Genomic DNA, 54,330 nt, shown 5'->3' with positions numbered 1-54,330 from the left:
ACGCCAGGGGCGCCTGAGTAAGGTTATTACCCGAAAGTCTGACCATCAGCGTCGGCTGATCGGGCGCCAAATTGAAAGTCATCAAACCTGCGGCAGGAATGCCACTACCATCATTGTCTTTATCTTTTAAACAGGCGGTAAACAATACACCAGCTGATACTACGGCAATAACGGGCATTAAACTCCTGCGGAGATACAACAAAGCCTTGTTCATATCGTATATTTTTAAGTGAATAAAGAATCCTCCCTGGCAGTAGTAATGGTGCGGAGGAATTGGTTTAGTGCAATTATAAGTGGAGTAGGGGGACTGCAAAATTATTGAAAAAGGCGTACCGCAATTCCCAAAGGAATGATAAAGGATCGTTAAAGCATCGTTATAACGATACAGGCAGGTGTATTTCACCAGCCTGTATAGAGGTTAAAAACCTATTAATTTACTGCTGATTTAACTGGATCAGGTTGCCACAGGTATCATCAAAAGTTGCTACAGTAACTGGTCCCAGTTTCGTAGGCCTGGTATTGAAACGTTCACCCAATTTTTCCAGGCGTTCATATTCCTGCTGTATATTGTCTACCCCAAAAAAGTTGCCTGCATTTATACGTTTTGCACTTGCGGTTTTACCTTCCTTTTCAACAACAGGGCGCTGATAAGGGCTACAAGCAGTCCAATAGGCAGGATCTCGATATAGGAGATGAGAATAACAAATAGCGGGTTCTTATACATTTCCGTAAAGCTGGCCATTTGGGTGGCTTGTTTGGCTAGTTCGCCTGGAGTGGCGCCATTAGTTTTGGCCTTATTGAGGACGCAGCTGGCATATTTCTCCGCAAAGTCGGGAACGAATACATAATACTCAACCAGCCATACCAACACATACATTGTTGAGGCAATTAACGATATATAAAGGCCGATCCGGAATGCTTTGCCAAAAGATATAATGCCCTGATTATGTTTGTCCCTGAATTGCTTGATGCCTACAAATATGAAGGAAAAGGCTACCAGCATGGTGGCATACCCAATGATCTCATTGCCTTTGAAATCCTGGTTATTGTAGATCATGGCAACAGAAGAGAGCATCATGGCCGTAACAATGAGGCCGGCAATCAGTCCAAAAACGAGGATCGTTTTTTCATTTCGCTGAAGTTTTGTTGAAAGGTTACCCGGCAAATTTGGAGCATAAAACAATCCGCCCACTCATACTTTGGGATGATTTTGGGAAGAAGGGAACATTTGGTCCCTATGGGTGAATGGGCCTAAGGAATGAGACTCAATCGTTTAGCTTTTTCAATGGCCTGAGTCCTTCTTTTTCACGTCCAGTTTGAGGAAGAGATTGGAAGAATGCGTCTTGACAGTATTGAGCGAAACAAATAACCGGTCGGCTATCTCCTGGTTACTATGGCCATTGGCTATCAGTTGCAAAACCTCCAGTTCCCGTTTGCTTAGCCCCAACCTGTTGAGTTTTTTTCATTGAGGATAAAAGGGCTGGCAGGACCTTCGGGAACCTCTTTGTGTATATATACCTCTTTTTCAACTACTACCATTTTTATCTTGGGTTTGGTCAGTTTGATGGCCAGCCAGATACCCAGCGCAGTGAATACTAGGGCGATAGCACCTGCATATATTTCAAAGGAGTGGTCAATGATGATGAAACGTAATTCCAACCACCGTAATAAGAACAACAATACGGCCATGGAGATGCCATAGAGAATAACGTACTTATGTTTTATCAGTGATTTTAGGATCATGCTATGCCGATAAAGGGAACTTAGCAAAAATACAATTTTCGGTCAAGATCCGGCAATAGCCTGGAAATGGGTTACTGGCTGCAACGAAACCGGCATTCCTTATCAGGTAGTTTTTTGCTTTCTCCTGAAAAGCAAGAGGAAGATCTTAAACAAAGCCAACAATACAGGCATAAATGCCAGGATGGCCAGCCAGGAACATACCTGCGCCTCGACTGATACCAGTTCACTGCTTAGAGAAGCTGTATTGTTTTCCGATAATAGAAAAATGGCGATCATGGAAAACAAGAAAGTGGCTACCAGGCTAAGCGCCAGGGTGATCACAATATTCCGGCCTCCCTTTTCCTTGCCATTCAATTTTATTTTGTCTACAAAAAGCATCGAGAGGAAGAGCCCTCCCAGTGAAATACCCATCAGGGTTTTTACAATAACGAGTAACAGATCATGCATTTCCATGACTTAAACGTTTAAGTTGATCCAATAATGAGATGAAAGCATCCAATAGCCATAGCTATTGTCGCAAACAAACAATGACTTCTGTTTTGTGGAGGGGAGCTTTGTGCTACAACAAGCAGCAAATAGGATAAAAGAAACACGGTAGCTTACACAGGAAAGAGTGGAAATGTGGCAAAGAGGTGAAGGATCGAAGGTAATAAAAATATACATTAATACATTTTAATGCATTAATTAATAACAGGCATGCCGAAAAAAATTGATTTATGGCAAACGCCTTACTATTACATGTTGTATCTTCCATGCTCATTACAACCAATAGTATAAACCAGCCAAATGACATCAAGACGGAACTTCTTGCAGCAAACAGCTTTGGGCCTCGCAGGTACATTAACTTTACCACTTGCCAGCCATGCTGCTGCTCCTAAAAAGGACAGGCCATCATCACCGGTATAGCCGGATACACCTTTGCCAAATTCGATCTGGAAAAGGCCATTGCCATGATGAAGAAGGTGAACATCCAGTATATTTCTGTAAAGGATTTTCACCTGCCGCTTAACAGCAATGCCGAAAAATTCAATCAGTATTAAAGCAGTTTGCTGATGCAGACATTAAAGTATATGCAGTAGGTGTGATCTATATGAAAACCAAGGAGGCGGTAGATGAAGCATTTGCCTATGCCAAAAGAGTAGGCGTACCCCTGATCGTGGGAGTGCCCAATCCTGAATTGCTGGATTATACCGAATCAGTCGTTAAATCATCGGGCATCAGGTTGGCCATTCACAACCATGGCCCAGAAGATAAGTTATATCCCAGCCCTAAGAATGCGTATGATCTGATCAAAGACCGCGATGAAAAAATGGGACTGTGTATGGACATCGGTCATGCTATCCGGGCAGGCGCTGATCCCGCAGCCGTTGTAAAAGCATACAAGAACAGGATCTTTGACTTGCACATTAAAGATGTAACCCTGGCTGCTAAAGAAGGGAAGGCCATTGAAGTCGGCCGCGGTGTTATCGACTTCCCTGCATTGGTGAACGCACTCCGCAAAAGTAATTACCAGGGCATCTGTAGCATTGAATTTGAAAAAGACATGACCGATCCTTTGGCAGGCCTGGCCGAATCAGCCGGCTATTTCAAGGGAGTCGTAAAGTCTATCGGATAAATTATAGATCACTATGCACAGAAAAGCCGCTGCAGTAAACTGAGCGGCTTTTTTGTTGGGGAGTTGTTCCTTGTTGCTTTCTCAACCTTTCCTCCTATCAACCCTCCCTAATAAAACTTGGGCAAGGGATTCAGTTGCAGGTTTTGTCGCTGATGCCAGTAAGGATAAATAGGTTCCCGGTTACTGGCTTCATCTAATTTCTTGATCTGGTCCATAGTGAGGGCCCAACCCACTGCTCCCAGGTTTTGCTTCAACTGTTCTTCGTTGCGCGCTCAATAATGATATTGGCAACGGTAGGTCGCTGTAATATCCAGTTCAGCGCTACCTGTGCAACCGATTTACCCGTTTCGGCTGCTACTTCGTCCAATACATCCATGATCGTGTACAATAGTTCTTCATTCAATGCAGGTCCATGTCCACCACCTTGTTGCACACGGTTCTCGGCAGGTAGTGGCTGGTTGCGGCGATATTTACCACCCAGGCGGCCAGAGGCCAGCGGGCTCCATACAATGGTGCCAATTTTCTGATCTACACCCAGTGGCATCAGTTCCCATTCAAACTCCCGGTCCAGCAGCGAGTAATAAGCCTGGTGTGCAATGTATTTTGTCCACCCATACCTTTCAGACACTGATAAAGATTTCATCAGGTGCCAGCCCGAAAAATTGGAACAGGCGATATACCGTATTTTACCAGCTTGCACCAGCGTGTCCAGCGTACGCAGGGTTTCCTCTACAGGCGTGTTGCCATCAAAGCCATGCATATGGTAAATATCGATATAGTCTGTTTGCAACCGGCGCAAAGAATCTTCTACCGATTTGATGAGGTGAAGGCGCGAAGAGCCAAAATCATTCGGGGCATCCGACATAGGGAAAGTAGACTTGGTTGAAACAAGTACTTTATCCCGGATACCTTTCAGCGCATGGCCCAATATTTCTTCGGCCACTCCTCTTGAATACACGTTGGCCGTATCAAAAAAATTGACACCTGCTTCCATACAAAGCTTCACCATGCGGTTGGCTTCTTCTTGTTGCGTAGCGCCCCAGGCTTTGAAAAAATCACCTACACCGCCAAAGGTGGCTGTACCAAAACTTAATACAGGTACCTGCAGTCCTGAATTGCCCAATAGTCTGTGTTCCATATAAGGTATTTGATTATTTAGAGAAGATAACAAGACTGTTGGCAGATTGTTGGCTCCTGGTTGTCTAAATGTAACAGGCCAAATTACCTGGTTTCCCAGGCCCGACTGACAGAGGTGGGGGCATGAAGTTTGATGATTGCCTATTGAGTACGGCAATGGGGACCCTTCCGCCATTAAAAAATCTTATTGTAGCTTTATTGTCCCTATCCGGCCGTAAGGACCTGCCCCTTTGCGCTTCATTCATTTTTAAATACCATTTGTTATGCTAACGACGAATGATTTGGCACCGGATTTTGAATTACCATCAACGCCCAACCGGCGTATTGCCTTGCATGATCTTAGGGGTAAAAATGTGATCCTTGCTTTCTATCCGGCGGATTGGAGCCCGGTTTGCGGCGACCAGATGGCACTGTACAACGAAATGCTGTCTTTCTTTGAGAAATACAATGCCAGTTTGCTGGGGATTTCTGTGGACAGTAAATGGAGTCATGAGGCCTACATGGAGCAACGCAAACTCCATTTCCCCCTGCTGGCCGATTTTGAGCCCAAGGGTGCAGTAGCCCAAAAATATGGCGTTTATGATGCAGAGGAGGGACAATGTGAAAGGGCTTTGTTTGTGATAGATGACAAAGGGATCATCCGGTGGAGTTATCTATCTCCCATGCTGGACAATCCCGGCGCGGATGGAATTATTGAAGCCCTGGAAACCATTACCCAATCAACAAATACCAGTCATGGCGTCAAAACTCCAACCTCCGCTTAATCAGACCGATCATGTGTTGGGCGTTCACCATGCAGAGATCGAATTGATTGAATTTGGCGATTATCAATGTCCACATTGTGGCGCAGCCTGGCCGGTAGTCAAACAATTACAGAAGACCTATGTTAAAAATATGTTGTTCGCCTTCCGCCATTTCCCGTTATCCAATGCCCATGAATATGCTTTTGCAGCAGCAATGGCTGCAGAAGCCGCTGCCAGGCAGCAAAGGTTTTGGGAAATGCATGACCTTATTTTTGAGAACCAGGCATTGCTGAGTGAGCAGCTGTTTCCCGAATTGGCCCAGGCGCTTTCCTTGAATATGGCTGCTTTTGGGAGGGACCTGTCAGTTGAGGCCCTGCGCGAAAAAGTAGAGGCCGACTTTGAAAGTGGTATCCGTAGTGGCGTCAATGGCACCCCCACTTTTTATATGAATGGACTTAAATACACCGGTAGCTATGATTACGATACCATGGCGGTGGCAATAGAACAACACCTGACCGAAACCCGCTACCAACAGTAGCACATTAACTATTCAATTATTTTCCAGGCGTGGCAAAAGATTATTATTCAATTCTGGGCATTGGCAAGCAGGCGACTGACGATGAGATCAGGAAGGCTTTTCGTAAACTGGCCGTTAAATACCATCCTGATAAAAATCCGGGCAATAAGGAAGCGGAGGAAAAGTTCAAGGAGATCAATGAGGCCAATGAAGTGCTAAGTGATGCAGAGAAGCGGAAGAAGTACGATAAGTATGGTTCCAATTGGAACCAGTTTAATGGCGCTCAGCAGGGCCAACAGCAGTACCAGGGGCCCATCAGGGCGGCGGGTCCTATCATTTTGAAGGCGACCCCAACGAGTTCTTTGGACAAGGGGGTAATTTCTCTGATATTTTTGGCGAGTTCTTCAATCGGGAAGGGGACGTACAAAACGTGGCGGTAACAGGAAAGCCAAAGGACAAGATTATCAGTCCGAAATGGCCATTACCCTGGAAGAAGCTTTTCAGGGAACGGCTAGGGTGGTTACCCTGCATGAGCAGAAGATACGAATTACCCTTAAGCCCGGGGCTTACAATGGTCTTACCATCAAGTTGGCTGGAAAAGGAGCCCCGGGTAGCCATGGCGGACCAGCTGGTGATCTCTATATAACCATCCAGGTATTGCCCCATGAAGTATTTAAACGTGATGGCGACGATATCAGGCAAACGGTGATTGTAGATCTTTTCACAGCCGTTTTGGGGGGCGAAAAGGAAGTGAACACCCTTTCCGGGTTACTGAAGATCAAAATACCGGCCGGTACACAAAGCAGTAAATTGCTCCGCATCAGAGGCAAAGGAATGCCGGTTTACAATAAACCTGGTCAAACCGGTGATATGTTGGTGGAGATTCAGGTATTGATACCGGAAAACCTGACGGAGCAGCAGCAAGAACTTTTCAGGCAATTGCAATCAACTTTTAAATAATAGCCTATGCTTCCAGACCTAATCATTTATCCATCGTATGTTGATGCCTATTCTACTGTACTGGATGAGGTAAGGGAAATATTGATCAGCCGCCAGTTGATCCATTATGCAGGTGCATTGCAGGAGCGTGCATTGTTGGAAGATATTGAATTGGAAAAAGCAGTAGAAAAGGCGCTGATCGTTTGTGTAACCGCAGGCATCAGTCCGGCGGAGCATTTTAAAAGTATCTTCATTTATGCCGGCGAAGCATTGAAGAAAGATTGGCTGGTATCGGACCTGGGCCTGCAACTGATCCTTTTAAATGCCGATATTGCCAACCCGGTAGTGGCCAGACTACAGGTTGAACTCGCCTCTGGCAGGGTGTCATCTTAAAATAAAACCTATGCTAACTTTTAATGAACTTATACAGGGCGATCTACCTGTACTTGTTGACTTCTACGCCGATTGGTGCGGACCCTGTAAAACCTTGGACCCCATTGTACGCGAAGTAGCCCGTGAAATTAGCAATAAAGTAACGACCATAAAGGTCAATGTCGATAATAGCCCGCAGGTAGCGCAAGCCTACCATGTAACAGGCATACCCACGCTTATCCTTTTTCGCCATGGTAAAGTACTCTGGCGGCAAACGGGCCTCGTCAATAAGAGCACCTTGCTGGCTGCGATTGGTCCACACCTGATCGCATAGTTGAGCACCGTTTCCCGCCACTTCAGGCAGTTCCCGCTCCTGGATGCTTCAATAATCCGTATTTTAGCAGTGCGATCATGACGGATTTTATGAAAGTAACAACTATTGGATATCATTTAGGTGGAAGATTAGACCTCAAGCTCATCAAGAATAGCCTCGCCTTTCATTGTATCTATGCAGACCCCACCGAACTGATCTACGAAATCAGTCAATATTCCTGGTTCCAGGTATTTGATTATGGCAGCGTTGTATTCTTTGGTGTTGAAAAAATAGTACAGACAGATATCATTGGTTCCATCCGGAAAATTCTCTCCCTGGCAGTCAATGAACTGGAAAGTGAAGAGATCGAGCTGGAATTGATACCCGATTCCCCCACCAAGGTATTGTTTGATAAGATCATTGTTAACCATATCAATGTAGAGGTGGCCAAGATGGTGATGCTCAATATTGCCCAGTCGGTAGCACTGGATTATTATATTGAGCAAACCAATATTCTGTTAGAGCAAACCACTTACTTCAGCAATGAATTGGAAGAAAAAGGTAAGTTCTCCATCAAAGGAAAGGGCTTGCTCAAATACATTGGCAAGGCCCTCAACCTCAAAAATAAGATTGCCCGCAACCTCTACATCTTTGATAGTCCCGACATAACCTGGGACGATCAATACCTCAATGACCTGCATACACAGTTGAACATGGAGCTGGATATCCGCATCCGGTACCGAAGCTTGCAGGAAAGCCTGGACATTATCCAGGAAAACCTGGAGATCTATAAAGATATTAACCAGCATTCTCACAGTTCTACCCTTGAATGGATCATTATTATCCTCATTGCAGTGGAGATCGTGAATATTATTTTTGACAAGATATTCTAGCAATAGCCCATGCGACAAACGATCAGGCAATAATTACTACCCGGCATTTTCAGGAGCTATACCGATGACCGCTTTACTTCTTATTACCGGCCAGATTATTTCAAAATAGCTGTGCCCGACCTGGAAGAGGGTGATATCATTGAATATGAGTTTAAGAATTACAATAACCAGCAGTATGGTTATAATCCATTGTATGCTGGAGGCCAGGGGCTCGTAAAAGGGGATGTGATAGATCATTCACCAGGAAATATACAATGCGGCAGGCATTACCCGTACTCTTGCTATTTTTTACTTCCTGTATTTTCAATTGTAGCGTATGCTTGCCTTTCTTCAGATCGCTGCTGAATAGGATATACCAGGGCAGGTGCAGCGATTTGCTCCATTGTGTATAAAGGTCTATTTCCTGGAAAGGACCATTATCGATAGCATAAGCTACTATACCAGCATCTTTGCCCGATACGATGGCCATGCCAATGGCTGTGCCTTTAAAAGGCAGGATAAGCGTGGCGCCGGGTGTGGTAGCTACCAGTATCGGCCGGTGCACAAAGCCGGGCCGTGTGTGCAGGCTGTCCGTAGGTGTCCAGTCGGGGTTCAATGTCCAGTTGCCCTCATATTGGGCATTGGCAATATCATAGTACTGCCCGTTTTCCAAAGCCTGCTTGTTGAGTGCTTTGGGTAATGGATAGGGATGTACATTGAGCGCATGGACCATCGCCAGCTTGGTAGCACAATGTTGCAGCAGGGCACGGATGGAAGCAAAATACAATTGTTGCCCGAATGGAGAGGGGTGCAGGTCCTTGAAATCCTTTTCCCAGGAAAATTCTCCATGCGCCATGCGGTCATGCACCTCTTTGGCGAGGTTGATAAAGGGCAGGTTATAATGCCGGGCAACCAATGCATGATTGGCTACCTCTGCGGGAATGCGGTGATTGTTGTAGTCTGCTGTTTTATCAGGATCGGCAAATGCCATTAGTACAATATCCATCGACGGATTGCTCTTGCGGGCATGGCGCACAATACCTTCCAACGTGCGTACCTGGATAGCGCTGTCAGTACCATTTGTCCGGTCATTTACGGCCGCTTCCAGGAATAACAGGTCTATTTTTCCCGGGTCCAGTACATCCCTTTGTAAGCGGAATACATGGGGCAGGCTACCGAGGGAGGGGATACCCGCATTGATAAAACGGAATTGCGTGGTGGGGTAACTTTGCCGCAGAAAGGAATCTACTTTATTGCGCCAGCCTTGCATATTGGTGATGGAACCGCCGAGAAAAGCAACGGTAACCTGTTTTTGGGACAGGACTGCATAGAAGTTTCTCAATCCACTGCCTGTGGTCATATAATCGTCATAGGGTAGGGGTGCCGTCGATTGGGCGATAGCAGTCAATAAGATCGTGCAATGAATGAATAGCAGGGCAATATACCGGTACATGCAATTGAATTAAAGTACTGCAAACTATTCTATCACCGGCGTTTGACCAGTTTATTTTATGGCCATTGGCTAAACTATTTTAACATGGGTAAATAGTGAGCCCCGCCGTGTGGGGCGGGGCTACTTAGCGTAATACTGAAATACACAAACCGCACTTCTTACAAAATGGTGGGCCATTAAGGCGTTGGTGCTTTGGCAACGCCACAGGGCACTCACCTTAAACCGCTTAGGCGATCAATATTTTTAATTGCTGTTCAATATGGTGAATGGCTTTGACTGTCTTATAGTAGGAGTCAGGTGTGACCGAAATAGAATCGATGCCCATCTCTACCAAAAACTGGGCAAAGTCGGGAAAATCAGAAGGCCCTTGCCCGCAAATACCCACTTGTATATTGGCTTCCCGTGCCGCCCTGATCAACATCGTGATCATGGATTTCACGGCTTCATTGCGCTCGTCATAGATATGCGCTACCAGCGAGGAATCGCGGTCGAGGCCCAATACCAGTTGCGTAAGGTCGTTGGAGCCAATGGAGAACCCATCAATATGGCGGGCAAATTGCCGGGCCATGATGATATTGGAAGGTAATTCGGCCATCAGTACTACCTGCAAACCATCTACACCGCGTTCCAATCCCCCTTCTTGCATAGCATCATACACCTGTAATAACTCTTTTACCGTGCGGCAGAAAGGTATCATGACCACAATATTTTTCAGCCCCATTTTTCACGGGCCTGTTTAATGGCCCGGCATTCCAACAGGAAGGCTTCTTTGTATTGGGGCGAATAATACCGGGAGGCGCCGCGCCAGCCGATCATGGGGTTTTCTTCGTTAGGTTCAAAATGATTACCACCCAACAGGTTGAAATACTCATTGCTCTTGAAGTCGGAAAAGCGCACCAACACCTTATGGGGATAAAAAGCGGCTGCTATCTTGGCAACACCCTGTGATAATTTTTGTACAAAGAAATCTTCTTCATCCTTATACCCCGGGTAATTTCCTTGATGCTGGCGCTAAGCTTTTCATCCTGCAACTTCCGGTGGTGTAAGAGGGCCAGCGGGTGCACCTTGATATAGTTGTTGATGATAAATTCTTCGCGGGCCAGGCCGATGCCTTTACAAGGCAGGCTGGCAAAGCGGAATGCCATATCTGGCGAAGCCACATTGAGTAATACCGGCGTATCTATTTCGGGAAATGCACTTAGATCAAACGAAGTAGTTGTAAAAGTGATGGTGCCATCATAAACCAGTCCTGTCTCACCTTCGGCACAAGAGGCCGTGATCAGCTGGCCATCTCGTAATAATTGTGTGGCATTGTTGCAGCCTACAATAGCGGGTACACCCATTTCGCGGGCCACAATGGCTGCATGACAGGTACGCCCTCCTTTATTGGTAATAATGGCGGCTGCCATTTTCATGATGGGCTCCCAATCCGGATCGGTCATGTCTGTTACCAGCACGTCTCCTTTTTCAAATGATAGTTTATGGATATCATGTACCTGGTGGGCATCCAGTAGGCGTACCTTGCCACTGGCTATTTTATCACCAACGGCAATGCCTTTGGCCAGTATTTTAGTAGCCCTGTTGGCATCCTGGATCGTATATTCGGTGATGGTACCAGCCTCCCTCCGTGAATGGATGGTTTCGGGCCGGGCCTGTACAATAAACAATTCCTTCGTGATGCCATCAATGGCCCATTCCACATCCATGGGGCACCAGCGTTGGTGAATGCCGGAATAATATTTTTCAATGTCCATTACCCACTTGCTCAATTGCAATACAGTAGCATCATCCATACAAAAATGATGTTTCTCGTAAGGACTGGTGCCCACAATAGCTACCCGCTCGCCGGGTTCATCACCATACACCATCTTTTTATCTTTTACGCCCAGTTTCTTTTCGATGATGGAAGCATAGCCTTCTTGTAAAGTAGGTTTGAATACGATGAACTCATCGGGCGATAAGGCACCCTGCACTACCAGTTCGCCCAGTCCATAAGCTCCATTGATCACAATGGCGTCTTTGAAGCCGCTTTCCGTATCCAATGAAAAAGCCACCCCGAGGCGCCCAGGTCGGCCCTTACCATTTTTGCACACATACCGAAAGCCCGATCTTTAAATGGTCATACCCAAAGCCCTGGCGGTAGCTGATAGTGCGGTCGGTAAAGAGCGAAGCGAAACAGCGTTTTACAGCGTCCAGCAGTTGGTCCATCCCTTTTACGTTGAGGTAGGTATCCTGCTGTCCGGCAAAGGAAGCATCGGGCAGGTCTTCGGTGGTAGCTGAAGAACGGACGGCTACATCAGCCCAGGGTTGTTTGTACCGGATAGATAATTGCTCGTAAGCATCACTGATCAGGTCGATCATTTCCGGGGAAGGGGCTGCGGGTGATCAGTTGCCGCACAGCAGCGCCGACCTGTTGCAGGGAAGCGATATCACCGGGCCTGATGGAACCAATGATCTCCTGTATCCGGTGTTCCAACTTATTGAAGCTTATGAAACGCGCATACCCTGTTACCGTAATAATAAAACCTTCTGGTATCCTTACGCCCAGGGGACTGAGGTGTTGCAGCATTTCTCCCAGCGAAGCATTTTTGCCGCCTACCAGGTTGATGTCCCCGATACCCGCCTGCTGAAGTTCCATGATAATAGGGCTTGACATGTGTTGTTGTTATTCAGGTTATAGTAAGAGCAAAGGATTTCCCACTCATTATTTTTAATGAGAAATTATAATTCCACCAAGGATGAAATGGATTGTTATTAGTACAATGAAAGCTGCCTGCAAAAAAGCGTTTCCTGCTGCTGCAGGATTACCTGACTTGTTGTGTACAACCAATTGTAATATTGGATTGCGTAACAAAAGTAGGGGCAATAAATAAAACAACTTACCACGGGGTTACCCAATATTTGTACTATCTTAACATCTGAATATCTGTTGCAGCTTATTTTATACCATGAAAGTATTAAAATCGTTTTAGCATGAAACCCCATTTAATGAAGATCCACCTGGAGGCGGAACATTCCTTTAGTGTGCGACATGATATCGCGTCTCATTTTTACAACCATTGGCATTATCATCCCGAGTTGGAATTGGTGCATATTATTAAGGGTTCCGGACGGCAGTTTATTGGCGATCATATTCATCACTTCAAAGCCAATGACATGATCCTGCTGGGGGCCGATCTGCCGCACTGGTTTCGCAGTGATGAAAAGTTTCTGCGCAAGCATTCCACTTTACAGGCAGAGGCCATCATCGTGCATTTTACTCCTGCCTGCCTGGGGGCTGATTTTTTCAGACTGCCTGAGAATAAGGATCTGCTGAAGTTGTTTGACAAAGCACAACAAGGGGTACGTATCAAAACCAAACGCGCGCAACGGTGGCTGGCTATATGCAGCAACTGGTAACAGCCCGTAAAACTGAGCGTATCATCCTGCTGATGCAGATATTGTATACGATTGCCGGTTCGCGCCAAACCAAAACAGTATGCAGCAAAGGGCTCGACTTTCATTACAATGATATGGAAGCCGACCGCATGAACAATATCTACCAGTACATTATGAAGAATTTCTCGCGCGAGATCACCCTGGATCAGATTGCCAATGTGGCCCATATCAGTCCCAATTCATTTTGCCGTTATTTTAAGTCGCGCATTAAAAGACCTTTTCCCAATTCCTGATGGAGGTACGCATTGGCCATGCTTGTAAGCTATTGGCCGAAACAGAAAAAAGCATTGCCGACGTATGTTATGAAAGCGGCTTCAATAACTTCTCCAACTTCAACAGGCATTTTAAATCCATTACCAACAAAACACCGATGGCCCATAGGAAGCATTACCAGGAGGGGAAGTGAGAAGAGAATACAGAATACAGTATTCAAGATGCGGCGAGCGGCTCGTAGCTCACAGCTCATAGCTCATAGCTAATACCCGATTTAGTGTGTGCAAAAATTATTTTTTTAGTTCAGGCCAGGGAAGTGTTGTATGCGAATATGGCCTTACTTTTGCACAAATTTTCGTACTTGAAGCAATGGGCTGCAATATTATTACTGGTGATCGTAATGGCGCAAACCTTCAGCAAATGCTGGCTGGTGGTGGGTTTTGCCATTAACCAGCGTACGATTGCCGCGACCTTGTGCGAGAACCGCGCCAAGCCCAATTCCACCTGCCAGGGTAAATGTTACCTGCGTAAAAAATGAAAGCCCAGGAAAAACAGGAAAGCGCTCCCTGAATGGCGGCAAAGAGAAATTTGAAGTATTGTTGTTCAATGAACTATCCGATGAGATGGTCTTTGAACCTTTTACGATGACCGATACACCCATCTCCATTTATACGGCGACTACTATTCAACAGGAGTCCGCCGCCATCTTCCACCCTCCACGAGGCTGATCTGTTTCTACTCATTTAATGACTTTGAATGTACTGTGACGTCTTGCTTAACCGGTGAGCAATGACCCTAAGTATATGCATTCATGCTTGTTGGTTCCAGGTACTATGGCAACAAGGCAACGAGCCATCGATGCACAGAGGCAACAAAATCAAGTTGTATTCTGCTCGCAGCTCCTGGCTCGAAGCTCGCAGCTGTATTGCGTATTGTCCTGCCTGCAACCAGCTTCCCGGTTCATGCTTTGAATTGGCCACTTCATGCGGCCTCCAATTGATGTGGCCCGTTGTTCCATGCACTTTTGCGGCGGCAAAGGTGATTCCAACTTCAGCCAAAACCGGATTATTATGAAATCAGTGCTTAAATACCTTATCACACTTTGTGGTATATTATGCATACAATATGTTGTTGCCCAATCTGTCCCTTGCAAAGGGAAAGTGATTGATGGTGTAACCAAAGAACCGGTTGCCCATGCTTCTGTACAATGTTTGGGTAATAGCCAGGGCACGTTTACCAATCCTAATGGGGAATTTGAATTGCCCTTGCCCAACCAGCGGCAGGAGTTGGTGATCTCTTTTATAGGCTACCAGTCCAGCAAGGTATGGGTAGCTCAGCAACAGCCTGGGCTGGTAATAGCCCTGCAATCCAACAACAGTACCATGCAAGAAGTGGTGATCTCGGCCAACCGGGATGTAGCCCGGCGTTCACAGGCGCCGGTAGCCATAAATACACTTACTGCCAAAATCATACAGGATACCAGGCCCATTACGGTAGACCAGGTGCTCAATAAAGTAAGTGGTGTGTATATGGTCAACCTGGGCAATGAACAGCATTCTATGAGCATCCGTCAACCCATGACCACCAAGAGCTTGTTTCTGTACCTGGAAGATGGCATCCCCATCCGTACTGCCGGCTTGTTCAACCACAATGCCTTGCTGGAAATGAACATGGCCGCAGTACGGAATATTGAGGTGATCAAAGGCCCTTCTTCCTCCCTGTATGGCAGTGAGGCCATTGGCGGGGTAGTGAATTTTATTACTAAAAATAACCCATGAACCTCCGAAAATATATCCGCCGGAATATGTACCGGTGGCACCGCATAGCCAGCCTCATCATTGCCCTGCCGGTACTGCTATGGGCCATCAGTGGTTTTATGCATCCGCTGATGACCAATATCCGTCCACAGGTAGCTACACAGCGATTATCAAAACCTTTGATCGATACAGCCAAACTGCAAATATCTCTATCCGAAGCCTTTCTCAAAAACCATATTGATACTTTCAGCAGTTACCGGTTGGTGGCCATGAATGGCAATTGGTTTTACCAGGTAAAACTGCCGGACCATCCCGTCCTGAAATATTATAGTGCCGGGAAGGGGAAACCCCTGCCGCAGGGCGATGAATTGTATGCCCGTTACCTGGCCAAACAATTCCTGGAAGGAGATGAACAAGTGGAGCCGGATAATGCGGCCCACAAAATGCTCGCCTCCCTGGATGCTGGTCCTTTGCCTGGTAGCACCACCACCGCGGTAACTGCGCTGGAGGGCGATCATGATTGTTGCACCAATACCATGGCATCCATCATGAATATCAGTAAGGGCGCCAAAGTAAGTAAGGTGGATCTTATAGAACAATTTGATGGCGAATACAAATACGTGAACCGTTACCTGCCGGCATATAAAGTAAGTTTTGACCGCGCCGATGGAGTACGCATCTATGTGGAAACAGCACAGGACCGTTTTGCTTTTGCAGTAGATGATAAACGCGCGGCATTTGATTCTTTCTTCTCCCTGTTTCATACCCTAAGTTGGTTGGATTTTATGGGCAAGGGAAAACATGTGGTGGAGATATTGATCATGCTGCTGGCCATTTTTACTACCATCATGGGTTTGTACATGTTCTTTACTACCAAAACAAAAAAGGCGGCTCCTGCTGCCGGGCGCGACCTGATGAAAAGTATGCGTGTGCCACCGCCTAATACCTTGTATGTTCGCATGACCGACTATACACTCCTGCCTTCGGGTGAAGAAAAATATGCCCGTTACTTGGCTGCCCGTTTTAGCAGGCATACCGAGGATAAGATTGTAAGTACGGCGGTCATTACCAAATTTGAAGGTGAATACGGATTTGTCAATAAGCGTTTGCCGGTATGGAAGGTGGGGTATGCTGAAAACAGCCACGAGCGATATTATGTAGAGACCAGCACGGGCAAACTGGCCGCGCTGGTAAATGACAATGACCTGGCGGAGGGATATAGTTTTGCATTGTTCCATAAACACCACTTTATGGATTGGGGCGGCAAAATAGTACGCGATATCAGTACCATGTTCTGGGCCCTGATACAGGTATTGATGGTGCTGGTAGGCGGGTGGTTTTGGATGAAAAAGCGAAAGGCCAGTCGTGTAGATTGACTAGATTTGTGGCGGAGCTAGTTGGGTTATCAGATAACTGCTACCTGATCCACACAGGGTGGTAGCTGTTCAGCGGCGGAATGGTAGGGAAGTGGTAGTGGGATGGCGGGAACATTGCCTTACCATGGCAACGGGATAGCCTAAGTATCCTATAGGTATTGCACCCCCACAAGGCAATGGTCAGGCAATGGTTAGGCAATCCTTAGGCATTACCCAGGCCATGTTGCTACCACTGCACTACTCTCAGGGCAGCCTTTCTGGCGGCCAGAGGGGGCTGTATTTAAAGCTCATTAGGGGCGGCTTTTCGGGCTGCTATTCCGAAGGTGTGTCTTGTGCGGGTAATTGCATATCGGGGCTAGATGGGCTTGTAATGAGGTCTTGGGGCATAGTGCTCCAGTACTATTACAGCAAATAAAACAGCCCCGCCTGAATACGCGGTTGGCGCCATCCCTGGTGCTGCCGGTGGGATTGCCGCTGACATCGGTGGTGATACCCTTGACCAATCCACGGAAACCATAATTGTAACGTGCTTCCACGCCTAAGTTGGTCGTGATTTTGTAGCTGCCTCCCAAGTCGAGTCCCCAATCGAAATGCTGGTAAAGGTTGGTGACATCGGCTTTATTGTCGCCATATTTGGAAGTGGCTTTAACAAGGTAACCAAATTCGGGCCCGATGAGGGCTTGCATTTTAGATCCGATGGGAAAGCCCACCAGCAGGGGTACTGCAATATAATTCAGCCGGCTGGTAGCATTGCCGTTGGCGCCTACAACGGGCGAGCGGTATCCTTTCACGGAATACTGTACTTCGGGACGAAGAAATAATACAGGGGTTACAGGTATGTGCACCAACAGCCCGGCATTAAAACCTATACTGGCTGTATTGGGCGACCATTCCCGGTACTTAACAGTATTGATGTTGAGGCCTGCTTTGAATCCTGCCTGTACCTGGGCCTGTACACAAAAACTACCAAGGATACCTGCTACTACCGGGATACCATATTTTGTCATGATATAATGCGTTTTGATCTCCTCCCCAATATACCCTGCTTTTTTGGGGATTCCCCGTATGCCGGACATTAAAATACGAAGAGGGGCCGGGCTATCGCTGTAGGCCTCCTGTGTCAAATTCGAGGTAAGCGCTTACGCCGTTACCGATGCTGGTATTCAGCTCTAATTTTCCATTAATGGCCTGCACACGGGAAGTAAGACTGTGTAAGCCTAAGCCATCGCGGTGCAGGTTGTCTTTATTAAAACCAATCCCATTGTCCTCTATGGTTATAAACAGCGTACTATTGGGCAGGCTCATTTGTACAATTGCTTGGGTGGCTTTGGAATGTTTTACGATATTATTCAACAGCTCCTGTACAATACGGTATACCGATAGTTCAAAGCCGTCTCTGTACCGGCCAGGCGTTCCCCAGAAATTGTATTGAATATCCAGTTTGCCGGCCAGGCTGATATTGACACAATAACGGCGAATGGCCTCATCAAGACCGTGGTGCAACAGTAGTTCGGGCATGAGGTTGTGCGATATCTTTCTCAATTCACCGGCGGCTTCATTGAGCAAGTAAATGCCTTGTTTGTAATTGATTTCCTTTTGCGTTGATTCATGGATGGGAGCAGAGGCAACGAAATTCATTTTGATAGCTGCCAGCATACCGGCCACGCCATCATGCAGGTCCTTGGCAATGCGGCTGCGCTCTTTTTCTTCACCCTGCATGAGCGCTTGCAATAATTGTATCTTTTTTTCCTGCTGTAGTTTGGTAAGTTGCTGTTGGTGCAGTTTTCTTTTATTGCGTGCATGCAGGTATAGTAAGGTGGCCGCCATCAGTACTACTATAAGACAGGCGATGGAGATCACCACCTGTTGCCGGGTCTTATGTAAAGTCAATTCCTGCGTGGCTAGGGCTTTTTCCTTTTGGGCCGTTTGGTATTGTATTTCCAGTTTCTGAATGGTCTCCTGGTTTTGCCGGCTCCTGGTGGAATCTTTATACTTACCTGATTGTGCTAAGTAATCGTATGCTCGTCGGTAGGTGCCGGCAGTATATTGGGCCTGCGCCAGCTTTTCAAACAAGCTGACGCCTAATAAAAAATTGTTGTCCAGCCTGGCAAATTCCTTTGCCGCTATTTCCAAGGTGCGGGTCTCTGCAGCATAGTCTTTTTATTGTGATAGGCATCGGATAGGTCCATCAGGGCTACGAGGTATATTTGCAGGTCACTATGGCGGGAGTAAGCTATTGCTTGTTGGGCTGCATACATACCCGAATCGGGCATGGCCAGGGCGGTATAGTTGGTCGATAACAGGTGCCAGGCCTTGCCCATCGGAATGGGGCGGTTATCGTGGATGCCTGCAGCGATGCCTTGCCGGGCATAGCTTATCGATTGATCATATTCTTTATTGTTATATAAAACATTGCCCATACCAACCAACGACAACGTAAGCTGTACGCTATCCTTATTTTCACGGGCCGTAGCAATGGCCTTTTGTGCATATTCCTTTGCCTTGGGGATATTGCCATGATGGGCATTCATTTGGGCCACATTTTGTAGTAAATGACAATATGCGGCCATGGTGCCCTGCCTGTCATTTTCCGTTTCCCCAGCGGTAGACCGGTTCTCGGCTTTATTAATGCCCAGCATATAGTAAAACATGGTGCTATCAGCCATACCCAATTGGCCATAATTGACACCCAGGTTATTATAGCAAGTCAGAAATTCCTTCAAGGGCGCTTTGCTCTTTTCATAGTATTCCAGCGCGGCTAATAAATAATGAATGGATTGGCGGTACCGCCCCAGTTGCCCATGTACATAGCTCATTCGGCGGTATCCCAGGGCTATGCCCGGGTTGTAACCCAGTTGTTGGCTGATCCGGACAGTAGTATCAAATAAGCGGTAAGCCTTGTCGTTGTCCTTGTGGATCCACTGTTGGGCATATGCCTGTAAGCGGTTCACTTTTGCAGTATCATTTTTCCTTTCAGTAAACTGTCGAGGTTGTCTCGTTGTGCCAGGAGATAACTCCTGCAACAAAAGAGGGATAATATCAGTAGTATGGCAGTTCTATTGGCCAATTAAGGAGCTTTATATGCTACAAAATACAGCCTGTATAGGGTTAAAGAAGTTCTAATGGGGGATGAATTGAGTAAAAGTGAGGATGAATTGTATAAACCCGGCGCCGGATCAAATATCGCCCAGCCAACCTTGCTCAGGATGATCCGCTTTTTTGTATACACCTTTGCTGAATAGCAGTTGGATAGTGGAACCTGTTTTTGTAGATGGAAAATTGGCAGTATTGATTTAATATTGGCGCCGTATGCAATTTACAATTACAGGTTATTCCACGGCCTTATTCTCGACCTGGTATTTTATTGAAGAACTGGGACTTTTATTCGATGCCGGCGATGGCGTTAGTGCCGGTCTTTTGCAAAAAGCCGGAAAGTGAATCATGTGTTTATCTCTCATGCCGACAGGGATCACCTGATGGGGCTATTTCAATTCAATCAGCTTAATGCCCGGGAAGGATTGCCTGTGGTCTATTACCCGAAGGACTCAGGTTCATTTCCTTCAATTGAGCAATTTACCAAACGGTTCGATCCCCATGTAGCCGGTACTGTTTGGAGGCCGATAGCAGAAGGGGAGGCCCTTGTAGTTAAAGATGGTATTGAAGTAGAGGCCATTCGCAATGGGCATGTAGTAGTGGCACCAGGTATTACCAAGAGCTTAAGTTATAAAGTGGTGCAGGTAAAACAAAAACTACGGCCCGAACTGCTGGGGCTTTCCGGCGAAGAGATCAGAAGGATAATCCTGGAAAAAGGAAAGGAGCAAACCACGCTTGAATTACGCAATACCTTATTAGGCTATTCGGCCGATACACCAGTTGAAAACCTGGAACGATGGAATCATTGTAAAATATTGATCCACGAAGCGACCTTCCTGGGAGGAGCTGATGACAATAAGATAATGCCTCATTCCAACAAACACAGTAATTTGGAAGAAGTAATGGAAATGGTAAGCGGATTGCAGATAGAGACTTTGATCTTAGGACATTTCTCGTCCCGTTACGATCCGGAGCAGATCGATCGTAAGATCCGTGCTCTGTGTGACCGCTATGCCATCAATATTCCGGTACACCGGGTATTGCCGGGAGAAGTGGTGTGGGATGTGTTAAGACAGAAACCTTTAAATGGGTAATGAGGAAAAACTAAACCCTCATACGGCTTAAAAGATTCGCCCACCTTTCAAAGGGATCTTTGAAGGGCGGGCAAATATATTACGACGCAAAAAGTGATTACTTACTAATAGCTCTGTCGAGATGCACATAGCCACCATCTACATGGATCAGTTGACCGGTTGTGTGGCTGGATGCTGATGACAACAGAAAAGCGGTGGTATTACCCAATTCTTCGGAAGTAGTCATGCGGTTTTCCAGAGGTATCTTCGCTACAATGGAAGCCAGTTTGGTTTCGGCATCCGGCAGGCTATTGATCCACCGTTCGTACAGGGGGTCCAACATTCGGCTACTACGATGGCATTAACCCGGATGCCATAAGGCAGCAGCTCTACCGCCCACTCGCGGGTAAGGGCATTGCGGCCACCATTGGACGCCGCATAGGCCGAAGTGCCGCCTTGTCCTGTATCGGCAGTTTTGGAACTGATATTTACAATCGGTCCCTTCGACTTTTTCAATTCGGGCAAAGCATAATGGGCTACCAGGTAATAGTGTACCAGGTTCTTGTGCAGCGAGGCAATGAAGGCATCATAACTGCCATTCTCCAAACCTACACCGTCATTCACACCGGCATTATTGACCAGTCCGTCAATACGTCCATATTGTTGGATCACTTCTTTAACGGCTTGTTCGCAGGCTTCCGGTTTTGTCAACTCCGCTACAACCTGACTGGCCTTCCAGCCGGCGGCTTTTATCTCTTCCACCGTCTTCAGGTTATCGGCTTCATTGCGTCCCAGGATCACCGGGATAGCGCCTTCGGCAGCCAGTACTTTGGAAATACCTTCTCCAATGCCTTTGGCCCCGCCTGTTACTATAATGACCTTGTCTTTTAATTGAAGATCCATCTGGCAATAATTTTAAGGTTGATAGGCTTTGGCTACCTGTTTGCTGCTGCCCAGTCCGTCGATGCCCAGTTCCATTACATCGCCCGGCTTGATATAAACAGGGTTGGGTTTTTGCCCCAGGCCCACACCGGCAGGTGTACCGGTAGAGATGATATCACCGGGTACCAATGTCATGAACTGGCTTAGATAGGAAACCACAAAATTCACATTGAAAATGAAGTTGCGCGTATTGCCGTCCTGCATCATTTTACCATTCACCGACAACCATAAGCGCAGGTTGTTGGGATCGCTGATCTCATCAGCAGTAGCGATCCAGGGGCCCAAAGGCGCAAAGGTATCACAGCTTTTACCTTTACCCACTGGCCGCCACGTTCCAGCTGGAATTCGCGCTCACTGTAGTCATTGTGTAAGGCATAACCGGCAATATAATTGGCGGCGTCTTTCTCATCCACATAGCTGGCCTTTTTGCCAACGATCACGGCTAATTCTACTTCCCAGTCCGTTTTTACACTGTTTTTAGGGATAACCAGGTCATCATTGGGACCTACCAGGGCAGAGGTGGATTTGAAGAATACGACTGGCTCTTTGGGAGGCTCCATATTGCTTTCGCGGGCATGGTCGGCATAATTGAGACCAATACAAATGATCTTGGAAGGCCTTACCTGGGGAGCTGCCCAGCGGGTATCGGCTGGTACTTCGGGTAAGGCAGGCTTTTGGTCAAGGGCGGCTTTCAGTTTGACGATCCCTTCTTCGGTGAAGAAGGTTTCATCATAATCACGGGTAATAGATGATGTATCATACCTTTTCCCCTCCAGTAAAATGCCGGGCTTTTTCTTTACCGGCCGCTCCAAATCGGATTAGTTTCATATACTGTTATTATAGTTTAATGCTCAATTTTCAATGATGAAAACCTGTAAGCTACGGGGGCCATGGGCGCCAATGACCAGCGATTGTTCAATGTCGGCGGTTTTGGAAGGACCAGCAATGAACACCCCATAGTCGGGTTTTTGTTGACCCATTACCGCATAGGCCTGGTGCATATTGCCTACCAGCGTTTGTTGGTCGATTACCAGCACCAGGTGCTGGGTAATGAATGGCAGTACACGTTCTACACAATCCTTATCGGTTAGCCAGATGGCGCCATTCTCTGCTACACCTAGTTGTCCCTTCAGCACCACTACATCCAGTTGGGCTACATTCTTCAACAGTGCTTCATTGGCCTGGTAGTCGCTATGTATAAAGTCGGCTACCCGTTTAGCGTCGGGAAAGGCTTCTTTTATTTTCGACGCCAGTTGTTCCTTGGCGCTCAATATAGTGACTGCACCTCCTGCCTTATTAATAGCGGTTGTAAAGGCTGCTGCCAGGTCAGTCGCTGCAAAAGCAAAGTTGACCATTTCCGGTAAAGGTGCCAGGGCTGGTTTGTTTTGTTTGGCGGCGGCTAATATTCTTTCCCTACTCAATGGATCTATTGTTTGTTGTTTTCTTCAAAGCTACGAGCTACTAGCTTCGAGCTGCGAGCCTTTTGTTTCGGTGAGTCTAAGTATTAGATGTTCTATCCTGTATTTAGCTCGTGGCTCCCAGCTCACAGCTCGCCGCTGTTCTTCTTATACCATTCCCTAAAACTTTCCTTCGGTGGCGCTGGCAAGTCTCTTTGCCTGGCCCAGGGGTTCAGTTTTTTATTGAGGGCCAGGGCCGGAAACCAGCGCAGGAACCGGCGTGCCCATTTACCCGCAAAAGCATAGCGGGTAGGGGAGGACAGTACACCTGCCATTACTTTCATGCTGGCCGTTTTGGCCGCGGGTACATACCCCTCCTGGGTAAGCACCTGCCGCCATTGGTATAATTGATTATGGATATCAATTTTTACGGGGCATACATCCGTGCAGGAGCCACAAAGCGTAGAGGCAAAAGGCAGATCGGCATTCTTGCGCATGTCGAGATTGGGAGCCAGGATGGCGCCAATAGGGCCGGCAGTGGCATTGTGGTAGCTATGTCCCCCACTGCGCCGGTATACCGGGCAGGTATTGAGGCAGGCGCCACAGCGAATACATTTTAATGAATTGCGAAAGGCCTCCCTGCCCAGTTGGGTGGTACGGCCATTGTCGACAATTACAATATGCATTTCCGATCCTGGTGCAGGCTTCCTGAAATGACTGGAATAAGCCGTAATATTTTTGTCCCGTAGCATTCCTGGCCAGCACGCGCAGGAATACACTCAGGTGTTCGGTGCGGGGGATGAGTTTTTCTATACCCATACAGGCAATATGCACTTTGGCCAGGTGAGCGCCCAGGTCGGCATTGCCTTCATTGGTGCATACTACAATGGCGCCTGTTTCGGCTACGGCAAAGTTGACGCCTGTAATGGCGATATCTGCTGCCAGGAATTTCTGCCGTAAGTGATCCCGGGCGGCCAATGCCAGGTACAGCGGATCGGAAGCCCCTTTTTCCGTACCCAGGTGCTGGTGGAATATTTCGCCTACTTCTTCTTTTTTAATATGGATGGCAGGCAATACAATATGACTGGGCATTTCCTTGTTCAACTGTACGATCCTTTCGCCCAGGTCGGTATCTACCACTTCAATGCCCTGTGCTTCGAGATATTCATTGAGGTGGCACTCTTCCGTGAGCATGGATTTACTTTTCACGATCTTTTGCGCGCCATGCCGCGCCATGATGCTATGTACGATCTTGTTGTGCCCGGCTGCATCGGCAGCCCAGTGAACCGTAACGCCATTGGCGATGGCAGCTGCTTCAAACTCCTGCAGGTATTCATCCAGCCGGGAAAGGGTATGGTCTTTAATACCTGAAGCCAGTTCCCGCAACTGTTCCCATTCAGGCACTTCATTAACCACCTTATCCCGCTTATACCGTACAAACCACAAGGTTTCATCATGCCATTGTACCCGCTCCTTGTTTTCAAGGAAGATGGCAGCGGCCTGTGGATGGGGAATATGTTGTGTATTCATTTAATGTTTTATCGTCAATATTGAATAATCTGCCTTCAAGTTAGTAAAGCGGCTAGTGGTAAGTGATCCCAAAAGCTTTCGGGAGATTAAATACAAGTCTATGTAAGCGCTCAACACTCGCCACTCGTCTTTAAAGTCCGGCAACCAGCACCTCAGATATATGCATCACTTCAAAAGGCAATTTTCTCCTCCGGATCAGTCCCTCCTGGTGCATGAGGCAGCTTACATCCGTACCGGTGATCACGGTGGCCTGGTGTTTTGTGTAATCCTCAATTCGAGAAAGCCCCATGGCCGAGGATACAGCTTCTTCAGTAACACAGAATGTACCACCAAAACCGCAACATTCATCGGGCCGGTCCAGGTCAACCAGTTCCAGTCCCTCTACCATCTTCAGCAATTGCACCGGTTTAGAAAAGAAAGGCACCACCGTTTCGGAAGAAGCTGCCAGCTTTAACCCCCTTTGACCATGGCAACCCTGGTGCAGGGCTACTTTTTTGGGAAAGGAAGCCTTGATCTTCTTGACCTGAACAATATCAGTCAGGAATTCGCACAGTTCATACACACGCTGGCGAATCGTGGTAGCGGCTGCTTCCTGCTTTTCATCGTGCAGGTGGTCTTTAACATGCAATACACAACTGCCTGATGGGGAAACGATGTAATCATATCCTGCAAAAGCTTTAATGAAATTGCTGTTGCAGGACCCAGTCAGGTGTTCAAAGCCCCCATTGGCCATGGGTTGACCACAGCAGGTTTGTTGCATTGGGTAGTGTACATCCAATCCCAGGTGTTCCAATAGTTTTAAGGTAGCAATGGCCACTTGGGGATAAAACTGGTCTACATAGCACGGAATGAACAGGGCAACACGCATCTTGATTACTGATTATTAATGACTGATTATTCCTTTGCTTCGTTGGATTCTAACTGTTCAATTTAATAAAACCGCCATCAATGGGATAGTCACAGCCGGTTATGAAAGCGGCTTCGTCGCTGCATAGGTACAGGATGAGTGCTCCCACCTCAGTAGGTTCGGCCATCCGGCCGATGGGCTGGGTTTTGGACAGTTTTTCAAACATTTCGGCTTCACGGCCCGGGTAATTGTTTTTCAGGAATCCATCTACAAAAGGCGTATGCACCCTGGCCGGGGAAACGGAATTGCAACGGATATTTTCCTGGATATAGTCTTTGGCTACCGACAAGGTCATCGCCATTACGGCGCCCTTGGCAGTGGAATACACAAAGCGATCCGACAAGCCAACCCAGGCAGCAATAGAGGCCATATTGACAATGACGCCTCCTTTGGCAGCCCTCAATTGGGGGATGGCGGCATACAGGCAATTGTACACACCTTTTACATTTACCTTGATCACGCGGTCAAAATCCTCTTCAGAAGTGGTATCGGCTTTGCCAATATGGGCAATGCCGGCATTGTTGACCAGTATATGCAAGGGACCGATCTTTTCAAAAGTGGCCAGTACTTCGGCCTGATCGGCTACATTACAGCTGTGGGCAGTCGCCTTCCCGCCGGCAGCAGTAATTTCCTGTACCGTAGCAGCAGCATTTTCCCCACTTAATTCAATGATATGTACTTCGGCTCCTTGTTTGGCAAACAATACGGATATGGCCCTGCCGATGCCGCTGCCGCCTCCTGTTACTACTGCTTTTTTACTGGCTAATGAAAACATTGGATTCAATGAATTAAATGTGTAAAATTATAAAGATAACTGTATGTAACTATCCTGCTCTGCCAAGGGGCGAGTGAACGTAGTCCCTCACTGGCTCCCGGCTCTTAATTCAGGGCCTCCTTAACCTTATACCCTTTCCATCCATACCAGCATACCACTACAAAGCACAATAGGGGAGCTACGTAGCCGTATTGAATGTTGCCGGTAGCATCGGAAATGGCACCCAGTAGGAAAGGTACTGCGGCTCCGCCTACAATCGACATAATGATGAGGGAGGAGCCTAATTTGGTATCATTTCCGAGTTTATGAATACCCAGGGAGAAGATGGTGGGGAACATGATGCTCATGAAAAACCGATGCCAATCAATGCATACACGATGACCATTCCTTCGGCAAACATAACCACTACAGAAAGCAATATGTTGATGATGGCATAAATGGTGAGCAGTTTTTGCGGTTGTATATACCGCATGATAAAAGTGCCAATAAACCGGCCTGCCATAAATGCTATACCGTATCCATAACCAAGGTATTCCGCTGCCCGTTTTTCATTGATCCCGGCTGCTTTGGTAACCACTACTATGAAGAAGCTGGTAACACATACCTGTGCGCCCACATAAAAGAATTGGGCGATTACAGCGCCCGTCAGGTGTTTATACCGGAATGCATGTAAAAATCCTTTGGTGCTGCTGTCATTGGCTTCTTTGGTGTCGGGCATTTTAGCAAACACAAAGATGAGGGCCACCAATAGAATGATAAGTCCGAGTAGGAGGTAAGGCATTTTTACACTGTCTGCCTCCGATTGGAAATAAGCTTCCCGGGCCGTGGCTGTCATAGCTGCCAATTCCTGGTCGGTATGGTTTTTCCCGGAGAGGATGAGTTTGCCGCCTATCAGCGGTGCTACTACAGTTGCCAGCCCATTGAATGACTGTGCCAGGTTAAGGCGTTGCGTAGCTGATCCGGGTGGGCCCAAAACAGTAGCATAAGGGTTGGCTGCTGTTTCCAGGAAGGTCAATCCGCTGGCAATAATAAACAAGGCGCCAAGGAAAAACACATAGGAGCGGGTAGAAGCTGCGGGAAGGAATAAGAAACAGCCACCGGCAAACAGGAGCAGACCCAGTAATATGCCGGCTTTATAACCATATTTGCGCATCATATATCCGGCTGGTAAGGCCATCGCAAAATAGGCGATGAAGACAGAGAAGTCTACCAGGGATGATTGTACCACGTTTAACTGGAATGTCTTGCGCAAGTGGGCCAATAATATAGGGTCAATGTTATGAATGAACCCCCAGAAAAAGAATAAGCTGGTAACCAGGATAAAGGGAAGTAACAATGTTTTCCCGGTACCGGTTGTTTGTTTAGGTTGTGTAGGCGAAGCAATACCTGGCATAATAGATGTTTTAACGCTAGCTGTTGGTGGTGGTTAATTGAAAGGTACTTGTTGAGTATGGATGATTCAACATTCCTTTTGTTTCTTCGAAATGATCAGGGTTCAATATTCATGTCAAAGATCTTATTCATTAAAAGCCATTTTTCTCCTGGTTTGGCCGAAGGCAGGGCCTGCTGGTATTGCCACATCAACGTTTCCCATTTTTGTACGGTAGGATTGGCGGCATCAGCAATGCTTTTTTATCGAACGAGAAACCGGCATTCACTTCCATGATCATAAACAGGCGGTTCTCTATCCGGTAGATCTCCAGCAATTCAATACCACTGTTGCTGATAGATTGGAGTATTTCGGGCCATACCTCCTGGTGGTACGTTTCATACTCCGCAATCAATACCGGATCATTTTTCAGGTCAAGTGCCAGACAATATCGTTTGTTGGTATTCATATAATTATACAAGAATGTTGAAACTAAGCCGGTGGCGCCAAGGCCCATCCTGCCCCGTCCGCCCTTTCTAACCTCAATATTCATTAATGTTCGTGAAAATAAGCATGCCTTGCCAAAATAGTTTATTACAATGGCAATAACAGGAAATTAGACTTGATCATTTGTTATTTAATTGCATTCGTAACCTGCTTAAACCTGCAATTAAATGAAACGGCTAACTTATTAATTGCTATATCCGCCCCGGTACTGACCTGTCGGGGTCGCAGGGTTTCATAAACCCCATTACAAAACGTTCCGAAACAACGACTGCTTAAGACCAAGGCCGTTGTTGTTAAACAACTGAAAATTGCATGCTTTATGGAAAAGAAGCTCTTTCTTGCCCCCCGGGTTCTGTACAGGACCAGGCCCTGGTGGTGTTTCCCACTATTTGTTTTATTCTCCCTGTTTCTTTATTCTCCAGCTCAAGCCCAGTCCCGGCAAATTACCGGTAGCGTTGCGGATGCCAAAGGCAATCCGCTGATGGGCGTTACGGTGAACCTGAAGGGGACTAAAACAAGTGTTACTACTGGTGTCGATGGAAAATACACCATCCCTGTTACTGGTGGCACTCCCGTATTGAGTTTACCTATGTAGGGTATCAAACCCTGGAAGAAAAGATAGGAACCCGTACCAGTATCAGTATTACCTTAAATGAAGGCAACTCCAACCTCGATGAGGTGGTGGTAATCGGTTATGGCCAGTCCATGCGTAAAAAAGACGTAGGTGCAGCCATTTCCTCCGTAAACGCCAAGGAGATTGCTGAACGTCAACCCGTTAACCTCTTCGATGCCTTACAAGGCCGGGCTGCAGGTGTATTGATCATGAACGATAATGGTGAGCCCGGTGCACAGGGATCTATTCAGGTAAGGGGCGCTAATACACTTTCTGCCGATGGCAACACACCATTGTACGTGGTGGATGGGGTGATCACTGACAACGCACTTGCTATTAACCCCAACGATATCGAACGGGTGGAAGTGCTGAAAGATGCGGCTTCTGCTTCTATCTACGGCGCCCGTTCGGCTGCCGGTGTAATCCTGATCACTACCAAAAGGGTAAGGATGGCAAACCAAGAGTAGATCTGCAATATTCCAGAATATTTGGCAAGCTGGCTCATAAGATACAACAGGCCAATGCGGCAGAATATCGCCGGTACAGGAAAATGCAGGGCGGCAACCTTTTGGTAGTACCGGCAACCTGACGGATTCGCTGAACCCTTCCTTTAATACTGATAATGACCTGCAGGACCTGTTACTGGGCAATACCGGTGAACGCGGCGACCTGAAGCTGAGCACGAGTGGTGGCCAGAAAGGGATGAACTACTATGGTAGTTTGAACTATGTGGACGATAAGGGTATTGCGCTGAATACCTGGTATAAAATGATCCAATCCCGTATCAATACGGAGTTCAGGGTTTCTCCCAGGCTTAAATATTCCAATAACCTTTCCTTCTTCTGGTCGTTTGGTAATTTCACCAGCATTAATAACTCCGTGCGGCCGGTTTTCGACCGTCCTTCCTACCTGCGTATTTTTAACCCGGATGGAACCCTTACCAGCTACCTGTCCTCCAAAAGAAATCCGGTAGCCAATGCCCTGCTGGAAGAAAATACCCGTGAAACCCTGAAGGCGCAAATGAACCACCAATTGGATTATGAGATTACCAAAGACCTGCGGTTTACAGCCAGCTTCAATGCACAATTGACAAGTATGCTGGGTTTCTACTTTGCACCTCGTTTCCTCGATGATAATGGGAATGAGAACTTTGCCCGGAATGATAATAACCGGGGTTTCAACTGGCTGGTACAGGGATTCTTAAACTACAATAAAAAATTTGGCGAACACAGTGTGATGGCTATGGTGGGCGTTCAAAAGGACAGGGAGAAAGACGACAGGACCCACCTGGAAGGGAAGAATTTTGTAGTAGAGACTTCTTCTTATGTAAAGGGCAATTTTATGGATAACCTTTCTGCCCAAAGTTCCAGCGGAAGTGCCGTTTCTACTGCTTCTGCTTTTGCACGTGTAGGTTATACTTTTAAAGACAGGTATATTTTCCAGGGTACTTATCGCCGGGATGCCTCCTCCAGGTTCCATCCCGATAACCGGGTAGGTAACTTCTATGCCGGTTCACTGGCCTGGCGCTTCTCCGATGAAAAATGGATGAACTGGGCGGCTGGTCTATTATCGGATGGTAAACTGCGCTACAGCTGGGGGTTAACTGGTAATGACAGGGTAGGTAACTATGAATACCTGCAACTGATCAACCAGGGTAGCACCAGCTACAACAACGTACCAGGCGCTATCTTAAGCAGCACTTTTGGTAACAAAGCGTTGAGTTGGGAAGCTACCGAACAAAAGAACCTGGGTCTGGATCTTTCCTTTCTCAATGGCCGGGTAACCTTATCTGCTGACTATTATATTAAAACTACCCACGATCTTTTATATCCCGAACCATTGCCTAGTCAAAATGGCTTTAGCACAGTGAAAGTGAACGTAGGCGCCATTGAAACAAGAGGTTTTGAATTTCAAATGAGCACGGTACCGGTTACTACCAAAAATTTCTCCTGGAACCTGAGTGGTAACATTACGTTTGAGCGCGGAAAGATCAAAAGCCTGGAAGGTGGACAGCCGTTTATCACCGGTAAATGGTTGATACAGGAAGGCGGCAAACTGGGTAATTTTTATGGATGGAAAAGAATAGGTATTTATCCTACCGATGCACACAATGCTTATGACGAGTTTGGCACTAAATTAACGCCTGAAGGGGTGGCCATTGAACATAATAAGAATAACCCAAGACTGTCTAAAGTTACTGTTGCGGGTTATACCCTTGGCGGAAAGCCTTATACAGGTGTGGTATATAAAAAGAAAGGTGTTGGCGCTACATTACTCGGGGGATTCTGAATGGGAAGACATTAACAATGATGGTGAAATAGATGACCAGGACAGGCAGATCATCGGTAATGCACAACCTGATTTTTACCTCGGTGTTATCAATAACTTTACTTATAAAGGATGGTCTTTAAGTGTAATTGTGAATGCTACTATTGGCGGAAAGGTATACAACAGCTTTAAAGAAGGGCTTACCAATTTCGCCAATACCAATGGACCTGCATTGCCTGAAGCAGTTTGGGGTGCCTGGGTAGAGCAGGGCCAGGAAGGCGCTACTTATCCTTATTATCCTGACAAAAACGACCGTGGCAGCCAGCGTGGCAGCGGCAACTCCTTTTTCCTGGAAGATGCTTCTTTCATCCGGTTGTCCAGTGCCCGCCTTGCCTACCGGTTCAAACCGGCTATAGCCAGGAAGGCTTTCATGACCGGCGCCAGTGTGTACGTATATGGTATTAACCTGTTGACCTGGAGCGATTATTCTGGTTATGACCCCGAGTTCAGTTCCAGCAATGCGCTGCAACCCGGTGATGACAACGGTAAATATCCTAAAAGAAGGGAGTTGGGTATAGGTGTAAACTTTCAATTCTAAACAATCAGGCAATGAAAAACTATTAATCTATACGATCTTATTGATGGTGGTTACATTGGGCGGCTGTAAAAGTTTGCCAATGAAGAACCATTGTCGGATGGTAAACTGGAAGATTTTTTAAGAGTGTGTTTGAGGCCGATGCTGCTATGGCCGGCTTGTATGCAGGTATGCAGGCTTGTATGATTGGCGAGTCGCAATTCAATAACCGGATCACGTATTGGGGAGATATGCGGGCTGATAATATGGAAACCAGCCAGTATGCCGGTAACAATCACAATGAGATGTTCTTAAACAGCCTGACACCTAATAATGCGTATTCCGACTGGGCACCATTATACACAATCATTGGCAGGGCCAACCTCAATCTTGCCAAATTTCCCGACATCAATAAATATGCCCGTGGCAGCCAGATCATTTCAGATGCTACTTTAAAAAGTTACCTGTCTCAGTGTTATGCCATACGAGCAGTTAGTTATTTCTATCTTTTGCGCCTTTGGGGCGGTGTTCCTATCCGTACCACACCTTTCCTTAAGCTGGATGATAATCCCAAAGCACCCAGGGAAACAAAGGCCAAAGTAAAAGAGCAGATACTTTCAGATCTGAAAAATGCTTATGATCTTTCTGCAAAAATGGTACGCCCCTTATCTGGTACCTGAACGAAGGTGCTATTGCTGCTATTACGGCAGATGTTTACATGTGGAGAAGCCATGATGATGAAATTGTACCCGAATACGATAAAGCGATTGAATGGCTTAAACTCGTGTTCAAAGCAAAGGGAGCTACTGGTAAAGTCTATAATGCTTCCGGCCAAACAACTACTGGTAGTGGCGGTGTTGCAACCGATCTCGAAACTACTGGTAACTGGAAAGGTATCTTCACCAATCCCGCCGGTAGTATTGAAACCATCTGGTCACTGCATTGGAATGTGGAGGCTAATGGTTGTCCCTGTATGGGTGGCGTTACCACAGCCCGGAACAATACGCCGATCAAAACAGCTTTTCAGGTATTTAATACCTGGGGTAAAAGCACTACCGATACACGCGGCAAGCAGACCATTGATCCCACCAAAACAGATAACTGGGACCGGGTAATCAAATGGTATGGCCCCAACGGATTTTCTGTTGCAACTGGTACCTACCTGACCAGTGCACAGGCTGCCAGTTTTTCGGGAACAGACAAGGTCGTTTATATGCCTATGTATCGCCTCGCTGATATGTTTCTGCTGTATGCCGAAGCTTTGAATAAGACCGGCGATAGGAACAATGCCCGTAAATACCTCAACCTGACACGCGTGCGCGCCACTTTACCTGCTTATACTGCAGCCCAGCTTACCACTGAAGTTGAAATGGAAGATGCCATCCTCGAAGAAAGGCGCTGGGAACTGTTTGCCGAAGGTAAACGTTGGTTCGACCTGGCACGTACTAACCGCGTGATGCAGATCATGGACCCTATCTTAAAAGCCAGACAGCTTGCCAATGGTGGTGTTGAAGTAGGTTTTGGTACCGATAAAAGAAAATACCTGTGGCCTTTGAACAGGAATGTGCTCAATGCCAATCCCAACCTGGAACAGAATAAACCCTATTCAGATTAGGCGGGTGACCCAGTGAACGTCTAATTAATAATTAGTAATAAAGAACACTATATGAAAAGATCAAACCCATATATAGCCTGTTTGCTGCTGTTAACAGCCTTTTCCATGACAGGCTGCTATAAGTTGCAAACAGATTACAAATATCAACCCAAAGAAGCTGACCCTAAGGTAAATATGACAGTGAAAGATTATATCCTTTCCAGGGGTACCAGCGCTCCCAACAACGATACGATCTTTAAATGGATGCAAATGGCTATCGAATATTCCGGCATTGATATTACAGAATATGAAAACCCGGCAGAACCTTTATTTTACTGCATACGGATGCCATTAGAAGGCTCACCAGCGGTAAGGTATCCGGTGGCTTCTTTTTCGATTTCCCGGTAGTAGTGAAGGACGGAGCAGGTGTGCCTATCAAATCGGTAGTAAACCCGGCATTTGACTCAACCAGACCAGCTGTTGCCTGGCAGGAATATTCCAGGGAAACGGTTAAAAACCTGTTGTTGTATCTTATGATACAGGGCGAGTATGGTTTTGATAACCTTACAATCAATAATACGACAGTAACTACCCTGTTGCCCCCAATACCAAAATAGACCCGAAAGATACCAGGCTGGGTTGGGTTCTCACCAAAAATGAACCCAATCCCGATGTAACAGCTTTGACTGCCATCACCTATAGTAATGTAGGCGGTTCGGGCCTTGACCAGGAGGGGAAAATGAACCTGAAGATCCTGAATAATGATGTAGCGCCTATTGTGATCAATGACCGGGTGCAAAACCGTTCAGCAGGGTATTATTTTACCAATGGCCGGGGGCATGTATTCAGCTCCACGGCTGCAGGTGCTGCAAACACCAGTATGGTACCATTCAGGTATAGTTGGAATTAAAGAGGCCGATTATTTATTGTCAAAAGGAATTATTAACAGGTGACACTTCATCAACAAAGTGTCACCTGATTTTTCAGGGACGATAACGTTTTCGGAGTTTTTTTATCCGATTCTAATCGCTTAAAATCAATGTTTGCAGATATTCGTAGCATGAACAGGATAATTATCGTTTGCCTGCTATTGACCGGTCTTTATTTGCCGGCAACAGCGCAGGTTGCTACAAAACTAAATACTGGTTGGGAATTTCTTAAACAAGACCTGGGCGGTATCTGGGAATCCGTTAGGCCCGTCGGAAAAGGCAATCCCGAAAGCCTGCCCCTCTGGGAAAAAGTATCCCTGCCGCACTGTATAAATGCTACCGATGCTGTAGACCCTGATGTTAATTATTACCAGGGGCCAGCCTGGTACCGCACCCTGTTGGATATTAAAAATCCCTATACGAATGGAAGAACCCTATTGCATTTTGAAGGCGCTGGACAAAAGACGGATATATATGTATATACCACAAAAGTAGGCTCGCATGTAGGCGGCTACGATGAATTTACCGTTGATATCACTGAGGCGGTACAAGCTTTTACACAAACCGAAGTCTATCAAAAACAGTTCAAAGGCAAGGTGCCTATCTCCATCCGAACGGATAATTCACGCGACCTGAAATGATCCCCTCTGACTTATCAGACTTTAACTTATATGGTGGCATTTATCGCTATCTCAACCTGGTTTATTCACCGGCTTTATCCATTGATAAAATATTTGCCCTTGCTGAAACAGATCCTGCCGGAAAAACCGGTAAACTCACCATCAGATCCCGCTTTTATAATCCACAACGCATCAGCAATACTTCTTTAACAGTTAAGCTGATTGATCCTGCTGGGAAACTGCTGCAAACCCTTTCCAAAGACATGCTCACTGGAACTGGTGACGTAGATATTGCCAGCTTTACGGTAAAAAAACCACTATTATGGTCTACCGGTATACCTAATCTTTATATTGTAGAAGTAACCCTGAAAAGGCCGGAAGGCGTATTTACGCAACAGGAAAAGATTGGCTTCCGCAAATTTGAGTTTGTAGACAATGGCCCTTTTAAGTTGAATGGCAAACGTCTTTTATTGCGTGGCACGCATCGGCATGAAGACCATGCGGGTGTAGCAGATGCTATGACGGATGAACAGATGCGCCAGGAAATGATCATGATGAAGGAGATGGGTGTCAACTTTATCAGGCTGGGTCATTACCAGCAATCGCGCACCATCCTGAACCTGTGCGATAGCCTGGGTATCGTAGTATGGGAAGAAATTCCCTGGTGCCGGGGTGGCCTGGGTGGTGATGTATACAAGGAACAAGCCAGGCGTATGCTGCGCAATATGATCGAACAGCATTATAACCATGCGGCCGTGATCATTTGGGGCCTGGGTAATGAGAATGACTGGCCCGGTGATTTCCCGGAGTTTGATAAAGAAAAGATCAGAACTTTCATGAAGGAGCTCAATGATCTTTCGCACCAATTAGATCCTACCCGTAAAACAGCCATCCGCCGTTGTGATTTCTGTAAAGATATTGTGGACGTATATTCTCCCTCCATCTGGGCAGGCTGGTACCGCGGTATCTATACTGAATACAAATCGGTATCGGAAGAGGAGTTCAAAAAAGTAAAACATTTTCTGCATGTGGAGTGGGGGTGATAGCCATGCCGGCCGGCATTCGGAAACCCCGATAAAGCCTTGCTGGCCCTGAAAGCGGCAGGCGCTGCTGATGAGCGGGCAGGTGATGCCTCTTTGTATGGTGGTGCAGCCAGGGCTAGTAAAGATGGTGATTGAGTGAATCTTATATCTGTAACCTGGTCGACTGGCACCTGAAAGAACAGGAAACCATGCCTTGGCTAACAGGGACTGCTCAATGGCCTTTTAAAGACTTCTCTACACCAGTAAGGCCCGATAACCCGGTGCCCTATATGAACCAGAAAGGGGTAGTGGAGCGGGATCTTACCCAAAAGGAAGCCTATTATGTTTTTCAATCTTACTGGACCAATCAACCCATGGTACATATCTATGGCCATAGCTGGCCGGTACGGTGGGGTGCGGCAGAGGAGGAGAAGATGGTGAAAGTGTATTCCAATTGCGAAGAGGCTGAACTGTTTGTGAATGGAAAAAGTTACGGCATCAGGAAACGCAATAGCCAGGACTTTCCTGCCGCTGGCCTGCGCTGGAGCCTGCGATTTAATAAAGGGATCAATAATGTGCAGGTAATTGCACGCAAAGGAAAAGAGTTTGTGAAGGATGCCATGAACTTTCAATATCAAACCGATACCTGGGGTAAGCCGGCCCAACTGGGAATAGAAAAAGTGAAGGAAGAAAATGGTATTGCGACGGTACAGGTAAGGGTACTGGACGAAAAGGGGATTCCTTGCCTGGATGCTGCCACCTGGGTGCGTTTCGGCCTGGCCGGTGATGGTAAGTTGATCGATAACCAGGGCACTGCTAACGGAAGCCGGTATGTACAAATGTACAATGGCCGGGCTACCATCAAAATACAAACCAATAAAGGGGTAAATGTAGTGAGTGTCCGGAGTGAAGGACTTAAAACGGTGACTATTACCTTATAATGCCAGGGTATTCCATCTGCCATGGACATGCGTGGTAAAATATTTAAAGCCATTGAAGTAATCATATAAATTATCAAACCATTGAAACGTATTGCTTTTTTGTTTGCTGTATGTGTGAGCGCTCTTGCTGTGAGCGCACAAACTGATGCCCACCTGAAGTTATGGTATGCCAGGCCTGCCAGGGCATGGGAAGAAGCCCTGCCGCTGGGCAATGGGAAACTGGGCGCCATGGTATTTGGCCGGGTAAAATCTGAACGTTATCAACTCAATGACAATACCCTTTGAGTGGTTTCCCCCGATCCGGGCAATAATCCCAATGGTCCTACAGTGTTGCCACAGGTACGCAAGGCCGTATTTGAAGGCGATTATACCAAGGCTGCCGGGCTATGGAAGAAAATGCAAGGACCCTATTCGGCCCGCTACCTGCCACTGGGCGACCTGTTATTGCATTTCCCTACCAGTGATACCCTGGGCACCAACTATTACCGTGACCTTAACCTCAATAATGCCATTGCCACGGTGCGCTATACCAGCGGCGGCGTACAATACCAGCGCGAAACCTTTACCAGTTTTCCAGATAAAGTACTGATGATAAGGCTTACGGCTGATAAAAAGAACAGCATCAACTTCCATGCGGCACTTACCAGCAAGTTGCGGTATACCGTTGCGGCCACAGCCAAAAACCAACTGGTGCTGACCGGCAAGGCCCCCAGGTTTGTAGCCAATCGCGAATCAGAACCCCAACAGGTAGTATATGACGAAAACCCCAAAGGGGAGGGGATGAATTTTCAGATACATCTCTATGTAAAGGTAGAGGGTGGTGCTGTTAAACAATCGGGTGATCAGTTGGCGGTTACCGATGCTGATGCCGTTACTATTTACCTTACAGAAGCCACCAGCTTTAACGGCTTTAATAGATCGCCCGGTAAAGAAGGGAAAGATCCTGGTATGGAAGCAGCGGCCAACCTGAAGAAAGTACTTGCTTCATCCTGGGCACAATTGAAACAACGGCATGTGGCCGATTACCAGGCTTTGTTCAATCGCGTAAAGCTCAACTTGGGTACCAATGAAGAAACTGTTAAGTTGCCTACTGATGAAAGGCTGCGTAGTTTTCGGGTACTAAAAACGACAATCAGCTACAAACCTTATATTACCAGTTTGGCCGTTACCTGCTCATTGCCAGCTCACGCCCAGGTTCCAGGCCGGCCAACCTGCAGGGTATCTGGAACGATCATGTACAACCACCCTGGGGCAGTAACTATACCACCAATATCAATACGGAAATGAATTACTGGCTGGCAGAGAATACCAATCTCTCTGAATGCCATCAACCCTTATTTGATTTCATGAAAGAGCTGGCGGTAAACGGTGCCGTAACTGCCAAAGTGAATTACAATATCCCCGAAGGATGGGTTACACATCATAATTCCGATCTGTGGGCCAAAACCTCCCCACCTGGTGGTTATGAGTGGGACCCCCGCGGTATGCCACGCTGGAGCTGCTGGCCCATGGCTGGTGTATGGTTCAGCACCCACCTGTGGGAACATTACCTGTTTACAGGCGATAAAAAATGGTTGCAATCAACAGCCTATCCTTTAATGAAAGGGGCTACACAATTCATGTTGCACTGGTTGATCAAAGACAGTACCACCAATTACCTGGTTACCAATCCCTCTACTTCACCGGAGAATACCATTAAACTAAAAGGAAAAGAATACCAGGTAGCCCTGGGCAGTACGATGGATATGGCCTTACTGAAGGAATTGTTTACAGCAGTGATCAGAACCAGCACTTTGCTGAATACTGATGTTGCCTTTAGGAAGGAAGTTCAGGATGCCTATGATCGCATGTACCCTTATCATATTGGTCAATACGCACAATTGCAGGAGTGGTATGGTGATTGGGATGATCCCAAAGACAAACACCGTCACCTTTCCCACCTGTTTGGTTTGTATCCCGGTAGCCAGATCACCGTGCAGGAAACCCCGAACTGGCAGCGGCTGCCAAGCAATCATTGAACCATCGTGGTGATGTAAGTACCGGTTGGTCCATGGCCTGGAAGATCAACTGGTGGGCCAGGCTGCAGGATGGCGATCATGCCTATAAAATATTGAGTGATGCTTTTACTTACATTGACCCCAATCAAATTCGTGAAACCATGGGCGGTGGTGGTACCTATCCCAACCTGTTTGATGCCCATCCGCCTTTCCAGATCGATGGCAACTTCGGTGCTACTGCTGGTATTACGGAAATGCTGTTGCAATCTCATGCCGGTTATTTGAGCCTGTTGCCGGCCTTGCCTACTGCCTGGAGTGCAGGTAGTATCAAAGGCATTAAAGCAAGGGGCAATTTCACCGTCGATATTGAATGGAAAGCTGGCAAGCTGGCAAAAGCCAGGATCAGTTCCGGCGCCGGCGGTATTTGCCGTATTAAAACAACCTCCCTGTTAAAATAGTGGAAGTAAAAGCCAATCCTGTGCAAGGTGGCAATGCCAATCCGTTGAATATTGCATTCGGAAAAGTAGCTTATGAGAAGAGTTCCCAGGCGCAACTGGTGGAGATTGGTAAAGAAGGAGAATTTGTAATAGAATTCCCTACGGTGAAAGGGAAAACGTATACAGTGGTAAGCCTGTGAGTTGTGAGTGGGGGTAGGTGCTAAGAACCGAAGGTGCTCCCGTATTTAGCTCGCAGCTGGTAGCAGATAGCTTCAGCCCGACCAATTAAATAAAAAGACAAGCATATCATGAATCGACGCAAGCAGCTGTACCTGGTTATCCTTTGATAGGCGTATCTTTTCACCTGGCGGCTCAGCAGCCGGTATGGACCGAAGTGGCGCCTGGTGTGTGGAAAGCCACTGTGGGCAAGCCGGAAGCCCTTGATCTGTTAAAAGCAGCCGGCGCCACACCCAATAAAGAGGGATTGGGGGCCATTGCTTCAGCTGGGTTCCCGTTAGCTAAAACCGATATTGTAGGCCGTATACAAGATGGCAAAGCCTATCTCCGTTTCCCCCTGCAAAAGAAGAACAGGTATATGGTTTTGGACTCAATTTCCAAACAGTGCACCAGCGGGGTAAGATATTACAATTACATGTAGACCATTTTGGCGGTAAGGACAATGGCCGCAACCATGCGCCCACACCTTTCTATGTATCATCACTAGGTTATGGTGTTTTCATCAATGCCGCCCGGTATATTGATGTATATGCCGGTTCGGGTGTACGCACAGACAGTAAAACTCCACCGGTAGCCAAAGATCGTAATACCGATAAAACATGGGCTTCCCGTCCCTATTCCGATGCAGTAGAGATATTGGTACCTGCCGGTGGGGTAGAGGTGTACGTATTTGCAGGCCCTACGCCCCTGGATGCAGTACGCCGGTTCAACTTGTTCAATGGCGGAGGTTGTTTACCTCCCCGTTGGGGATTGGGCTTCACACAGCGGGTACAACGCTTGTACAATGCTGCCGATGTAGAAAAGGAAGCCAATGATTTTGAACAAAAAAGGTTATCCGCTCGATTATATCGGACTGGAGCCAGGCTGGCAAAGCAAATCCTACCCATGTACTTTTGAATGGGATAAAACGCGTTTCCCACAGCCACAGCAGTTTGTGAAAGCTATGTTGGATAAAGGCATCCGCCTGAACCTCTGGCTCAACCCTTATGTATCTCCCGAAGCTTCTATTTATAAACCCATTTTGCCCTATACCGGTTCCCATACCGTATGGGTTGGCGCTGTACCCGATTTTACCATGCCGCAGGCAAGGAAGATCTTCTTTGAACAGCTTAAAAAGACCAGGTAGGTATTGGTGTAAGCGGATATAAGATTGATGAAGTAGATGGATATGATCATTACCTGTGGCCCGATGTGGCTACCTTTCCTTCGGGCAATAGTGCCGAACAGTTACGTCAAACCTATGGCGTATTGGCTCAACGCTATAGTACCGACTTGTATCGTCAGCAAAACTCCCGGACCTTTGGCCTGGTGCGTGCTTCCAATGGCGGTGCTTCTTCATTCCCTTATGTAATCTACAACGATTACTACAATCATGAAGATTTTATCACCGCACTCATCAACAGTGGATTTGCCGGTGTATTGTGGACACCCGAAGTAAGGGCTTCCAAAACAGGGGAGGAGTGGCTGCGCCGTTTCCAAACCGTGATCTTTTCGCCCATGGCCATGATCAATGCCTGGTCAAGCGGTACCAAACCCTGGAGTTATCCCGAGGTAGCCGAACAGGTAAAACAATTGGCCTTGCTGCGTATGCAAATGATGCCCTATTGGTATACCGAATTTGCCAAATACCATTACCAGGGCATTCCTCCTTTCAGGGCTATGAACCTGGAACCAGGCTTTAAACAGGAAGTGAAAAAGAAGCTGTGAATGAGAACCTGGAAGCAAACCCTTATGCAGAAGCTGCTTCCAAAGAGATCAAAGATCAATACATGGCTGGGGAATACTTACTGGTGGCGCCCTTGTTTACCGGGCAAACCAGCCGCAAAGTGATCCTGCCCAAAGGCAAATGGTATGATTTCAATACCGGTGCCTATGCAGGTGAGGGAGAAATAATTACAGTAACACCGGGCTTAGATAAAATACCGGTGTATGTAAAGACGGCGGCATTATTCCCATGATGCCGGCCAGGCTGCACGCTCCCAAAGTTGGTGAGGTGACAGACCTGGAGGTACGTTATTATGGAACAAAGCCAGGTACGTATAAATTGTATGATGATGATGGTGAAACCTTCAACTATGAAAAAGGTGCTTATAGCTGGCGTACCATCACAGTTTCAATAGAAGGTGGTCAAATAAGAGGAAATATTTCTGCGACTGTTACCGGTAAACCCAATACCATTGGGAAGGTAACCTATAAGAAAATGACCAATTAGTAATATGATAAATTGGGGAATTTGAAAATGCTGCAATACCTATCGTCAGGACTGCTGGTATGCTTACTGATTGTAGTATCAGCCACAGTACATGCACAAGAAGCGACTGATTATACCAGGGCCATCAGCAAAACATTGCGCAAGCAGGTATTGAAGGAAGCTGCCTGGGCCATGCAGCAGGAGCCTGTAACGGTAAGTGCCAGCTTGTCGCCGCGCAGTGTAGGTGGTAAACATGATTTCTATTCCGAAGGCGACTACTGGTGGCCCAACCCACAATCGCCCGATAGTCCCTATATCCAAAAAGGACGGGATGACCAATCCCGGCAACTTCGTAGCACACCGGCAGGCCATGATCAGGTTCAGCCGCATCATGGGGGCACTGGCATCGGCTTACAAGATTACAGGCGATCAGAAATATGTGGCGCAAGCCCTCAATCATTGCCGCGCCTGGTTTCTGGATACGGCTACGCTTATGCACCCCCACCTGTTGTATGCGCAGGCCATTAAAGGGCGCGCAACAGGGCGGGGCATTGGTGTCATTGATACCATTCATTTTATGGAAGTGGTACAGGCCCTCATGGCTATGCAAGGAGCAGCTAATATGGATCCGGTTGCCCTGGCTGGTATCAAGGCCTGGTTTTCTCAATACCTTACCTGGTTAACAACGCACAAATACGGGCAGGATGAAATGAATGCCACCAACAACCATGGCACTTGCTGGGTGATGCAGGTGGCTGCATTTGCCAGATTCACCGGCAACAAAGAATTGCTGGATTTTTGCACCAACCGGTATAAGACCGTTTTACTCCCCAATCAAATGGCTGCTGATGGCAGTTTTCCGCAAGAGTTAAGAAGAACAAAGCCTTATGGGTATTCCCTTTTTAACCTCGATGCTATGACAACTGTTTGCCGTATCCTTTCAACTAAGGAAAATAACCTATGGGCTTTTCAAACACCCGATGGCCGGTCAATCAAAAAAGGGATCGAATTCCTATCCCCTATGTAGCCGATAAAAGTAAATGGCCCTTTAAGCAGGATGTCAGGTATTGGGATAACTGGCCGGTGGCACATCCCTTCCTGGTATTTGGCGCCGAAGCGTATGGCGATAATAAATGGCTGGCTACCTGGACCAAAGGGGATCATGCCCCATCAGTAGAAGAAGTGATCCGGAACCTGCCGGTGAGGAATGTGTTGATATGGTGATCAATTTGATAATCGTGTAATTTGAAAATTTGAGCATGGAACACAAGCGTATTTGGAAGACGATCCTTTGTGCAACAGTAATTGGGATCAATGCCTATGGACAGACGGGTGGAGATGAAGACAAGGAAATGTTCAACCGTGCTAAGCAACGTGATCAGCAGGCAATAGATGAGGCGGTGAAAGGATGGTGGACTGCTTCCATGAAAACACATGAACAGCGTATCCAATGGTGGCGCACAGCCCGGTTTGGTATGTTTGTTCATTGGGGCGTTTATTCACTGCCCGGTGGTGAATGGAAAGGCAAAAAGGTAGGTGGTTATGCCGAACACCTCATGCGTAAAGAAAAGATCAATCGCAATGAATACCTGGAACTGGCCCATCAATTCAATCCGGTAAACTTTAATGCCGAACAGTGGGTATTGCAGGCCAAACAGGCGGGTATGAAGTATTTCATTATCACTGCCAAACACCATGATGGCTTTGCCATGTACAATTCGGCGGTGTCTGACTTTGATATCATTGACCAAACGCCTTTTAAGCGTGATCCCATGGCCGAGCTGGCTGCCGCCTGTAAGAAACATGGGATGCGTTTTGGCTTTTATTATTCCCATGCTTTTGATTGGGAACATCCCGATGCACCGGGTAATGATTGGGAATTTAATAATCCTGGTGGAGATAAACTGTTGCATGGCGGCGCGCGCTGGTATGATGAACATCCGGAACTATTGCCCAAAGCCCAAAAATATGTGACGGAAAAATCCATTCCCCAGATCAAAGAACTGATCAACAAATACCATCCCGATATCCTGTGGTTTGATACGCCCCATAAATTGCCCCTGTCTGAAAACATCCGCATTCTGCAAGCCATCCGCGAAACAGATCCTAATGTGGTGGTTAATGGCCGATTGGCGCGTAGTGCCGGCATTAGCTTTGGTGACTATAAGAACACCGCTGACCGTCCGGCAGAGTTTTTCCCGGTTACAGGCGATTGGGAAGCCATTCCTACTACCAACGAATCGTATGGTTATAGCAAATATGACAGCAGCCATAAATCCGTAGCCTTCTTTATCCAGCTCATGGCCAAATCGGCTTCGCGTGGGGGCAACCTGTTGATGAATATTGGCCCCAAGGGCGATGGTACCCTGGATGCAAGAGATGTGGCTATATTGAAGGGTATCGGCCAATGGGTGGATAAGAACTACGAAAGTGTGGGCGGTGCTGGCATTTCAGGCTTACCCCTGCATAATTGGGGCGTATCTACGCGGAAAGACAATAAACTGTACCTGCATGTATTTGAATGGCCCACCGATGGCAGGCTACAGGTGAGTGGCCTCCCTTCGGCAGTGAAGAAAGCTTACCTGCTGACGGACGCTGCCAGGAAACCACTGCTCATCAACCAATCATTAACCAGTTCGGGACTACGTGGCCTTACCGTGCAATTGTCGGCCAAAGCCGTCGATACGGCCAATACCGTAGTGGTGCTGGAGCTCGATGGAAAAGGTAGGCCCGACACCATTTCCTATATAGCATCCAATATCCCTATAACCAGGTTATTGGCCTTTGATGCGGTACAAACCGGAAAAGGATTGCAATACGGCGATGGTAAAACAGACAGGTATTATGTGACCGGTTGAAATCGCCAGACCAATGGCTGCATTGGGATTTCAGGACGAATGCCACCGTGAAATACAAAGTGATCATTAAATATCTTGCAGGGCCTGAAGCAGGCGGCACTTATAGCCTTGATCTCGATGGTACTGTGCAGGAGCAAGTGGTCAGCAAGGCGAAAAAGGAAACAGACGTACAGACGAAAGCGTTGAATGAACTGACCATCCAACCAGGCGTGCACCGGTTGACCATCAGGCCAGTCACTGTAACGGGGCAGGAGTTGATGAAGTTATTGGAAATACAATTGATTCAAATCCCATAAATCCAACACATGAGATTAATTGGAAGTTTAGTAGCTGCTATTTTGCTGCAAACCACTGTACAGGCACAAGTGAAATTGCCAGCCGTTATGGCGGATGCCGAGAAGCAAACACAGGTCATGTTGAAAGCAGTGCCTGCTGCCAAAGAAAGTAAGGCCGACCTGGTATCGCCCCGCACCATCGAAAATGGTAAACTGAAGCTGGTTGCTTCCCGCGACTGGACCAGTGGTTTTTTCCGGGCGTACTCTGGTTCCTGTATGAGTATACGGGGAAGCAGGAATGGCTCACACAAGCTAAGGCCTATACGGCCAATATCGAGCGCGAGAAAACCAATGCCGGTACCCATGATATGGGCTTTAAAGTGTATTGCAGCTTTGGCACCGGTTATCGCCTTACCAGGGATGCAGCTTATAAGGATATTATCATCCAATCCGCTAAAACACTGTCTACCCGTTTTAATCCCAAAGTAGGTTGCCTTCGCTCCTGGGATCATCACAAAGAAGTATGGGGTTTCCCCGTGATCATCGATAATATGATGAACCTGGAATTATTGTTTGAGGCTACTAAGCTTACCGGCGATTCGTCTTTTTATAAGATAGCTGTATCACATGCCAATACCACCATGAAGAACCATTTTCGCCCTGATTATAGTTCTTACCACGTAATTGATTATGATACCGCTACAGGTGCTGTTGTAAAGAAGAACACCCACCAGGGGTACAGCCATGAATCGGCCTGGTCCAGAGGACAGGCATGGGGGCTATATGGCTATACCATGTGTTACCGTTTTACCAAGGATCCCATTTACCTGCAACAGGCAGAAAATATTGCTGCTTTTATACTGAACCATCCCCGCCTGCCAAAGGACCTGGTGCCTTATTATGATTTTGACGGGCCCGAGATTCCCAATGCTCCCCGCGATGCTTCTGCTGCTGCCGTAATTGCCTCTGGATTGTATGAGCTGAGCGGCTATAGCAAGAATGCCAAACTGTATCGCAATACAGCCAATAAGATCGTAACCAACCTTACCAGATCCTATCGTTCACCCATTGGTGAAAATTATGGATTCCTGTTGCTGCACAGCACCGGTTCCAAACCTTCTAACAGTGAAGTAGATGTGCCCTTGAACTATGCCGATTATTATTACCTGGAAGCCTTGTTGAGAGGTAGGAAGGGGAAGAAGTGAGAAGGATGAAAGGTTGACCGGATTCGGGTATTCTTGATAAGTAAATAATAGTTAGTTTAGCATAATTATCCCATACATATTTTGTATGGGATTTTTATTGATCAATATCCATTGAGAAATGACATTTGAAAAGTATCCAATTAATATAGGTGAAACTTCAATGGTTTATGAATTTGTAAGCGAAGGTAAGAATGGCAAGGTTTCGAAGTTGGTGATTTATAGTAAAACACATTTGCACAATTTTTACAATCTTGGTTTTGGAGACAAAGATTGCGAAACAGGAGAAATCGATGATGAAGTAGTTACTAATAATGGAGATAGCGGGAAAGTATTAGCTACCGTGGCCTCCACGCTTTATATTTTTATGGACAGATACCCTGATGCTATGGTATTTGTAACTGGTAGTTGTAAGGCACGTACTAGGTTGTATAGAATAGGGATAAGTAATAATATTGAAACCATAACGACGGATTTTTATGTGTACGGGTTGGGGGCTGAAGGCTGGCAATCCTTTGAGAAACAGGTAGATTTTGACGCATTTTTAGTTAAAAGAAAAAAAGGAGTAAATTTGTTTTTATGAAGCAGGAAAAGAAAGACAAAAAAAAGCCGGTGATCGCCAAAGTCGACAAAACACTTGACAAGTACCTGGATAAAGGTTTGTTTAAGGAGAAAGTTGATAAGGCAAATTATGTCCTAAAAACGATTGGCCTACCTAAGTTTTCAAAATAATTATTAATAATTTATATGTAATCCCAGGCTGGAAAGCCTGGGATTTTCTTTCATGAAACTATCAGCGACATTTACAACCTCAATGAATATTATGCGCACATGGTTATTGGCTGTTTTGACCGGGATTGCCTTATCCGCCTGTCGCGATAAACAGGCAGAGGAGGCCGTGTATGGTCGGTCCATTACTGATCAAAAGCTGTTGACTGATATGGCCGGGGTTTGGTACCCTACTGCCGAAACACAGGCATTGCTGGACAAAAAGAAGTATGTCCGCGATTCAGTATACCTTATCCTGCATGCTGATTCGGCTTTCCATGTTCGCTTACCCGATTGCCTGGATGCAGCTGCTAAAGGAGGCCTGGTATGGGATGCCATTGGCGGTTGGCGTATGTATAAAAACGGCGAAGCCTGAAACTGGGGATGGCTTTTGAAAAAGGCCGCCTGTTCAGGTACCCCACCTTCACGGATTTTGATATCCTGATCCTGGATTCTGTACTACTACTTTTGCGATTTATCGGCGATCCGGATAAAGGGGAAAGGTTGACGTTCAGAAAAGAATTTAGGTCCGGCAGAAATATTGCGTTGTAATTTGCAGTATAATTTGCTTGTATGCGATTATTGCTCCTATTGATGCTCTCCTTTACCTTGTCTGCCTGTTATTGGGGCATGGACGATTATAGCCCCACACCCCGGTATGCCAAAAGTGATCTTTGGGTGAGCAATTTCAAGGACGGCAACTTCCCTGGTACCGCCTACATCAACGATAAGATCTATTGCAGTAGCATGGAGAGGGCGAGCGATAGTTCCAACCTGTTCTATTGCTTCGGTCTAAAGACCGGTAAGCTAGATTGGGCAGTGGAAGTCGTACGATGGTATTTGACCAGGGAAAGATCATTTACTGGGACTACATGGATAATATGATAGTGGTGGACGAGGCTACTGGAAAATTGCTCGCCAGGACCAATTACCAGGGGATATTGAAGCAGGGACTTATGCAGCCAGTAAAGGGGCATTACGAGATCCCTGCGGATGATAATTCCTATTATTCGGTGCTTGTGTCAGATAGTTTGACCGCGCCGAATCAAGAATTTAATATTTATATAAAAAGGTAAAACGCCAATAATACTATTCATTGAATCGCATTGACCGATTGATGGGTTTGATCACCGTACTGCAATCCAAAAAGTACGTACTGCCGGAAAAGCTGGCAGAGCGGTTTGGTTTGAGCGTGCGCACCGTTTACCGCGATGTGAAGGCCCTGAATGAAATTGGCGTGCCGGTGAGTTTTGAGCCCAATAAAGGATACCATATTGCCAAGGGCTTTTTCCTCCCTCCTTTATTATTCACAGCCGAAGAGGCCAATGCACTGATCCTGCTGCAAACCCTGGCCAACCGCTTTACTGATCAGTCCATTGCCAAACACAGTACTTCCGCCCTCAATAAGATCAAGGCCGTGCTGCGCTCTTATGATAAAGACCTGGCCGATCAAATGAGCGCCCAGGTAAATGTCTTTGTACCGGAAGACGAAAAGTCCGAAACCACCCACCTGGCCACCCTACAGCAGGCCATCGCCCAAAAGCATATCCTGAACATTAAATACGCCGATAACAAAGGCATCCATACCGAGCGCGATATTGAACCGGTAGGCCTGGTTTTCTATACTTTCCAGTGGCACCTGATAGCCTGGTGCTGGCTTAGGAACGAATACCGCGATTTTAAAGTAAAGACCATTGTCCGCCTCACCAATACCGGCAAACCCTTTCGCCGGGAACATGCCTTTAAGGCCGAAGAATACCTGAAATTATTTTCAACCCGGTAAACAGACTGCCATAGGGTTGTCAGTGGCCCTCCTTTACTTTGTGTTCAGCAACAACAACACAAACCTACAATTCCTGTCAGTCACTGGAAGCCATTGAGTTACTGAGTAGCCTCAATGCTTCTCCAAATTATAGCCATGAATCAAGTACAGTTCAATGCAGAAGGCGGCCTGATCATTACGCCTTCTGCTTCTTCTTCCCAGCACGATTTTGATTTCCTGCAAGGCCGCTGGCTGGTACGAAATCGTAAATTGAAAACCAGGCTGAATAATTGTTCGGAATGGATAGAGTTTGCTGGTATCCAGGATCTGCGGAAGATCTTGCTAGGTATAGGTAATATTGACATCCTGGCTGCCGGCCTGGACGGGAAACCTTTTGAGGGCATGACCCTCCGGCTATTCAATCCGGTTACGCGCTTGTGGAGTATATATTGGGCCGATAGCAATAGAGGACAATTGGAACCGCCCGTATTGGGTTCATTTGAGGATAAGGTAGGCCGTTTTATTACAAAAGATAGTTTCCAGGGGCGGGATATTTTGGTACAGTTCAATTGGGATGCTACCAACCCGGAACTACCCGTATGGAGTCAGGCCTTTTCCGCCGATCAGGGCGCTACCTGGGAATGGAATTGGTACATGTATTTTTCCCGGGCGGATCAGTAATACACCAATTCGCCAAAAGGATTGAATAAATGGCAAAACCACTGCACAAGTAATTAAAGAATTATGGGTTAGTTGTGGAACAATAAATGCCATCAATTAAACCAATTCTATGTACTCCAAAACGATTGCTTCCCTGCTATTGGGCAGCACCCTGCTATTTGCCTGCAAGAAAGGCATCACCCACGGAGCAAGTATTACAAAACAATTCTCCTCAAACAAATTCCGCTGACATTGGCATCGCTTCTACTTATGCAGAGGCCGCCCCTTAGAAATACAGCATTCAGCATAGCTGAAACCAATACACCATCAATAAACTTTATGAAGAAAAACTTTACAACAATTGTTGCCCATTCATTAAACCCATTGGGCGTACTGATAGCCTTTTATTGTGGCAAGTCACCCTACAGGCACAAGCCCCACTGGTGTCCTTGCAAAATGGCCAGCTGGTTTATATGTACAGAATCGACGGGCTTCGGGCAGTGGCCATGGATGGGCTGGTGCGCAAACCATGTTCTGGAATTGCTTTGCCTACAAAGGCGATATTGAAGTGGAAAGCCCTAAAACGACTAAGAACTGGGGCATTGGTTGCATTGGGCCCAGGCAAACCAGCGGTGGCTATTGGGAAAGCTGGGGCACCCATGTATTGCCTCGTAGCCTGTATTTACAACAGTTGCAGGATCGCCTGGGTGCACAGGCCTTACAAAATATCGTTACCCCCGACCAGGCCCAGGGTAGAATATGGGATAGTTTAAAAGCCCGGGGTACCCGTATTGCACAGGAACCCAAAGTGCCTTATGGCGTGCCTGAACCGGGTGCTTCCTTTGATATTACCGATAATGGCGGCCAGATCGCGGCACAATACCCCAATACAACCAAGCCATCGGAAGATGTACCCAGCATCATCGACAATAGTACTACTACCAAATATTACCGCAGTGGCCGTACCAACCTATGGGTGCAATATTAAAGCAGCCCCTCCGGTGCAGCAAACCATCCTGGTACTGGGATTGGATTATCTAAAACCAGGTATTGGCCTGATCGCTTATCCCAATCCAACTACTGGTCCGCTGAAAGTGAAATTCACTAAGAAAAAGAAACGGGCTATTCTTTCCTGCTGATCGACCGCAATGGTGTCATTGTAGCTTCTACTACCGTACCTGCGGGCAGTACCACCAATGAAGTGAACTTTAATATCAGTGGCGTGCAGAATGGATTGTATTTCCTGCATGTAAGCGATGGTGTTGAGAAAGCAGTAAGGATTATTGTGAAATATTAGAACGTAAAGAACTAATGCCTATTTTAGAAGCAGCTAATCAAAAAAGTTTGCAATATGATCAAACAAGTTCTTTCGGCTTTATTCACCTTTATGGTTTGTACGGCGCAGGCTACTATTACCCTGCCTGCTTTATTTGGCAACAATATGGTTTTGCAACAGCAAACCGATGCTGCAATCTGGGGCATGGCTAAGAAAAATGCCACTGTTACCATTATTACGTCCTGGGATAAAAAGAAGTATACCGTGCAGGCCAATGCGTCAGGTAATTGGAAAACAACCGTACGCACGCCCAAAGCCAGCGGACCTTACGAGATCAGTTTGAGCGACGGCGAATTATTGAAACTATCCAACGTATTGATAGGGGAGGTATGGATCTGTTCCGGTCAATCCAATATGGAAATGCCCGTTAAAGGATTCAGGAATCAGCCAATTATCGGGGCTGATGATATGTTACTCGAAGCGGATGATACAGCCATTCACCTTTTCAGATTGGAGCGTGCTTTCAACAAAACAAAACAAACGGATGTAAAAGCCAAATGGGAAACCGTGGCTCCCCGGTCAGTGAAAGAGTTCAGTGCAGTGGGCTATAACTTTGCCCGGATATTGCGCCAACGATTGAAAGTGCCCATTGGTATCATTCAAACTACCTGGGGTGGCACGCCAATAGAAGCCTGGATGGACAGCCTTTCCCTGCAGCAGGTAGAAGGGGTTAAATATCCTGCTGCTGGTGCTACCATGACCAAAAACGATCCCGCTGTATTATTCAACGCCATGATTGCCCCCTTGGTAGGGTACAATATGAAGGGCGTATTATGGTACCAGGGCGAGTCGAATAGGCTTCAACCCCAGCTCTATGCTAAGCTGATGCAGGGCATGGTGAATGAATGGCGTAGTTTATGGAATACCGGTAACTGGCCTTTCTATTATGTGCAGATAGCGCCCTATCAATATCCCAATAGCCGTGAGCTGGTTCCTTACCTGCGCGAAGCACAGGATAAAGCCCAAACCCTGATCTCCAATAGTGGTATGGTGGTATGTATGGATGCCGGCGACCAACGTACCATTCACCCAGCCAATAAACTGATCGTTAGCAAAAGACTGGCTTATTGGGCCCTCGCCAACACCTATGACCGGGAAGGTATCGTATACCAGGGGCCAGTTTATAAATCCATGAAAATTGTAGCCGATACTGCCAAAATAGCCTTCAACAATGCACCCAATGGATTGACCACCTATGGCAAAGACCTGGTGAATTTTGAAGTAGCTGGCAGCGATAAAGTATTTTATCCGGCCAATGCAAAAATTACCAATGAGGGGATCTATCTCTTTAGCCCGCAGGTAAAAGGACCGGCAGCAGTGCGCTATGCGTTTAAGGACTGGCCTGAAGGAGAACTGTTCAATACCGATGGGCTGCCTGCTGCACCCTTCAGAACAGATGATTGGGAACCCGTTAAGTGAGTGATGAATGATGAAATATGAATTTTTAATGAGTGATGCGCTTGGTTGTGATCGTAGTTTAAAATACCTCGCTCAGCAAATCATTGGGCCCTGCGTAAGCAGGGCCTTTTTATTGCCCTGTTTTCCATCCTGAACTGTCCTGTTCTTTTGCTAAAAAGATTGAATAGTATGCCAATACCCTAAAATGAGTTTAGATATATCTGGTTAATTTGCTGTTCATTACGATTACTCTGGCCTTTAAATTAATTGCACCAATGATAAAACGTATTTTTGCCTCGCCGCCGCCTCTTTCATCCTGTCACAGGCTGGCCTGGCACAGCCTTCGCCAGCCTCCTCAAATGAGAAAGATCAACGCATGGAATGGTGGCGTGAAGCCCGCTTTGGCATGTTCATCCACTGGGGCGTATATGCCGTACCGGCGGGTACTTATAAAGGACAAAAGATCAACCGTATTGGCGAGTGGATCATGAACCGGGGTAAAATACCCGTAGCCGAATACCAAAAGTTTGCCCAGGATTTTAATCCCATAAAATATGATGCCGATGCCTGGGTGCGTTTGGCCAAAGAGGCGGGAATGAAATACATTGTGATCACCGCCAAACACCACGATGGTTTTGCACTCTTCGATAGCAAGGCCAGTAAATGGGATATCGCGGATGCCTCACCTTATGGTAAAGACCTGTTGAAACCCCTGGCCGAAGCCTGCCGTAAATATGGCGTAAAACTGGGCTTCTATTATTCCCATGCCCAGGACTGGAACAACCCCGGCGGTGCAGCTGCCCGTAAAGTGACTTCTGAAGGTTGGGCCAATCCCGACTCTGCCCGTATTGATGCTTATACCGCTGCCAATAGCGGCCACTGGGATCCTGCACAAACTACCAAAACCATGGCCCAATATATAGACGATGTAGCTGTGCCGCAGGTAAAAGAACTGCTGTCCAATTATGGCGATGTAGCCGTTTTGTGGTGGGATACACCTACAGGCATGACCGATGAGTTTGCCGAAAAATTAAAAGACCAGTTAAAATTACAACCCCAGATCATCACCAACGACCGGCTGAAACGACCCAATTTCCCCGGCGATTTTACAACGCCCGAACAACGAATCCCTAAAGTGGGAGAAATGGATGGTAAAGACTGGGAAACCTGCATGACCATGAATGGTTCCTGGGGATATAAGAGTTATGACAATAACTGGAAACCTGCTGCCACCCTTATCCAGAATTTGATAGACATTGTTTCCAAAGGTGGTAATTACCTGTTGAATATTGGTCCCAAAGCCGATGGTACCATTCCTGCCGAAAGTATTGAACGCCTGCAACAGGTAGGTGCCTGGATGAAGGTAAATGGCGAGGCCATCTATAATACAACCGCCAGCCCCTGAAGCCATTGGCCTGGGGCCGTTGTACCCAAAAGAAAGAAGGCGGTAATACCGTATTGTACTTCTCGGTATTTGAATGGCCTGCCAATGGCAAGCTGGAAGTACCCGGTATCAGGAACAAAGTAGTAAGCGCCAAATTGATGAGTAATGGTAATGCTGTTAAGACCAGCAGCGATGGCGATGTACTTAGTTTATCATTACCAGCAAAAGCTACTGATCCCATTGCTTCGGTAATTAAAGTAGAGTTGAAAGGAAGTTTATAGTATACACAATGAGGTAATGGTGAATGGTGGGGACTGTTGTCCCAATAAAACGATGTCATGAAGCAACTGCTCGTTACAACTTGTATCTTCTCCATGTCTATTTGGGGGCAGGCCCAAACCGTGGCCCCTTATGGAATGACTATATTACTGCTAAGAAGTCTGGTACAACACCCGTTTTGCCAGACTATTCTTATGCGGGGTATCATTTTTCCGAGAAACCCATACCCGATCTTCGCGACCGGAAACAATTCAATGTAAAGGACTTTGGCGCCCTACCCAACGACGACCAATTTGATGACGCGGGTATCCAGGCCGCTATTGATGCGGCAGAAAAACAAGGGCGGTGTAGTATTCTTTCCTCCCGGTAAGTATTTGATCGCTGCGGATACCAATAACCAAAAGCAGATCAGGGTGAGACAAAGCCATATTGTACTGAAGGGTAGTGGCAGCGGACCTGGCGGTACAGAGATCTATCAGGCCAGTATGAGGCTGAATGACCGCCAGATATTATTTAAACCCGAAAAGCTGGATAACCGGAAACTGGCGAAGGTGGTAAAAGATGCAGAAAGAGAAGACTTTTGGGTAGAAGTGGCCGATGCCGCTTTGTTGAAGCCTGGACAGGATATTGTTTTGCGTCACCAAAGTGAAGCCTATACGCGCTGGTACTTTTCACCCCTGCCATTGAAGCCCGTATGGACTCGTCTATTTGGCGAAAAGGGTGGCATGAACATCAGCGAAATTCATACCATTGAAAAAGTAGAAGGCAATCGCGTAAAGTTCAAGAACCCCCTGCACATTCCTGTTAAGTTATTGAGCGAGGTACCTTTTGAATTGATCAGCTTTTCCAGCCTGGAAGAATGTGGCGTGGAAGACATTCTCTTTACCAGCAACTGGAAATCTTA

83 protein-coding genes and 4 pseudogenes (2 of these 87 running past the window's edge) are annotated in these 54,330 nt (G+C 46.8%); 59 read left to right on the top strand and 28 right to left on the bottom strand.

Annotated elements, in window-relative coordinates; all coding sequences use genetic code 11:
• From RS881_RS33635 to RS881_RS61835, 6 genes are all read right to left on the bottom strand, one after another.
• A protein-coding gene (locus RS881_RS33635; protein ID WP_315814749.1) for a DUF4397 domain-containing protein crosses the window boundary here: on the bottom strand, positions 1-214 show its 5' portion. Its footprint begins 527 nt before the window's first position; only the first 214 of its 741 coding nucleotides appear in the window; the start codon lies at positions 212-214; the stop codon falls past the left edge of the window.
• 381 nt (positions 215-595) lie between these two features.
• Positions 596-1,192: a DUF4199 domain-containing protein gene (locus RS881_RS33630; RefSeq protein WP_315814748.1), complete on the bottom strand. Its 597-nt coding sequence runs from the start codon at positions 1,190-1,192 to the stop codon at positions 596-598.
• A 90-nt stretch (positions 1,193-1,282) separates the two neighbouring features.
• Positions 1,283-1,447, bottom strand: a complete 165-nt coding sequence (locus tag RS881_RS33625) for a response regulator transcription factor (RefSeq protein ID WP_315814747.1) — start codon at positions 1,445-1,447, stop codon at positions 1,283-1,285.
• Positions 1,438-1,743, bottom strand: a complete 306-nt coding sequence (locus tag RS881_RS33620; RefSeq protein WP_315814746.1) for a hypothetical protein — start codon at positions 1,741-1,743, stop codon at positions 1,438-1,440. The genes RS881_RS33625 and RS881_RS33620 overlap by 10 nt, the downstream gene beginning before the upstream one ends.
• 102 nt (positions 1,744-1,845) lie before the next feature.
• Complete coding sequence (locus RS881_RS33615) at positions 1,846-2,190, bottom strand: hypothetical protein (protein ID WP_315814745.1); 345 nt, start codon at positions 2,188-2,190, stop codon at positions 1,846-1,848.
• 287 nt (positions 2,191-2,477) lie between these two features.
• Positions 2,478-2,741, bottom strand: a complete 264-nt coding sequence (locus tag RS881_RS61835; protein ID WP_425476300.1) for a hypothetical protein — start codon at positions 2,739-2,741, stop codon at positions 2,478-2,480.
• 92 nt (positions 2,742-2,833) lie between these two features.
• On the opposite strand from RS881_RS61835, the gene RS881_RS33605 reads away from it, so the two are divergent.
• The gene (locus RS881_RS33605) at positions 2,834-3,358 is read left to right on the top strand and encodes a sugar phosphate isomerase/epimerase family protein (protein WP_315824692.1); all 525 of its coding nucleotides are present in this window, start codon (positions 2,834-2,836) and stop codon (positions 3,356-3,358) included.
• Between the two features lie 107 nt (positions 3,359-3,465).
• Here RS881_RS33605 and RS881_RS33600 read toward each other — a convergent pair whose 3' ends face one another.
• Together RS881_RS33600 and RS881_RS33595 are read right to left on the bottom strand one after the other, a co-directional pair.
• The gene (locus RS881_RS33600) at positions 3,466-3,612 is read right to left on the bottom strand and encodes a hypothetical protein (RefSeq protein WP_315814743.1); all 147 of its coding nucleotides are present in this window, start codon (positions 3,610-3,612) and stop codon (positions 3,466-3,468) included.
• The gene (locus RS881_RS33595; RefSeq protein WP_315814742.1) at positions 3,609-4,496 is read right to left on the bottom strand and encodes an aldo/keto reductase; all 888 of its coding nucleotides are present in this window, start codon (positions 4,494-4,496) and stop codon (positions 3,609-3,611) included. Before RS881_RS33595 ends, RS881_RS33600 begins: the two co-directional genes overlap by 4 nt.
• A gap of 262 nt (positions 4,497-4,758) precedes the next feature.
• Here RS881_RS33595 and RS881_RS33590 point away from each other — a divergent pair, with 262 nt between their 5' ends.
• The 7 genes from RS881_RS33590 (at position 4,759) to RS881_RS33560 (ending at position 8,272) form a co-directional block, all read left to right on the top strand.
• Positions 4,759-5,259: a peroxiredoxin gene (locus tag RS881_RS33590; RefSeq protein ID WP_315814741.1), complete on the top strand. Its 501-nt coding sequence runs from the start codon at positions 4,759-4,761 to the stop codon at positions 5,257-5,259.
• On the top strand, positions 5,231-5,776 hold the full coding sequence (locus RS881_RS33585; RefSeq protein ID WP_315814740.1) for a DsbA family protein: 546 nt from the start codon (positions 5,231-5,233) through the stop codon (positions 5,774-5,776). Before RS881_RS33590 ends, RS881_RS33585 begins: the two co-directional genes overlap by 29 nt.
• 29 nt (positions 5,777-5,805) lie before the next feature.
• Positions 5,806-6,195, top strand: coding sequence for a DnaJ domain-containing protein (locus RS881_RS33580; RefSeq protein ID WP_315814739.1), 390 nt, complete (start codon positions 5,806-5,808; stop codon positions 6,193-6,195).
• A gap of 34 nt (positions 6,196-6,229) precedes the next feature.
• Complete coding sequence (locus RS881_RS33575; RefSeq protein ID WP_315814738.1) at positions 6,230-6,715, top strand: J domain-containing protein; 486 nt, start codon at positions 6,230-6,232, stop codon at positions 6,713-6,715.
• Between the two features lie 6 nt (positions 6,716-6,721).
• Positions 6,722-7,087 carry a hypothetical protein gene (locus RS881_RS33570; RefSeq protein ID WP_315814737.1) on the top strand — a complete coding sequence of 122 codons (366 nt, stop codon included), beginning with the start codon at positions 6,722-6,724 and terminating at the stop codon, positions 7,085-7,087.
• Positions 7,088-7,097: 10 nt separating this feature from the next.
• Positions 7,098-7,400 carry a thioredoxin gene (gene trxA / locus RS881_RS33565; RefSeq protein WP_315814736.1) on the top strand — a complete coding sequence of 101 codons (303 nt, stop codon included), beginning with the start codon at positions 7,098-7,100 and terminating at the stop codon, positions 7,398-7,400.
• A gap of 77 nt (positions 7,401-7,477) precedes the next feature.
• Positions 7,478-8,272, top strand: coding sequence for an RMD1 family protein (locus RS881_RS33560; protein WP_315814735.1), 795 nt, complete (start codon positions 7,478-7,480; stop codon positions 8,270-8,272).
• A gap of 151 nt (positions 8,273-8,423) precedes the next feature.
• On the opposite strand, the gene RS881_RS33555 is transcribed toward RS881_RS33560, so the two are convergent.
• The 5 genes and pseudogenes from RS881_RS33555 to RS881_RS33535 form a co-directional block, all read right to left on the bottom strand.
• Positions 8,424-9,704 (bottom strand): SGNH/GDSL hydrolase family protein, encoded by a 1,281-nt coding sequence (locus tag RS881_RS33555; protein WP_315814734.1) that lies wholly within the window; start codon positions 9,702-9,704, stop codon positions 8,424-8,426.
• A gap of 226 nt (positions 9,705-9,930) precedes the next feature.
• A complete protein-coding gene (locus tag RS881_RS33550) occupies positions 9,931-10,425 on the bottom strand; it encodes a putative PEP-binding protein (RefSeq protein ID WP_315814733.1) in 495 nt (164 codons plus the stop codon).
• Positions 10,416-10,607, bottom strand: coding sequence for a putative PEP-binding protein (locus RS881_RS33545; protein WP_315814732.1), 192 nt, complete (start codon positions 10,605-10,607; stop codon positions 10,416-10,418). The genes RS881_RS33550 and RS881_RS33545 overlap by 10 nt, the downstream gene beginning before the upstream one ends.
• A 23-nt stretch (positions 10,608-10,630) precedes the next feature.
• Positions 10,631-11,797 (bottom strand): PEP/pyruvate-binding domain-containing protein, encoded by a 1,167-nt coding sequence (locus RS881_RS33540; protein WP_315814731.1) that lies wholly within the window; start codon positions 11,795-11,797, stop codon positions 10,631-10,633.
• A pseudogene (locus RS881_RS33535) lies at positions 11,781-12,273 on the bottom strand (PEP/pyruvate-binding domain-containing protein). The gene RS881_RS33540 and the pseudogene RS881_RS33535 overlap by 17 nt, the downstream one beginning before the upstream one ends.
• 404 nt (positions 12,274-12,677) lie before the next feature.
• Between RS881_RS33535 and RS881_RS33530 the strand changes: the two are divergent.
• The 7 genes from RS881_RS33530 (at position 12,678) to RS881_RS33500 (ending at position 16,488) form a co-directional block, all read left to right on the top strand.
• On the top strand, positions 12,678-13,103 hold the full coding sequence (locus RS881_RS33530; RefSeq protein ID WP_315814730.1) for an AraC family ligand binding domain-containing protein: 426 nt from the start codon (positions 12,678-12,680) through the stop codon (positions 13,101-13,103).
• Positions 13,076-13,375, top strand: a complete 300-nt coding sequence (locus RS881_RS33525) for a hypothetical protein (RefSeq protein WP_315814729.1) — start codon at positions 13,076-13,078, stop codon at positions 13,373-13,375. The genes RS881_RS33530 and RS881_RS33525 overlap by 28 nt, the downstream gene beginning before the upstream one ends.
• Positions 13,375-13,548: a helix-turn-helix domain-containing protein gene (locus tag RS881_RS33520; RefSeq protein WP_315814728.1), complete on the top strand. Its 174-nt coding sequence runs from the start codon at positions 13,375-13,377 to the stop codon at positions 13,546-13,548. The genes RS881_RS33525 and RS881_RS33520 overlap by 1 nt, the downstream gene beginning before the upstream one ends.
• A gap of 168 nt (positions 13,549-13,716) precedes the next feature.
• Positions 13,717-13,893: a hypothetical protein gene (locus tag RS881_RS33515; protein WP_315814727.1), complete on the top strand. Its 177-nt coding sequence runs from the start codon at positions 13,717-13,719 to the stop codon at positions 13,891-13,893.
• A gap of 58 nt (positions 13,894-13,951) precedes the next feature.
• Positions 13,952-14,083 (top strand): hypothetical protein, encoded by a 132-nt coding sequence (locus RS881_RS33510; RefSeq protein WP_315814726.1) that lies wholly within the window; start codon positions 13,952-13,954, stop codon positions 14,081-14,083.
• A 342-nt stretch (positions 14,084-14,425) separates the two neighbouring features.
• Positions 14,426-15,133 (top strand): TonB-dependent receptor, encoded by a 708-nt coding sequence (locus RS881_RS33505; protein ID WP_315814725.1) that lies wholly within the window; start codon positions 14,426-14,428, stop codon positions 15,131-15,133.
• Positions 15,130-16,488 carry a hypothetical protein gene (locus RS881_RS33500; protein WP_315814724.1) on the top strand — a complete coding sequence of 453 codons (1,359 nt, stop codon included), beginning with the start codon at positions 15,130-15,132 and terminating at the stop codon, positions 16,486-16,488. Before RS881_RS33505 ends, RS881_RS33500 begins: the two co-directional genes overlap by 4 nt.
• A gap of 290 nt (positions 16,489-16,778) precedes the next feature.
• Here the strand turns inward: RS881_RS33500 and RS881_RS33495 are convergent, their stop codons facing one another.
• The 3 genes from RS881_RS33495 to RS881_RS33485 form a co-directional block, all read right to left on the bottom strand.
• Positions 16,779-17,495: a porin family protein gene (locus RS881_RS33495; protein WP_315814723.1), complete on the bottom strand. Its 717-nt coding sequence runs from the start codon at positions 17,493-17,495 to the stop codon at positions 16,779-16,781.
• A 91-nt stretch (positions 17,496-17,586) separates the two neighbouring features.
• Positions 17,587-18,621, bottom strand: coding sequence for a sensor histidine kinase (locus tag RS881_RS33490; RefSeq protein ID WP_315814722.1), 1,035 nt, complete (start codon positions 18,619-18,621; stop codon positions 17,587-17,589).
• Positions 18,612-19,439, bottom strand: coding sequence for a tetratricopeptide repeat protein (locus tag RS881_RS33485; RefSeq protein WP_315814721.1), 828 nt, complete (start codon positions 19,437-19,439; stop codon positions 18,612-18,614). The genes RS881_RS33490 and RS881_RS33485 overlap by 10 nt, the downstream gene beginning before the upstream one ends.
• Positions 19,440-19,797: 358 nt before the next feature.
• Here RS881_RS33485 and RS881_RS33480 point away from each other — a divergent pair, with 358 nt between their 5' ends.
• Together RS881_RS33480 and RS881_RS33475 are read left to right on the top strand one after the other, a co-directional pair.
• The gene (locus RS881_RS33480) at positions 19,798-19,926 is read left to right on the top strand and encodes a hypothetical protein (protein WP_315814720.1); all 129 of its coding nucleotides are present in this window, start codon (positions 19,798-19,800) and stop codon (positions 19,924-19,926) included.
• A complete protein-coding gene (locus RS881_RS33475; RefSeq protein ID WP_315814719.1) occupies positions 19,923-20,675 on the top strand; it encodes an MBL fold metallo-hydrolase in 753 nt (250 codons plus the stop codon). Before RS881_RS33480 ends, RS881_RS33475 begins: the two co-directional genes overlap by 4 nt.
• A 97-nt stretch (positions 20,676-20,772) precedes the next feature.
• Here the strand turns inward: RS881_RS33475 and RS881_RS33470 are convergent, their stop codons facing one another.
• From RS881_RS33470 to RS881_RS33415, 12 genes and pseudogenes are all read right to left on the bottom strand, one after another.
• Positions 20,773-20,997, bottom strand: a complete 225-nt coding sequence (locus RS881_RS33470; protein ID WP_315814718.1) for an SDR family oxidoreductase — start codon at positions 20,995-20,997, stop codon at positions 20,773-20,775.
• Positions 20,925-21,557 carry an SDR family NAD(P)-dependent oxidoreductase gene (locus tag RS881_RS33465; protein WP_315814717.1) on the bottom strand — a complete coding sequence of 211 codons (633 nt, stop codon included), beginning with the start codon at positions 21,555-21,557 and terminating at the stop codon, positions 20,925-20,927. Before RS881_RS33465 ends, RS881_RS33470 begins: the two co-directional genes overlap by 73 nt.
• Positions 21,558-21,569: 12 nt before the next feature.
• Positions 21,570-22,156, bottom strand: a pseudogene (locus RS881_RS33460) (fumarylacetoacetate hydrolase family protein).
• Between the two features lie 291 nt (positions 22,157-22,447).
• Positions 22,448-23,017: a LutC/YkgG family protein gene (locus tag RS881_RS33455; RefSeq protein ID WP_315814716.1), complete on the bottom strand. Its 570-nt coding sequence runs from the start codon at positions 23,015-23,017 to the stop codon at positions 22,448-22,450.
• A gap of 122 nt (positions 23,018-23,139) precedes the next feature.
• Positions 23,140-23,604, bottom strand: a complete 465-nt coding sequence (locus tag RS881_RS33450) for a 4Fe-4S dicluster domain-containing protein (protein ID WP_315824691.1) — start codon at positions 23,602-23,604, stop codon at positions 23,140-23,142.
• Positions 23,546-24,523: an LUD domain-containing protein gene (locus RS881_RS33445; protein WP_315814715.1), complete on the bottom strand. Its 978-nt coding sequence runs from the start codon at positions 24,521-24,523 to the stop codon at positions 23,546-23,548. Before RS881_RS33445 ends, RS881_RS33450 begins: the two co-directional genes overlap by 59 nt.
• Before the next feature lie 130 nt (positions 24,524-24,653).
• Complete coding sequence (locus RS881_RS33440) at positions 24,654-25,391, bottom strand: (Fe-S)-binding protein (RefSeq protein WP_315814714.1); 738 nt, start codon at positions 25,389-25,391, stop codon at positions 24,654-24,656.
• Positions 25,392-25,440: 49 nt separating this feature from the next.
• A complete protein-coding gene (locus RS881_RS33435) occupies positions 25,441-26,205 on the bottom strand; it encodes an SDR family NAD(P)-dependent oxidoreductase (RefSeq protein ID WP_315814713.1) in 765 nt (254 codons plus the stop codon).
• Between the two features lie 104 nt (positions 26,206-26,309).
• Positions 26,310-26,552, bottom strand: coding sequence for a hypothetical protein (locus RS881_RS33430; protein WP_315814712.1), 243 nt, complete (start codon positions 26,550-26,552; stop codon positions 26,310-26,312).
• Positions 26,549-27,598, bottom strand: coding sequence for an L-fucose:H+ symporter permease (gene fucP / locus RS881_RS33425; RefSeq protein WP_315814711.1), 1,050 nt, complete (start codon positions 27,596-27,598; stop codon positions 26,549-26,551). Before fucP ends, RS881_RS33430 begins: the two co-directional genes overlap by 4 nt.
• A 95-nt stretch (positions 27,599-27,693) precedes the next feature.
• The gene (locus RS881_RS33420; protein ID WP_315824690.1) at positions 27,694-27,786 is read right to left on the bottom strand and encodes a hypothetical protein; all 93 of its coding nucleotides are present in this window, start codon (positions 27,784-27,786) and stop codon (positions 27,694-27,696) included.
• Positions 27,786-28,043, bottom strand: a complete 258-nt coding sequence (locus tag RS881_RS33415) for an L-rhamnose mutarotase (protein WP_315814710.1) — start codon at positions 28,041-28,043, stop codon at positions 27,786-27,788. Before RS881_RS33415 ends, RS881_RS33420 begins: the two co-directional genes overlap by 1 nt.
• 357 nt (positions 28,044-28,400) lie before the next feature.
• Here RS881_RS33415 and RS881_RS33410 point away from each other — a divergent pair, with 357 nt between their 5' ends.
• From RS881_RS33410 to RS881_RS33210, 42 genes and pseudogenes are all read left to right on the top strand, one after another.
• A complete protein-coding gene (locus RS881_RS33410) occupies positions 28,401-28,676 on the top strand; it encodes a carboxypeptidase regulatory-like domain-containing protein (RefSeq protein WP_315814709.1) in 276 nt (91 codons plus the stop codon).
• 83 nt (positions 28,677-28,759) lie between these two features.
• Positions 28,760-29,161: a TonB-dependent receptor plug domain-containing protein gene (locus RS881_RS33405; RefSeq protein ID WP_315814708.1), complete on the top strand. Its 402-nt coding sequence runs from the start codon at positions 28,760-28,762 to the stop codon at positions 29,159-29,161.
• A 235-nt stretch (positions 29,162-29,396) separates the two neighbouring features.
• On the top strand, positions 29,397-30,983 hold the full coding sequence (locus RS881_RS33400; RefSeq protein ID WP_315814707.1) for a TonB-dependent receptor domain-containing protein: 1,587 nt from the start codon (positions 29,397-29,399) through the stop codon (positions 30,981-30,983).
• On the top strand, positions 30,955-31,560 hold the full coding sequence (locus tag RS881_RS33395) for a hypothetical protein (protein ID WP_315814706.1): 606 nt from the start codon (positions 30,955-30,957) through the stop codon (positions 31,558-31,560). Before RS881_RS33400 ends, RS881_RS33395 begins: the two co-directional genes overlap by 29 nt.
• 125 nt (positions 31,561-31,685) lie before the next feature.
• Complete coding sequence (locus RS881_RS33390; protein WP_315814705.1) at positions 31,686-32,216, top strand: RagB/SusD family nutrient uptake outer membrane protein; 531 nt, start codon at positions 31,686-31,688, stop codon at positions 32,214-32,216.
• 38 nt (positions 32,217-32,254) lie between these two features.
• The gene (locus RS881_RS33385) at positions 32,255-33,151 is read left to right on the top strand and encodes a RagB/SusD family nutrient uptake outer membrane protein (protein WP_315814704.1); all 897 of its coding nucleotides are present in this window, start codon (positions 32,255-32,257) and stop codon (positions 33,149-33,151) included.
• A 51-nt stretch (positions 33,152-33,202) separates the two neighbouring features.
• Positions 33,203-33,538: a hypothetical protein gene (locus tag RS881_RS33380; protein ID WP_315814703.1), complete on the top strand. Its 336-nt coding sequence runs from the start codon at positions 33,203-33,205 to the stop codon at positions 33,536-33,538.
• 2 nt (positions 33,539-33,540) lie between these two features.
• Positions 33,541-33,747: a hypothetical protein gene (locus RS881_RS33375; protein ID WP_315814702.1), complete on the top strand. Its 207-nt coding sequence runs from the start codon at positions 33,541-33,543 to the stop codon at positions 33,745-33,747.
• A gap of 65 nt (positions 33,748-33,812) precedes the next feature.
• Positions 33,813-34,040: a hypothetical protein gene (locus RS881_RS33370; protein ID WP_315814701.1), complete on the top strand. Its 228-nt coding sequence runs from the start codon at positions 33,813-33,815 to the stop codon at positions 34,038-34,040.
• 129 nt (positions 34,041-34,169) lie between these two features.
• Complete coding sequence (locus tag RS881_RS33365) at positions 34,170-34,700, top strand: sugar-binding domain-containing protein (RefSeq protein WP_315814700.1); 531 nt, start codon at positions 34,170-34,172, stop codon at positions 34,698-34,700.
• On the top strand, positions 34,697-35,722 hold the full coding sequence (locus tag RS881_RS33360; RefSeq protein ID WP_315814699.1) for a glycoside hydrolase family 2 protein: 1,026 nt from the start codon (positions 34,697-34,699) through the stop codon (positions 35,720-35,722). Before RS881_RS33365 ends, RS881_RS33360 begins: the two co-directional genes overlap by 4 nt.
• Positions 35,723-35,853: 131 nt before the next feature.
• On the top strand, positions 35,854-36,642 hold the full coding sequence (locus tag RS881_RS33355; protein ID WP_315814698.1) for a DUF4982 domain-containing protein: 789 nt from the start codon (positions 35,854-35,856) through the stop codon (positions 36,640-36,642).
• A gap of 114 nt (positions 36,643-36,756) precedes the next feature.
• Positions 36,757-37,488 (top strand): annotated as a pseudogene (locus RS881_RS61830) (glycoside hydrolase N-terminal domain-containing protein); the annotation flags it as partial.
• A 102-nt stretch (positions 37,489-37,590) separates the two neighbouring features.
• On the top strand, positions 37,591-37,929 hold the full coding sequence (locus RS881_RS61825; RefSeq protein ID WP_425476397.1) for a glycosyl hydrolase family 95 catalytic domain-containing protein: 339 nt from the start codon (positions 37,591-37,593) through the stop codon (positions 37,927-37,929).
• Positions 37,812-38,839 (top strand): annotated as a pseudogene (locus RS881_RS33345) (glycosyl hydrolase family 95 catalytic domain-containing protein); the annotation flags it as partial. The gene RS881_RS61825 and the pseudogene RS881_RS33345, both read left to right, overlap by 118 nt.
• 54 nt (positions 38,840-38,893) lie before the next feature.
• Positions 38,894-39,097 carry a glycoside hydrolase family 95-like protein gene (locus tag RS881_RS61820; protein ID WP_425476396.1) on the top strand — a complete coding sequence of 68 codons (204 nt, stop codon included), beginning with the start codon at positions 38,894-38,896 and terminating at the stop codon, positions 39,095-39,097.
• Complete coding sequence (locus RS881_RS33335) at positions 39,097-39,276, top strand: hypothetical protein (protein WP_315814695.1); 180 nt, start codon at positions 39,097-39,099, stop codon at positions 39,274-39,276. The genes RS881_RS61820 and RS881_RS33335 overlap by 1 nt, the downstream gene beginning before the upstream one ends.
• 143 nt (positions 39,277-39,419) lie before the next feature.
• A complete protein-coding gene (locus RS881_RS33330) occupies positions 39,420-39,734 on the top strand; it encodes a hypothetical protein (protein ID WP_315814694.1) in 315 nt (104 codons plus the stop codon).
• A complete protein-coding gene (locus RS881_RS33325; RefSeq protein WP_315814693.1) occupies positions 39,698-40,210 on the top strand; it encodes a hypothetical protein in 513 nt (170 codons plus the stop codon). Before RS881_RS33330 ends, RS881_RS33325 begins: the two co-directional genes overlap by 37 nt.
• Entirely contained in the window at positions 40,125-40,439 is a 315-nt protein-coding gene (locus RS881_RS33320; RefSeq protein ID WP_315814692.1) for a TIM-barrel domain-containing protein, read from the top strand. The genes RS881_RS33325 and RS881_RS33320 overlap by 86 nt, the downstream gene beginning before the upstream one ends.
• A 2-nt stretch (positions 40,440-40,441) precedes the next feature.
• The gene (locus tag RS881_RS33315) at positions 40,442-41,020 is read left to right on the top strand and encodes a TIM-barrel domain-containing protein (RefSeq protein ID WP_315824689.1); all 579 of its coding nucleotides are present in this window, start codon (positions 40,442-40,444) and stop codon (positions 41,018-41,020) included.
• Positions 41,017-41,271: a glycoside hydrolase family 31 family protein gene (locus RS881_RS33310; RefSeq protein ID WP_315814691.1), complete on the top strand. Its 255-nt coding sequence runs from the start codon at positions 41,017-41,019 to the stop codon at positions 41,269-41,271. Before RS881_RS33315 ends, RS881_RS33310 begins: the two co-directional genes overlap by 4 nt.
• Positions 41,272-41,306: 35 nt before the next feature.
• Positions 41,307-41,525 (top strand): DUF5110 domain-containing protein, encoded by a 219-nt coding sequence (locus RS881_RS33305; RefSeq protein WP_315814690.1) that lies wholly within the window; start codon positions 41,307-41,309, stop codon positions 41,523-41,525.
• A gap of 232 nt (positions 41,526-41,757) precedes the next feature.
• Positions 41,758-42,531, top strand: a complete 774-nt coding sequence (locus RS881_RS33300) for an alginate lyase family protein (RefSeq protein WP_315814689.1) — start codon at positions 41,758-41,760, stop codon at positions 42,529-42,531.
• Between the two features lie 56 nt (positions 42,532-42,587).
• A complete protein-coding gene (locus RS881_RS33295; RefSeq protein ID WP_315814688.1) occupies positions 42,588-42,728 on the top strand; it encodes a hypothetical protein in 141 nt (46 codons plus the stop codon).
• 35 nt (positions 42,729-42,763) lie between these two features.
• Entirely contained in the window at positions 42,764-44,362 is a 1,599-nt protein-coding gene (locus tag RS881_RS33290) for an alpha-L-fucosidase (RefSeq protein ID WP_315814687.1), read from the top strand.
• Positions 44,359-44,658 (top strand): hypothetical protein, encoded by a 300-nt coding sequence (locus RS881_RS33285; protein ID WP_315814686.1) that lies wholly within the window; start codon positions 44,359-44,361, stop codon positions 44,656-44,658. Before RS881_RS33290 ends, RS881_RS33285 begins: the two co-directional genes overlap by 4 nt.
• Positions 44,659-44,873: 215 nt before the next feature.
• On the top strand, positions 44,874-45,842 hold the full coding sequence (locus RS881_RS33280) for a glycoside hydrolase family 88 protein (RefSeq protein ID WP_315824688.1): 969 nt from the start codon (positions 44,874-44,876) through the stop codon (positions 45,840-45,842).
• A 118-nt stretch (positions 45,843-45,960) separates the two neighbouring features.
• Positions 45,961-46,422 carry a DUF6934 family protein gene (locus tag RS881_RS33275; RefSeq protein ID WP_315814685.1) on the top strand — a complete coding sequence of 154 codons (462 nt, stop codon included), beginning with the start codon at positions 45,961-45,963 and terminating at the stop codon, positions 46,420-46,422.
• A complete protein-coding gene (locus RS881_RS33270; protein WP_315814684.1) occupies positions 46,419-46,571 on the top strand; it encodes a hypothetical protein in 153 nt (50 codons plus the stop codon). The genes RS881_RS33275 and RS881_RS33270 overlap by 4 nt, the downstream gene beginning before the upstream one ends.
• A 52-nt stretch (positions 46,572-46,623) precedes the next feature.
• Complete coding sequence (locus RS881_RS33265; RefSeq protein ID WP_315814683.1) at positions 46,624-46,983, top strand: hypothetical protein; 360 nt, start codon at positions 46,624-46,626, stop codon at positions 46,981-46,983.
• 197 nt (positions 46,984-47,180) lie between these two features.
• Positions 47,181-47,492 (top strand): hypothetical protein, encoded by a 312-nt coding sequence (locus RS881_RS33260; RefSeq protein ID WP_315814682.1) that lies wholly within the window; start codon positions 47,181-47,183, stop codon positions 47,490-47,492.
• Positions 47,493-47,703: 211 nt separating this feature from the next.
• Positions 47,704-48,390 carry a helix-turn-helix transcriptional regulator gene (locus tag RS881_RS33255; RefSeq protein ID WP_315814681.1) on the top strand — a complete coding sequence of 229 codons (687 nt, stop codon included), beginning with the start codon at positions 47,704-47,706 and terminating at the stop codon, positions 48,388-48,390.
• A gap of 135 nt (positions 48,391-48,525) precedes the next feature.
• A complete protein-coding gene (locus tag RS881_RS33250) occupies positions 48,526-49,050 on the top strand; it encodes a hypothetical protein (RefSeq protein WP_315814680.1) in 525 nt (174 codons plus the stop codon).
• Between the two features lie 388 nt (positions 49,051-49,438).
• Positions 49,439-50,017, top strand: a complete 579-nt coding sequence (locus RS881_RS33245; RefSeq protein ID WP_315814679.1) for a hypothetical protein — start codon at positions 49,439-49,441, stop codon at positions 50,015-50,017.
• Entirely contained in the window at positions 49,986-50,168 is a 183-nt protein-coding gene (locus RS881_RS33240) for a hypothetical protein (RefSeq protein WP_315814678.1), read from the top strand. The genes RS881_RS33245 and RS881_RS33240 overlap by 32 nt, the downstream gene beginning before the upstream one ends.
• Positions 50,162-50,326: a T9SS type A sorting domain-containing protein gene (locus RS881_RS33235; RefSeq protein WP_315824687.1), complete on the top strand. Its 165-nt coding sequence runs from the start codon at positions 50,162-50,164 to the stop codon at positions 50,324-50,326. Before RS881_RS33240 ends, RS881_RS33235 begins: the two co-directional genes overlap by 7 nt.
• 54 nt (positions 50,327-50,380) lie before the next feature.
• The gene (locus RS881_RS33230) at positions 50,381-51,784 is read left to right on the top strand and encodes a sialate O-acetylesterase (protein WP_315814677.1); all 1,404 of its coding nucleotides are present in this window, start codon (positions 50,381-50,383) and stop codon (positions 51,782-51,784) included.
• A 355-nt stretch (positions 51,785-52,139) separates the two neighbouring features.
• Positions 52,140-53,168 (top strand): alpha-L-fucosidase, encoded by a 1,029-nt coding sequence (locus RS881_RS33225; protein WP_315814676.1) that lies wholly within the window; start codon positions 52,140-52,142, stop codon positions 53,166-53,168.
• A gap of 5 nt (positions 53,169-53,173) precedes the next feature.
• Positions 53,174-53,428 carry a hypothetical protein gene (locus RS881_RS33220; RefSeq protein WP_315814675.1) on the top strand — a complete coding sequence of 85 codons (255 nt, stop codon included), beginning with the start codon at positions 53,174-53,176 and terminating at the stop codon, positions 53,426-53,428.
• A gap of 101 nt (positions 53,429-53,529) precedes the next feature.
• Complete coding sequence (locus tag RS881_RS33215) at positions 53,530-53,796, top strand: hypothetical protein (RefSeq protein WP_315814674.1); 267 nt, start codon at positions 53,530-53,532, stop codon at positions 53,794-53,796.
• Positions 53,750-54,330 carry the 5' end (the start) of a DUF4955 domain-containing protein gene (locus RS881_RS33210; protein ID WP_315824686.1) on the top strand. 688 nt of this gene lie beyond the right edge of the window, so 581 of the gene's 1,269 nt are visible here — the first part of the coding sequence; it begins with the start codon at positions 53,750-53,752; its stop codon lies off the right edge, out of view. Before RS881_RS33215 ends, RS881_RS33210 begins: the two co-directional genes overlap by 47 nt.

This window comes from Paraflavitalea speifideaquila (assembly GCF_032395985.1).
In the GTDB taxonomy this organism is placed as follows: Bacteria; Bacteroidota; Bacteroidia; order Chitinophagales; family Chitinophagaceae; genus Paraflavitalea; species Paraflavitalea speifideaquila.
Note: the sequence above shows the minus strand (reverse complement) of the source record. Positions and strands in the feature narration are given on the sequence as shown.

Coding starts and splice junctions, on each gene's coding strand:
- RS881_RS33250 (WP_315814680.1), top strand. CDS start 48,526: ATGAATCAAGTACAGTTCAATGCAGAAGGCGGCCTGATCATTACGCCT.
- RS881_RS33420 (WP_315824690.1), bottom strand. CDS start 27,786: ATGTGGCAATACCAGCAGGCCCTGCCTTCGGCCAAACCAGGAGAAAAA.
- RS881_RS33270 (WP_315814684.1), top strand. CDS start 46,419: ATGAAGCAGGAAAAGAAAGACAAAAAAAAGCCGGTGATCGCCAAAGTC.
- RS881_RS33300 (WP_315814689.1), top strand. CDS start 41,758: ATGATTTCTATTCCGAAGGCGACTACTGGTGGCCCAACCCACAATCGC.
- RS881_RS33290 (WP_315814687.1), top strand. CDS start 42,764: ATGGAACACAAGCGTATTTGGAAGACGATCCTTTGTGCAACAGTAATT.
- RS881_RS33260 (WP_315814682.1), top strand. CDS start 47,181: ATGCGATTATTGCTCCTATTGATGCTCTCCTTTACCTTGTCTGCCTGT.
- RS881_RS33415 (WP_315814710.1), bottom strand. CDS start 28,043: ATGAATACCAACAAACGATATTGTCTGGCACTTGACCTGAAAAATGAT.
- RS881_RS33360 (WP_315814699.1), top strand. CDS start 34,697: ATGATCCCCTCTGACTTATCAGACTTTAACTTATATGGTGGCATTTAT.
- RS881_RS33445 (WP_315814715.1), bottom strand. CDS start 24,523: ATGAATACACAACATATTCCCCATCCACAGGCCGCTGCCATCTTCCTT.
- fucP (WP_315814711.1), bottom strand. CDS start 27,598: ATGCCAGGTATTGCTTCGCCTACACAACCTAAACAAACAACCGGTACC.
- RS881_RS33465 (WP_315814717.1), bottom strand. CDS start 21,557: ATGGATCTTCAATTAAAAGACAAGGTCATTATAGTAACAGGCGGGGCC.
- RS881_RS33520 (WP_315814728.1), top strand. CDS start 13,375: ATGGAGGTACGCATTGGCCATGCTTGTAAGCTATTGGCCGAAACAGAA.
- RS881_RS33575 (WP_315814738.1), top strand. CDS start 6,230: ATGGCCATTACCCTGGAAGAAGCTTTTCAGGGAACGGCTAGGGTGGTT.
- RS881_RS33550 (WP_315814733.1), bottom strand. CDS start 10,425: ATGGGGCTGAAAAATATTGTGGTCATGATACCTTTCTGCCGCACGGTA.
- RS881_RS33230 (WP_315814677.1), top strand. CDS start 50,381: ATGATCAAACAAGTTCTTTCGGCTTTATTCACCTTTATGGTTTGTACG.
- RS881_RS33480 (WP_315814720.1), top strand. CDS start 19,798: ATGCAATTTACAATTACAGGTTATTCCACGGCCTTATTCTCGACCTGG.
- RS881_RS33470 (WP_315814718.1), bottom strand. CDS start 20,997: ATGTTGGACCCCCTGTACGAACGGTGGATCAATAGCCTGCCGGATGCC.
- RS881_RS33440 (WP_315814714.1), bottom strand. CDS start 25,391: ATGCGTGTTGCCCTGTTCATTCCGTGCTATGTAGACCAGTTTTATCCC.
- RS881_RS61825 (WP_425476397.1), top strand. CDS start 37,591: ATGGAAGCAGCGGCCAACCTGAAGAAAGTACTTGCTTCATCCTGGGCA.
- RS881_RS33505 (WP_315814725.1), top strand. CDS start 14,426: ATGAAATCAGTGCTTAAATACCTTATCACACTTTGTGGTATATTATGC.
- RS881_RS33320 (WP_315814692.1), top strand. CDS start 40,125: ATGATTTTGAACAAAAAAGGTTATCCGCTCGATTATATCGGACTGGAG.
- RS881_RS33410 (WP_315814709.1), top strand. CDS start 28,401: ATGGAAAAGAAGCTCTTTCTTGCCCCCCGGGTTCTGTACAGGACCAGG.
- RS881_RS33595 (WP_315814742.1), bottom strand. CDS start 4,496: ATGGAACACAGACTATTGGGCAATTCAGGACTGCAGGTACCTGTATTA.
- RS881_RS33615 (WP_315814745.1), bottom strand. CDS start 2,190: ATGCATGATCTGTTACTCGTTATTGTAAAAACCCTGATGGGTATTTCA.
- trxA (WP_315814736.1), top strand. CDS start 7,098: ATGCTAACTTTTAATGAACTTATACAGGGCGATCTACCTGTACTTGTT.
- RS881_RS33555 (WP_315814734.1), bottom strand. CDS start 9,704: ATGTACCGGTATATTGCCCTGCTATTCATTCATTGCACGATCTTATTG.
- RS881_RS33500 (WP_315814724.1), top strand. CDS start 15,130: ATGAACCTCCGAAAATATATCCGCCGGAATATGTACCGGTGGCACCGC.
- RS881_RS33365 (WP_315814700.1), top strand. CDS start 34,170: ATGTTTGCAGATATTCGTAGCATGAACAGGATAATTATCGTTTGCCTG.
- RS881_RS61820 (WP_425476396.1), top strand. CDS start 38,894: ATGCTGTTGCAATCTCATGCCGGTTATTTGAGCCTGTTGCCGGCCTTG.
- RS881_RS33530 (WP_315814730.1), top strand. CDS start 12,678: ATGAAACCCCATTTAATGAAGATCCACCTGGAGGCGGAACATTCCTTT.
- RS881_RS33435 (WP_315814713.1), bottom strand. CDS start 26,205: ATGTTTTCATTAGCCAGTAAAAAAGCAGTAGTAACAGGAGGCGGCAGC.
- RS881_RS33585 (WP_315814740.1), top strand. CDS start 5,231: ATGGCGTCAAAACTCCAACCTCCGCTTAATCAGACCGATCATGTGTTG.
- RS881_RS33265 (WP_315814683.1), top strand. CDS start 46,624: ATGAAACTATCAGCGACATTTACAACCTCAATGAATATTATGCGCACA.
- RS881_RS33495 (WP_315814723.1), bottom strand. CDS start 17,495: ATGACAAAATATGGTATCCCGGTAGTAGCAGGTATCCTTGGTAGTTTT.
- RS881_RS33605 (WP_315824692.1), top strand. CDS start 2,834: ATGAAAACCAAGGAGGCGGTAGATGAAGCATTTGCCTATGCCAAAAGA.
- RS881_RS33385 (WP_315814704.1), top strand. CDS start 32,255: ATGTGGAGAAGCCATGATGATGAAATTGTACCCGAATACGATAAAGCG.
- RS881_RS33275 (WP_315814685.1), top strand. CDS start 45,961: ATGACATTTGAAAAGTATCCAATTAATATAGGTGAAACTTCAATGGTT.
- RS881_RS33590 (WP_315814741.1), top strand. CDS start 4,759: ATGCTAACGACGAATGATTTGGCACCGGATTTTGAATTACCATCAACG.
- RS881_RS33560 (WP_315814735.1), top strand. CDS start 7,478: ATGACGGATTTTATGAAAGTAACAACTATTGGATATCATTTAGGTGGA.
- RS881_RS33430 (WP_315814712.1), bottom strand. CDS start 26,552: ATGAGCATCATGTTCCCCACCATCTTCTCCCTGGGTATTCATAAACTC.
- RS881_RS33400 (WP_315814707.1), top strand. CDS start 29,397: ATGAACTACTATGGTAGTTTGAACTATGTGGACGATAAGGGTATTGCG.
- RS881_RS33380 (WP_315814703.1), top strand. CDS start 33,203: ATGAAAAGATCAAACCCATATATAGCCTGTTTGCTGCTGTTAACAGCC.
- RS881_RS33225 (WP_315814676.1), top strand. CDS start 52,140: ATGGAATGGTGGCGTGAAGCCCGCTTTGGCATGTTCATCCACTGGGGC.
- RS881_RS33570 (WP_315814737.1), top strand. CDS start 6,722: ATGCTTCCAGACCTAATCATTTATCCATCGTATGTTGATGCCTATTCT.
- RS881_RS33620 (WP_315814746.1), bottom strand. CDS start 1,743: ATGATCCTAAAATCACTGATAAAACATAAGTACGTTATTCTCTATGGC.